A 57671-nucleotide genomic window follows, 5' to 3' on the forward strand; every position below is an offset into this window, starting at 1 on the left:
TGAGCCGAAGGCTCTAGTCTCGAGCGCTAACCGGCGGCCCCTTGGGGCCGCGGACACGCGCGCGCCAGCGCGCCAATAAACACAGCGTCAAACCTCCTGGGACTACCGAACCCCTGTAATCCCAACCCCCGAGGCGACCCGCAGCACCTGGGTCACCCGGTCATTGCACCCCTCAGTCCCCCAACTCCTCCAACAACTTCCGAGCCGCCTCCAGCTCAGCCTGCAACTGCGCGACCTTCGCCTGCTGAGCTCCCCGAGCAGCCTCCAGAATCCCGGCCACCACTTCCTCCACCTCGGGATGCAGAATCTTCGCCGCCTGGGCAACGGCCGCACTGCTGACAGCCATCCCCTTCACGCTGCGCTTCTTACCGTTGACCACATCGACGGTCCACTCCCCGTCGGCCGTACCGGTGAGCGTGACAGTGACCTCGGGAGCCTTCACCTTGCGCACCGCAGGAGCTTTCGCGGGCCGCGGCGTGGCCGGGGCGGGCTTGGGGGCCTCATCGGATACCGGGGCGAGCGACCTCGGCGCGGGCGTGGGAGTGCTCGGCAGGGTCGACGGCTGGGTCACAGTGTTGTCCTTTCGGTTGCTCGGCGCGGGGACACTTTCCGGGCGGGTCCGTGCGGATCCGCCCGGCGCTACCGTAGTCCCGCGGGCCGGCTTGGTCAGCGTCACCTCGCTCGGGCCGAACGAGAGCACATCTTTGGAACCGGTGGGCCGCACCTGCAGGAAGTCGCCCGCGGACGGGTCGTCGAGCGCGACTACCTTGCCCGACTTCCCCTCGGCGACACCGACAGCGGCGGCGGTGAACCACACCATCGGCGGTTTACCCTCGGCGAGCTCGCCTGCGATACGCGCGAGCTCGGCGTCGGACAGTACCGGCGGTGCTGATCGGCGGGATGCGGACTTGGTGCTCGGCGAGGACATCGTGGACTCCGGGGGTTGGTGCTACAGCGTGGTCTGTGCACCGATGATGCCGCACGGCACCGACAAGTTCTCCCCCGAGCCGCCCACACGGCCCGAAAAACCCTCCTGCACGGGAATTCCGGGCCGCGACACCATCAGCCGTGAGCGGTGTTACCGCGCGTGGTCGGCCGAATGTTCTCGCGCACCGCGGCCACGTCGCGATAGCCGTTGACCGCCATCAACAGGTCGGCCTCAGCGGCATAGCTGCGCAGCAGATGCACCAGACCGCGCACCCCGCCCAGTGCGAGCGCGTACACATACGGCCTGCCGAGCCCGACCATCGTCGCGCCGAGTCCGAGCGCCTTCACCACATCGGCACCCGAGCGCACTCCGGAATCGAACAACACCGGCACCCGGTCGTCACAGGCGGCCACGACCGCGGGCAATGTCTCCAGCGCGCTCAGCCCACCGTTGGCCTGGCGCCCACCGTGATTGGAGCAGTAGATGCCGTCGGCGCCGAAGTCGATCGCCTTGCGGGCGTCCTCGGGATGGGAGATGCCCTTGAGGATCAGCGGCAGATCGGTGATCGAACGCAACCAGCCGAGGTCATCCCAGGTCAGCGAGTTACCGAAGGTCGCGATCCAGTGCAGGACAATCAGTTTGGGGTCGTCGGAGCCGACCATCTTCTGGAAGACCGGGTCGCTGGTGTAGTTCTTCAGCACATGCCCACGCAGCTGCGGGAAGTTGCCGCTGGCCAGGTCGCGCGGCCGCCAGCCGGGCACCCAGGTGTCGAGGGTGACGGTGATGCCCGCGTAGCCGGCGGCTTCGGCGCGGTGCACCAGGCTCTCGGCGAGCTCGCGGTTCTTCGGCGTGTAGAGCTGGAAGAACGACGGCGTGTCGCCTGCGTGCGGGCGCACGTCCTCGAGCGGATCCTCCATCAGCGTCGAGTACATCGCGGGCACACCGGTGTGCGCCGACGCCTCCGCGACCGCGATGTCGCCGTGGCCCTTCTCCCCGACCAGACCGATCACTCCCACCGGCGCGAGGAACAGCGGGCTGGCGAAGGTATGGCCGAACGCAGTGACGGTGAGATCGCGCTCGGTGGCGCCCACCAGCATCCGGGGCACCAGACCCCAATCCGCGAAGGCTTCGGCATTGCGCCGCTGCGTGAGCTCGTCGCCCGCCCCACCGGCGATGTAGTTCAGCAACGAATCCGGCAGCGCCGCACTGGCTTTGCGTTCGAGCGTCGCGTAATCCATGGGAAATTCGGGCTGGATCCCACCGAGCGCGGCCAGGTAGATCTCGTTCTGATAGTCGGCGAACTGACTCATTGCTGCACTTTCGCACGCCGACCGGGGTTCACGGAGCCCAGGGGGGATGTAAGGTGCGTCATACTCGAAAATACGAGATTGTGAGTGCCCCTGTCGTGACCGTCGTCGAACACTCGGCTGCGCCCGCCGATCCGGACGCCCTACTCGCCGACCGCTTCCATTGCGATGCCATCCGCCATCTGACCCGCCTCGCGCTCGGGCTCTCCCAGGATTCGATGGATCTGCTGACCTCGGTCACCGATCGACTGCGGGCCGCCGAGGGCGCCCTGCGCGATCCGCTCACCAGCGACCTCGGCTTCGACTGACCCTCACCGCCGCCGCACGGTGAGCGCCGCCAGATCGGCGAGCCGATGCGCGCGGGCGATCTCCACGGGGTCGCGGGCCAAACCCGCACCCAGACCCTCCCGCGTGCTCCACGGCGGAGGTGATCGTGTGTGCGGTGACCTCCGCGGGCGCGGCGACGGCGAGTTCGTCGAGTACCGCGTCCGCAACGGACTCACCGACTGGCTCAACGGCCTGTCCGGCACCTCCGCCATCGCGCGGGTGTCATCCTGGGCGTGATGACCCGAAAACAGCCTGTCGCCCCTGTTCTCACTACCGCGTAATCCGTTCGCACACAAGGAGATATCCCATGGCAAGCACCACCGTCACCGTCGGCTCCTCGGTCGGCCTGCACGCTCGCCCCGCTGCCCTGATCGCCGAAGCCGTCGGCGCGGCAGGCGTTCCCGTCACCATCGCGGTCACCGGCGGTGACCCCGTAGACGCGGGCTCCGCGCTGATGATCATGACTCTCGGCGCTGGCCAGGGCGCCGAAGTGGTGATCACCAGCGACGACCAGCCGACCCTCGACAAGATCGCCGAACTGGTCGCCAGCGACCTCGACGCCTGATCCGACCCACACCGCGAAGCCTCCCGTGCCCCGGGAGGCTTCGTCGTGTTCGGTGACCGAGTGATCGGGCAGTGCTGATATCTTTCGACCGTTCCGCGCCGGTCGCGCACCTCTCGCAGCGACCCGCCGCGCCTGTTCGTGTTCCGCCGGGGCGCCACCGTCCCGATCGTTTTCGCGTTGCCCTGGTATTCCGGGCGTCCGGCCCGGCGAATGGAAGGTGTGATCGCTGATGCGTCGAGGCTGGTCGGGAGTGGTAGCGGCAACGCTGGCCGCGGCGGCGGTTGCCACGAGCAGCCCCGCGGTGGCGGACGAGTGGTGGCCGTTCGGTGTCCTGCCCGACGGACTCAGTTGCGCCGCGCTCACGCTGCCCGGCCGCGCGGGCGCCTGGCCGCTGCCGATGCACTTTCCCAATGTCGGGATCGGTTTGCTGACGATGCCGTTCGCACCTGCCGGTATCGTCGAGCGGCTGCCCGTCCGGATCGAATTGCGCACGCCGAACAGCGGTTTCAACGAGGCATGGTAGTTCGCGCTGGTCGACGGGAACCTGTATGTGAAGGCCTTCGCCGGGGAATCGGGCTGGCGGACGGCGCCGCTGCCGAACTGCCTGCGCGGCCGGATCTCGGCGATCTCGGTGGACCGGAGCAGGCTGGTCGCACTGGTGCCCGGCGGACGGGTGTACACCCTCGACCTCGCCGACCAGACACCGGAACTGTGGTGGTGGACAGCACGTTTCGGGTCACCGATCTGGCTCGATCCGACCGGTTCCCAGGTCCGGCCCGGGTCGAGGGCGTGGAGTTTCTCCTGGCTCGACCCGGAGTACGTGGAGCTGATCCCGTTCCGGCAGCAGGGTTTCTGGACCGATTCGGCAGGCAAGCAGCAGCCGGTCGGCGGGGCGGGGGTCACCACGGTATTCGTGCTCTCGCCGGACGGCAATCGCATCGTCATCCTCGATCCGTGGCTGCCCGGCAGTGATCCGTTGAAGATCAGCAATCCGGAATTCGCCGACGACTACAGCTACGAATTGCCCGGCCCGCTCGACGGCCGATTCCAGGCGGTCAACCTCAGTGCGTCCGGGTCGACGACCTTCCTGATCAACGAGTACGGCGACATGTACACCAGGCTCTGGGATTTCGACATCTCCGGCGCCGACACCCTGTTCTTCTCCTACACCTACGGCGACAAACCCGACATCGCGTCGGCGCCGACCAATTTCGACGCCTGGGTCGGCCAGTTCGAATTCCTGCGCCCGTTCTTCCCGCAGTACACCGGCATTCACCTGCCACCGCCGTCGTGGGTGCGACAGCCCAAGATTCCCGGCGAGATCACCTCCACCATCAGCGTGCACACCACCGGCGGGCACTCGGAGCAGCGCGAACTGCGCGTGGAGGGCAGCCAGGACGGCCGGACCGGTTTCTGGCACAAGCCCGTCGACACCGGCGACTGGTCCTTCACCCCCAACGACCGCCCCCTCACCGCCGAAGTACTGGACAATCGCGACGGCGATACCTCGACGCTGACCATGGTCGGCCCGACCGGCGTGCACTACGACTACCGCGACCCGGCGGGCTGGACGATGAGCATGCGGGATTACGACTACGCCGACGACATCATGTCGCTGCGCGTGTGCGCGGCCGACGGTTCCTGCACGGACCTGAGCATGTTCCTCGCGAGCACGCCCCGCTTCGGCTGGCAGCCGGAAGGGCTCTCCGACACGCCACGCACCTACCACGGCCTGCTGGAATCCCCCGAAGACGACTGGAACGCCCTGTCTCCCGCCCTGCGCCCGATCGTCGAACACATCACCGGTGCCGACCGCGCGGCCAACATCATGTCCACATCGAACACGGCCGAGTTCACGCTCAACACCACCGAGGGCTTCCAGGTGGTCCTGCGCCGTTCCTGAGCAGACAACGGAAAAGGCCCGGAACCTGTGGTTCCGGGCCTTTTCTTTGTAGCGGGGACAGGATTTGAACCTGCGACCTCTGGGTTATGAGCCCAGCGAGCTACCGAGCTGCTCCACCCCGCGTCGGTGTGAACACAACATTACACACAGGTGCGCGCAGGCGCCAAATCGCGAGGTCAGCACCAGTTTTCCGACCGATTCGACGAATCCTCGCCGCGCAACACCGCACCTCGCGGTCATTGAATGTGGCAGCCATCACACATTCCGGCAACCGCGTGCGTCGGCGGCGAGTTTCAGTGAGCGGCGTCACGATCACCCCGTGATCCCGAACACATAACGGACCAATAACAGACCGACCAGAATCTAGGGATTCCCACTGGCTATGCAGCGTAAACATTGATAAGACGTCTATTCCATTCATAGAATCTGTCCGTTATCAAGATGTGATCGGCATCGATTCATTGGTTAGCGTCTCCCCCATGACTGAGACCCGGAAATTCAGCACCCGCGCCCTTGGCGTCGCCGCCATCACCGGCGCCCTGGTTGCCGTTCCGTTCAGCCTCGCCACCGGCACCGCCTCCGCCGCCGCCTACAACTGGGACGGCGTCGCTCAGTGCGAGAGCGGTGGCAACTGGGGCATCAACACCGGCAACGGCTACTACGGCGGGCTGCAGTTCTCGCAGAGCACCTGGGCGGCCAACGGCGGCCAGGGTTCGGCGCACAACGCCAGCAAGGCAGAGCAGATCCGCGTCGCGGAGAACGTGCTCGCCAGCCAGGGCGTCGGCGCGTGGCCGCACTGCGGGCAGTTCCTGCAGTCGGGCGCGTCCGAGCCCGAGGTGGTCGAGGAGCCCGCCGTCGAACTGCCGGTCGAGCTGCCCGCCGAGGCGAAGACCGATGTCCAGGCTGCCGTCGAACAGGCCAAGGCCGCGGGCCAGGCCCTGGCCGACCAGTACGGTGTCTCGGGTCAGTACCAGGACCTGCTGAACGCCAACGCTCCGCTGATCGCCTCGATCGGCGGCTGATCCACCGTTCCCCCTGCACAAGAAAGGCCCCGTCATCCCGACGGGGCCTTTCTTGCGTGCCGGTGGTTACCGGCCTGCGGCGTCCTGGTACGCCTTCATCGCGACGTCCAGTTCGTCCAGCGCCTTACCGTAATCGGTGAAGTTGCCCGACCGCATCGCCGTGCGCACCGCCTCGATCTTGCGGCTGACCTCGGCGGCCGCGGCCTCCTGGGTCGGCGAACTCGCGGGCGGTGTGGTCCCCGGCTGCGGTGTCGTCCCGCCGGCAGGCGGCGTGACGGTACCCGGGTCCACCGGTGGGGTCGCTCCCGGCTTCGGCTTCACCGCCGGATCGCCACCGAACGGTGTCGCCAGCGAACCCGCACCCGGTATCACCTGATTCAGCGCACCGGCCAATGTCGAGTCGTACCCCACCTTCACGCTGCCCGCCGCGTCGCGATAGCTCACCAGCACGCGAAGCAGCTGCGGGAAGGTCGACGAACCGGTGTTGCGTTCGTTGTAGAACGGTTCGACGTAGAGGATGCCGCCGTCGGCCACCGGCAGCGTGAGCAGGTTGCCGTAGCGGATCTTGTTCGAGTTCGACAGCAGGGTTTTCTCTCGGGACACCGCGTCGGCGGTGGTCATCGAGTTCTGTGTCTGCTGCGGACCCTGGGTCTGGGAGTCGGTCGGCAGCTGCAGCACGGTGAACTTGCCGTAGTTCTCGGGATCGGAGCGCACCGAGATGTAGGCCGACAGGAACTGCCGGTTGTAGCCGACCATCGCCGAGGTCAGGTTGAAGACCGGCTTGGTGGTCTTCGGATCGCCCAGCAGCACGTAGTACGGCGGCTGGTTGAAGGTGCCGCCCTCGATCGTCGGGTCGCTGGGCACCGACCAGAACGCGTTGTTGGTGAAGAACTCGCGCGGGTTGTCCACGTGGTACTTCGTCAACATGTCGCGCTGGACCTTGAACAGGTCCTCCGGGTAGCGGAAGTGCGCGCGCAGCTCGGGGGAGATCTCGCTCTGCGGCTTCACCGCGTCCGGGAACACCCCGCGCCAGGCCTTGAGGACCGGGTCGACGGTGTCGGTCTCGTACAGGGTGACGGTGCCGTCGTAGGCGTCGACGGTGGCCTTCACCGAGTTACGGATGTAGCTGACCTCCTTGCGCGGGATCACGCGCCCGGTCTTCTTGTCGATGCTGTCCTCGACCGCGCCGTCGAGCGAGGTCGGCTGGGCGTAGGGGTACTTGTCCAGCGTGGTGTAGGCATCGACGATCCACTTGACGCGGCCATCGATCACCGCCGGGTAGGCGTTGCCGTCGGTGGTCAGCCACGGTGCGACCTTCTGCACCCGATCACGCGGACCGCGGTTGAACAGGATCTTGGAGTCCTCGCTGATGGCGGAGGAGAACAAGATATTGCGCTCGGCGTACTTGGCCGCGAAAGCGAGCCGGTTGAACCAGTTCCCGATCGGCACGCCGCCGCTGCCGTCGTAGGTGAACTGCGCCTCGTCGGAGTCGTATTCGCGCGGCGCCTCCCCCTCGGCGGAACCGACGATCGCGTAGTCGGGGTCGGTCTGGGAAATCAGCTCGCCGTAGTAGATGCGCGGCTGGTCGACCTTGATCTGCTGATCCTCGACCTTGGTGAACAGGTCACTGACCATGAACAGCGGATAACCCGAATCGCTGCCGCCCGCGGCGCTCTGCGCCTCGGACTGCGGCTTGTTCACGCGGTTGGCGGGCGCGGCGACGAACCCGTTGCCGTGGGTGTAGACGGTGTGCTGGTTGATCCAGTCTTTCTGGTTGCCCGACAGGGCCTGGGGATGCAGCTCGCGGGCGGCGACGATGTAGTCCTGAAGATCGCCGTTGATGTTGTAGCGGTCGATGTCCAGCGACTCGGGGAAGCCGTAGAAGTTCTTGCGCTGCTGCAGCTGAGTGAAGGTGGGCGAGAGGATATTCGGGTCGAGCAGGCGCGCGTTGCCGATGGTCGCCGCGTCGGCGGGGACCTCGAGCGGGCTCTTCGTGGAACTACCTCGGTAGTCCTGATACTCGACCTTGTCGTCGGTGATCCCGTACGCCTCGCGAGTCGCCAAGATGTTGCGCTCGATGTAGGGGCTCTCCTTCTCGGCCGCGTTGGGGCGCACCGAGAACTGCTCGACCACCATCGGCCACACCGCACCGACCAGGATCGACGACAGCACCAACAGCGCCGCCGCCATGGCGGGAACCCGCAGATCGCGCAAGACGATTCCGGCGAAGAACGCCATCGCGCAGATCACCGCGATCGAGAGCAGGATCAGTTTGGCGGGCAGCACCGCGTTGATATCGGTGAACGACGGACCGCCGAACGTCGGCTCCTTGCGGGTGCTCGACAACAGGTCGTACCGGTCGAACCAGTACGCCACCGCCTTGAGCAGGACGAAGATTCCCGCGATCACCGCGAGCTGCACGCGCGCGGCCCTGGTGAGGGTGCCTTCACGCCCGGCCAGCCGCAGGCCGCCGAACACGTAGTGGGTCACCAGGTTCGCGAAGAACGCGATCACCACGGCGACGAACAGCCAGTTCAGCACCATCCGGTAGAACGGCAGATCGAAGGTGTAGAAACCGATGTCGAGGTGGAACTGCGGGTCCTGCTGACCGAACTCGCCACCGTGCAGGAACAGCTGCACGGTCGCCCAATTCGACTGCGCGACCAGCCCCGACAGCACGCCGAGCAGCACCGGGATACCGACGCCGAACAGCCGCAGCTTGCTCATCACGGTCGTGCGGTAGCGCGCGATCGGATCGTTGGGCCCGGCGACCGGCACGAACACCGGACGCGACCGATAGGCCAGCAGCAGCGCCGCCCAGACCACGAGGCCCACGAGCAACGCGACGACAACGAACAGGATCAGGCGTGTGCGCAACACGCCCAGATACACACTGCGATAACCGACCTCACCGAACCACAACCAATTGGTATAGGCATCGGTGAAGCGGGGCCCGAGCAGCAGCAGCGCCGCGAGGACGACTGCTGTCACCAGCAGCACACGGCTGCGTCGGGACAGCGAAGGTAAGCCGGTGGGGGGCCGCATGCCCACGGTGCCACTCTCCATGCTCCGGCGGCTCCACACCGTGATCGGCGCAGTCACCGCAGTCCGAATGTTGCGGGCGATCCGTTGCCGGACCGTTGGCGCCCACTCTACGGAAATCGGACACCGTGCAAGCGTCTGGGCCGAAAATGATTGGATGTGCGGGTGACCGAAGACGAGCACGCCGAAGTTCTCCTCGCCCGCTGTGTGCGCGAGGTCGTCGAGTTCGCCGACGCCGAGGGCTGGGGAAACCCGCCGCAGATGTTCGCGTTGGTGCCGACCGCCGACCTGGCCGCGGCCGAACCGGACCTGCAGGACCAGCTCGACGACGGCAGCGAGCTGACCCCCGTTGCCCAGGACGCCTTCCCCGACGACATCACCGGCGGGTCGATGGCGTTGGACGAGTTCCTGGCCACCACCACCTGGCCGCCCGCGGTCGAGGGCTGTGTGCTGGTGCAGGAGATCGTGGTGCTGCCGCCCGACGCCGAGAGCGATCTCGACGAGGCGCTGGTTCCGCTACTCGCCGACGACGAAGCCGCGGACGCGGCCGGGCGCGCCGCCGCGCACGCGCATCCGGGCCGCCGCGACGCCCGCCTCATCGCGGGCGTATTGCGCCAGGGCGCCACCCTGTGCCTGCTGCAGATCCGCCCCGAGGACGACGACGGCTTCGGCGATCTCGACCTGCGCACCTACCCCAACCTGGCACCGGGCCTGGTCGAGGCCCTCCACCACACGTTGGAGTGAGCTACCCACAGCTGATCGGCTCGCGGCCCGCGTTGATGTCGGCCAGCGAGGTGATCGCGCTGTCGAGGGTGTCGACCTTCACCAATCGCAGGCCCTCGGGGGCCCGCTGACCGGCCTCGTTGCAGTTGTCGGCGGGGACGAGGAACGTTTCCGCGCCTGCCTCGCGCGCGGCGATCATCTTGTACTGGATGCCACCGATCGGGCCGACCTTGCCGTCCTGGTCGATGGTGCCGGTGCCCGCGACGAACTTACCGCCGTTGAGTTCGCCCGGCGAGAGCTTGTCGATCAGGGACAGGCTGAACATCAGCCCGGCCGACGGTCCGCCGATATCGGCGAGGTTGAACTCGACTTGCAGCGGCGGACGTCCACCTTCGCCGGGGGTGATGCCGAGGTAGCCCTTTGCCGCGTCGTCGGGACGGGGTGCCAGGGTGATCTGGCTGGTCCGCTCGGCGTCGCCGCGCCGGTAGACCACGCTGATGGTCGCGCCGGGGCCCTTGGTACCGACGATGTCGATCACATCCTTGGGCGTGGTGATCGCGGTGCCGTCGATGCTGATCAGCTCGTCGCCGACTTCGAGCACACCCTTGGCCGGGCCCTGTTCACCGAGTCCGCGCACCAGCACGACGGTCGGCATCTTCAGGTAGTGCAGCGCGGCGACCTCGGCATCGCTCTCGGAGTCCTTGAAGTCCTGCTGATTGGACTTGTCGACCTCCTCGCGTGACACACCGGGCGGGTATACCTCGGCGCGCGGCACCAGGCCGTGCTCACCGCTGACCCAGAACCCGAACGCCTCGAACAGGTTCAGCCCGTCGCGCACCGACACGGTCGTCATATTGAGGTGCCCGCTCGTGGGATCCAGTGGCGCCCCGGTGACATCGACCACCTCCTTGCCATCGACCTGGCCGAGGGTGTCGAAGGTGGGGCCGGGGCCGAGCGCGACGAACGGCACGGTGACCACGCTGCCGGCCACGCCGAGCACGAGTACAGGGATGAGGGCGACGATCAGGGTGAGGATCCGACGATTCACTCGGACCACAGTAGTGATCAGCGACCGTGACCGACGGTAGTGGCACGCTTTTGCGGCGCGGCCGATGTCGCCGCGATTTCGCGATGCGCGAACACCGTGGGCCCTGGGGTCCCGCGTAACGTAAGAGGTATGAGCGATCTCCCCTTCGGCTTCTCGACCGGCGACGACGACGATTCCGGCAAGCGTCGCGCCGAGGGCAACGGACCTGGCGGAAACGATCCGTTCGGGTTCGGAGCGGGTGGCGCGGGCGGGTTCGATCCGTCCCAGCTGGGCCAGATGTTGAGCCAGCTCGGGCAGATGATCAGTGGCATGGGCCAGGGCATGGGTCCCGGCGGCACGCAATCCGGCCCGGTCAACTACGACGTCGCCAAGCGCCTGGCCCGCCAGCAGCTCGGCTCCACCATCGCCCCCATCACCGCGGGCACCACCAAGGCGGTGACCGACGCGGCGCACCTGGCCGAGCTGTGGCTCGACGGCGCCACCGTGCTGCCCGCGGGCGCCACCAAGACCGTCGCGTGGACCCCGAACGACTGGATCGAAGAGACGCTGCCCACCTGGAAGCGCCTGTGCGATCCGGTGGCCGAGCAGATCTCGGGCATGTGGACGGCGCAGTTGCCCGAGGAGGCCAAGCAGTTCGCCGGGCCGATGGTGGGCATGCTCGGCCAGATGGGCGGGCTGGCGTTCGGTTCCCAGCTCGGTCAGGCGCTGGGCCAGCTGGCCAAGGAGGTGCTGACCTCCACCGATATCGGTCTGCCGCTCGGCCCGGCCGGTACCGCGGCGCTGCTGCCGACCGCGATCTCGGCGTTCAGCGAGGGGCTCGAACAGCCCGAGAGCGAGATCATGGTGTTCCTGGCGGCCCGTGAGGCCGCCCACCAGCGGCTTTTCGCGCATGTGCCGTGGCTGCGTCAGCAGGTACTGGGCGCCGTCGAGGACTACGCGCGCGGCATCAAGATGGACTTCTCCGCGATCGAGGAAGCCGCGCAGGGCATCGACCCGATGTCGCTGAGCGACCCGTCCAAGCTGGAGGAACTGCTCTCCCAGGGCACGTTCGAGCCGCAGACCACGCCCGAGCAGAAGCAGGCGCTCGAGCGCCTGGAGACCCTGCTGGCGCTGATCGAGGGCTGGGTCGATGTCGTGGTCACCGATGCGGTGGGCGAGCGCCTGCCGGGCGCGGGCGCGCTGTCGGAGACGCTGCGTCGCCGCCGGGCGACGGGTGGACCCGCCGAACAGACGTTCGCCACGCTCGTCGGACTGGAGCTGCGGCCGCGCAAGGTGCGTGAGGCCTCGGCGCTGTGGCGGCGGCTGACCACCGATGTGGAGATGGAGCGGCGCGACAAGGTGTGGGAACACCCCGATCTGCTGCCCGACTCCACCGATCTCGACTCGCCTGCCGGTTTCATCGACTCCATTATCGGTGGCAGCACAGGCGCTTTCGATGACCCGCTGGCCCAGCTGGCCGAGACCGAGGCGCGCGAACGCGACGCGGCCGATCTCGGCAAAGCCAAGGCCGATGAGACCGATTCCGGCGAAACCCCGCGTAACGAGGGTGATACCGACCCGGATTCCGGCATCGGCAAGCCCTGATCCGCACCGCCACCGAGGTCTGTCAGAAAATTTCGGATCTCGGTGGCGCAACACGGTTCCGCGGCTAACGTTCGTCGGGAAAATGCTGCGACGACCCGCCGTACAGCGGCTGTTCACAATTCGAGATCCGCAGGCCGACACGCCGAAAGCCTGTGGATAACCGCACTTTCGGCGCACGTTGCGCGCCCGCCGGGTACCGATACTTCTGGCATGACGACCACCTCCCCACTGCGCGGCCCGATGCTCCACCCGCGAGTGACCACTCTGGTTCGCCCGTCCGGCACGGTCCAACTCGGCTGGGACCCCGAACGCGCACTGCTCCTGGAAACCACCGACCACGACACCGGTACCGTGCTCGCCTTCCTGCGCCTGCTCGACGGACTGCAATCGCGGCCCCAGATCATCTGGCGGGCAGGCGAATTCGGGATCAGCCCCGACCGCACGATGGGCATGCTCGCCGCGATCGAGCGGGCGGGCCTGCTGCTCGAACCCGAACCCGCACTGGGCAAGATCCGCGGCATCACCGTGCACGGCCTCGGCCCGCTCTCGGATGCCGTGGCGATCGGATTGCGGCGCATGGGCTTTCGGCCGACCCGCTCGCGCGAGTACCGGCCCGACACTCCGGTCGGCGCCGCGGGCGATCTGGTGGTGCTCACCGACGCGTTGATGATCGACCCGGGATTGTCGGTGGATCTGGTGTTGCGCCGGGTGCCGCACCTGCAGGTGCGAGTCCGCGACGGGGTCGGCGTGGTCGGCCCGCTCGTGTTGCCCGGCGAGACCAGCTGCCTGCGCTGTGCCGACCTGACCCGGGCCGGATTCGATACCGACTGGCCGCATCTGGCCGCCCAGCTGCTCGGCCGCACCGGACACGCCTCCCCCGCGGGTATCGCGGCGACGACGGCGCTGGCACTGCGCGAACTCGAGGCGATCGTCGCCTGTTCACCGCGGCGGGAACCGCGCACACTCGACGCCACCGTGGAATTGGACCTCGACACCCACGAGATCCAGCGCCGACCGTGGCTACCGCATCAGGAATGCGGGTGCCGGACGATGACGGCACGTACACCGGGAGCTACCAGGTGACGGGCGTCGCATCGGCCGGTGTGAGCATTCTTATGGCACACACCCCGAAGGTTCAGCCATGATGGGTACCGTGTCCGAGATCGTGCGCCGCAGTTCCAGCCGCAATGCCAAGTTGGCCAAGATTCCCCTCGGCATCGCCGGACGAGCCGCTGTCGGGCTCGGCAAGAAGCTCGTCGGCGGTGACAAGAAGCAGATCAACGCGAACCTGAACCAGAAAGCCGCCGAGCAGCTGTTCACCGTGCTCGGTGAGCTCAAGGGCGGCGCGATGAAGTTCGGGCAGGCGCTGAGCGTGATGGAGGCCGCTGTCCCGGAGGAGTTCGGCGAGCACTATCGCGAAGCGCTGACCAAACTGCAGGCCGCGGCACCGCCGATGCCGGCGGAGACGGTGCACCGCGTGCTCGACCAGCAGCTGGGCACCAAGTGGCGGGAACGGTTCAAGTCCTTCGACGACGCCCCGGCCGCCTCGGCCAGCATCGGCCAGGTGCACCGTGCGGTGTGGTCCGACGGGCGCGCGGTGGCGGTGAAGGTGCAGTACCCGGGGGCCGACGACGCGCTGCGAGCCGACCTGAAAACGCTGTCCAGGATGACCGGACTGCTGTCGTCGGTGATCCCCGGTGCCGATGTGAAGCCGCTGCTCGCCGAGATCACCGAACGCACCGAGGAAGAACTCGACTACCGGATCGAGGCCGCCAATCAGCGCCGCTTCGCGGCCGCGTTCGAGGGGCATCCCACCATCGCGGTCCCGAAGGTGGTGGCCGGCGCCCCGAAGGTGATCGTCACCGAATGGCTCGACGGCACCCCGGTATCGGCTCTGATCAAGGCGGGCGCCGAGGATCCCGAGGGCACCCTGGCGCAACGCAACCGGATCGCCGAGTTGATGGGGACCTTCCACTTCAGCTCGCCCGAACTGGTCGGTCTGCTGCACGGCGACCCGCACCCCGGCAATTTCCTCGTGCGGGCCGACGGCACCCTGGCCGTGCTCGACTTCGGCGCCTGCGCGCCGATGCCGGGCGGCTTCCCGGAGATCCTTGGCCGAATGCTGGCCCTTGCTGTCGCCGACGAGCACGCAGCGCTCACCGAGTTGCTCTACGAGCACGGCTGGGTCATTCCGGGACGTGTGGTGACCCACGAGGAGATCGAGGCGTACCTGCGCCCGTTCAGCGACCCGATTCGCACCGACACGTTCCACTTCACCCGCACGTGGATGCAACAGGTAGCGGGCAAGGCCTCCGAGTTCTCCAGCCCCGAGATGAAAACCGCTCGTGCCCTGCAACTTCCGGCCGAGTACCTCACCGTCTTCCGGGTACTCGGTGGTTCGGTCGGCATCCTGGCCCAACTCGACGCCGAACTCGGCTTCATGAACCTGGTTCGCACCTGGGTGCCGGGCTTCCGCGCCGAACAAGCCTCCTGAGCGGCGTCCGCACCACTACACCGGTCATCGCCGACGGTCGCACCGTCGAACGCACTTCCGCACAATGCAAAACGAACCGCTCACCATGACGAGGTGAGCGGTTCGCTTGCGGTACAACCCTTTTCCCGGGTTCATGCCATGATCGCGACCTTGCGCGGGCGACCGCGAGGGCGCTTGCGGGCGATCACGACACCCTGGTCGAAGATCTCACCGCCCCACACGCCCCACGGCTCGGCACGATCGATGGCCGCGGTCAGGCAGCCCTTGCGGATCGGGCAGGCCGCGCACAGTTCCTTGGCCTGCTCGAGATCGGTGGGGCTCTCGGCGAACCACAGATCGGGGTTTCCGCCCCTACAGGGCAGAGTCTTGGTGACCTCACGGACGCGAGGGGTCTGCGCCACGGTTCGGCATGTCACGTCAGCAGTGGCCGTCGGCCAGTCCTGGGCGGTGAACACGTCGTTCTCCTTCAGCTCGTTTGCAGCGGTCGAATGTTCGGTGTGCGAACCCGGTGCCTACGGCTGAGGAGCCGAAATAAATATGGCCACGGATTTCGCTTCTCGCGATCCGTGGCCAGGAGGTCTGGGAGGTATTCCCTACCTAGTTCGACATTTCTGTCGAGACCTGATCACGGTCGCTGGGTGGACGCGGAGGCGGATTGCGCCGGTGAACTCCGGTGCGTAACCGGCTTCATCAGCGATTGCTGCCGGTGCCGGAACGGCGGTCGGCTGCCAACCCACGCTGGGCTTGTCCTGGAGGAGATGAATCGAAGCTTTGGCATCGCCGCCGGACAGGCCGGTCCCCTGCAGAGCGAGGACCCCCCGGGAGGCGGACATGACAAATGCGTTCACCAGGACGCGATTACTCATCGCATCGAACGTGGTGTTCGTGTTCGTGTTCATGTGTCTGCCTCCCTCCTGAACTCGTGTGTGAACAATTACCGCGCACCGAGATCACTCTCGGTGCGTGCTCTCAACCATAGGCAATGATCGAGAACCTAACAACCTATTTTCTACCTGGGGTTTTGTGCCGTTGCCCGCAAACGTGATGCGACGATGGCGAGCACGTCGGCGCCGTACTCTTCGATCTTCTTCGCACCGATCCCCGCGATGGCCGCCAGCGCGGCATCGTCGGCGGGCAGCTGTTCGGCGATGGCGGTGAGGGTGGTGTCGGTGAAGACCACGAAGTCGCGCCGCTGCATGGCCTCGGCTTTCTCGGCTCGCCATTCCTTCAGCGCCTCGAGCAGTAGGGGGTCGACCTCGCCCGGGCAGCGCCTGCAGCGGCCGAGCATCGTGGCATAAGTGCCGATCAACGGCTTGAGGCAGACCCGGCACAGCGGACGTGGGGCGTCCGCCTTGGCCGGGACCTCGACGGCGATCCGCGAGGCCGAAGAACCGTCCGGAATCAGCCCGTTGAGGAACCGCGATCGGGTCACCGGCCGATAGTCCCCGCCCGCTTGCAGTCGCCGCTGGGTCCACGACAGGCTCAGATGTTCGCGTGCCCGCGTGACACCGACGTAGAGCAGCCGTCGCTCCTCTTCCAGGCCCGCTTCGTCGACCGGCGCGTTCTTCTTGCCGAGCACGTGGAAGATCGGCAGCGTGCCGTCGGTGAGCCCGGCCAGGAACACCGCATCCCACTCCAAGCCCTTCGCCGCGTGCAGCGAGGCCAGGGTGACACCGTCGACAGTCGGCGGATGCTTGGCCTCGGCGCGGGTCGCGAGCTCGCGCAGCAGCGCTGTGAGGTCCATCTCGTCGTCATGGCTGACCAGTTCCTCGGTGAGCTGCACCAGCGCCAGCAGCGAGGACCACCGTTCCTTCGCCTGCGCACCGGCCGGTTCCTCCGCGGTGAGCCCGACCGGTGCCAACGCGGCGCGGACCAGCGTGATCAGCGACGATCCACTGCGCGCCGCATCGGGCAGGTCGTCGCGCGCGTCGACCTGACGCAACGCCGACACCGCCTGCCGCACCTCCTGACGGTGGAAGAACCCCTCGCCACCGCGCACCTGGAACGGAATCTCCCGCGCACCGAGCACCTGTTCGAACGGTTCCGACAGCGCGTTGGTCCGGTACAGCACCGCGATCTCGGCCGCAGGCGTCCCGGCGGCGATCAGTTTCTGGATCTGCACGGCGACGGCGACGGCCTCGGCCTGCGCATCGGCGTACTCGGCGAACTCCGGTTCGGGACCGTCGGGCCGCTGGCCGATCAGCGCCAGGCGGGTGCCCGCGATCCGCCCGCGCGCGGCGCCGATGACCTGGTTGGCCAGCGAGACCACCTGGGGTGTCGACCGGTAGTCGCGTTCGAGCCGGACCACGGTGGCGTCGGGGAAGCGCCGGGAGAAATCGAGCAGGTAGGACGGGGTGGCACCGGTGAACGAGTAGATGGTCTGGTTCGCGTCACCGACGACGGTGAGGTCGTCGCGTTCGCCCAGCCAGGCGTCGAGCACCCGCTGTTGCAGCGGCGTGACGTCCTGGTACTCGTCGACGACGAAACTGCGATAGCGACCGCGGAACTCGTCGGCGACGGCCGGGTAGTCCTCGAGTGCGGCCGCGGTGTGCAGGAGCAGGTCGTCGAAGTCGAGCAGCAGGCCGTCGGCGGAGGCTTTCGCGGATTCGTAGCCCTGATACACCTGCGCGACCTTGGCGACGTCGACCGGCGCGTCACGATGATGCCTGGCGGCCGCGGCCGGATAGTCCTCCGGCGCGATCAGTGAGGCCTTGGCCCATTCGATCTCGCTGAGCAGGTCACGCACCATTTCGGTGGAAGCGCGCAGCCCCGCCCGTTGCGCGGCCTGCGAGACCACAGGGAACTTGCTGTCGAGCAATCGCCACGGCACGTCCCCCACCACCTGCGGCCAGAAATACCGCAGCTGCCGCAACGCCGCGGCGTGGAAGGTACGCGCCTGCACCTGTCCGGCCTCGCCCCCGAGCCCCATCGTGCGCAACCGATTGCGCATCTCCCCCGCCGCCCGCGCCGTGAAGGTCACCGCGAGCACCTGGTCGGCCTTCACATGCCCACCGGCGATCAGGTGCGCGATCCGATGCGTGATCGTCCTGGTCTTACCGGTGCCCGCACCGGCGAGAACGCAGACCGGCCCCCGCGGTGCCCGCACCGCGGCGGCCTGTTCCGGGTCGAGGGCGGTGAGATCGAGTGCTGGCACGCGCACCATCATGACAGCGACCCCCGACAACAAACCGCGACGCCCGCCGATCCAAGGAACACCACGCCTCTTCGCGACGTTGCACATCGCGTGACTGAAGCAACCAAAGATCTGACGATGTACTCGACCACATGGTGCGGCTACTGCCGGCGCCTGCGGACCCAGCTCGACGAGGCGGGCATCACCTACTCGGTGATCGATATCGAGGACGATCCGGCTTCGGCTGAGTTCGTCGGCAGCGTCAACAACGGCAACCACGTTGTGCCGACGATCAAGTACCGCGATGGCTCCACCGCGACCAACCCGTCGTTGGCCGCGGTCAAGCAGGCGTTGGCCGCCCAGCAGGCCTGATTCGCCGAGTCAGTCCGCCCAGGACTCGATGATCGATCGCGCGATCGAGATGGATCCGGGGACGAGCAGTCGTGCGCCGGGTTCCCTCGCCGACCAGTCGCCGACCTGCAAGGCGGCGCGGACCTCGTCGCGGGTGAACCAGTGCGCTTCGGCGATCTCGCCGTCGGAGAACACGAGTTCCTGGGTGGGGTCGCCGACCGCGGCGAAGCCGACCATCAGCGAGCGCGGGAACGGCCACGGCTGGCTGCCGAGGTAGTGGATATCGCGCAGGTCGACGCCGACCTCCTCGCGGACCTCCCGTTCCACGCAGTGCTCCAGCGATTCGCCCACTTCGACGAAGCCGGCCAGCAGCGAGAACATCGTCTCCGGCCAGCTCTGCTGACGGGCGAGCAGCACGCGGTCGGCACCGTCGTGGACCAGGCAGATCACCGCGGGGTCGATCCGCGGGAATTCTTCCTCGCCCGTCGCGGTCAGCCGCGACCAACCGCCGCGCGCCGGCGTGGTCGCCGTGCCGTCGCCACCGTGAAACCCGGCCCGGTCGTGCCAGTTGAGCAGCGCGTACGCGGTGGACAGCAGCTCAGCGGTGAAGTCGTCGACGGCGCCGAGGGTCCGCAGATCCTTCAGTGTGCCGTCGAGGTCGTGCGCACGAACCGCCCATAGGTGACTGCCATCGACGACGCCGAGGAAAACCGCGCCGGCGCCGGGCTCCTCGGCAACCGAAACAGCCGCGTCGAGGATGATCTTGCCGCCCTCCACCCGCACTTTCCCGCGCGCGTCGATACGCAGGATCTTCGCTTTCCCCCACCCTTCGCGCAGGGCTCCGGGATCGAGCCGGGCGTTCTCCGCCCGGTCGATGGTGGAACGTGACAGCAGCGGAACGTCTTTCAGCCGGAACGACACGATGCCGAGCATAGTGTGCGCCGACGGGACAGCGTTCTTCAGCTGCGCACGGCCGGAGCGAAGGTGGAGGTACGCATAATGGGCGCAGACGCGACAGCGACCCTCAGCAGCGAAGGCGGGGGGTACGCCTCGGGCGTGGCGACTTACTTTCCGGCGCGACGGATGTAGAGCAGTTTGTCGCCCGCGTCGAGGGCGTCGACCTCGGGTTCGCCGACCCGGATCAGCGCGCCGTTGCGCACCACACCGAGCACGATGTCGCTGAGATGGCGCGGCGATCCGCCCACTTCGCTCGCCTCCACCTCGCGCTCGGCGACGGCGAAGCCCTGCTCGGGGGTGAGCAGGTCCTCCATCATCTCCACGACGGTCGGTGTGGTGGTGGCGATACCGAGCAGCCGACCCGCGGTCTCCGAGGACACCACCACCGAGTCGGCGCCGGACTGACGGACCAGGTGGGTGTTCTCCGCTTCGCGGATGGCCACGGAGATCTTGGCCGTCTTGTTCAACTCGCGCGCGGTGAGCGTCACCAGCACGGCGGTGTCATCGCGATTGGTGGCGACGACGACGGCGGAGGCCCGCTGCACGCCGGTCAGCCGCAGCACATCGGATTTGGTCGCCGAACCGTGCACGGTCACCAGCCCCGCGGCAGCGGCGGCCTCGAGTGCGACGGGGTCGGTATCGACCACCACGATGTCGGACACCTGGATCCCGTCACCGACCATCGCATCGATCGCGGTGCGGCCCTTGGTGCCGTAGCCGACGACGACGGTGTGATTACGCACGGTGTGCCTCCATCGCTGAATCTTGAATGCCTGCCGCGACCGTTCGGTCAGCACGCCGAGAGTGGTACCGACCAACACGATGAGGAACAGGACGCGCAGTGGGGTGATGACGATGATGTTCACCAACCGTGCCGACGGGGTCACCGGGGCGATGTCGCCGTAACCGGTGGTCGACAGCGACACCGTCGCGTAGTACATCGCGTCCAGGAACGACAGCTCGTCACCGGTGTTGTCGCGGTAGCCGTGGCGGCCGAGATAGACCACTGCCGCGGCGGTGAACAGCAGTGAGATCGCGAACAACACACGACGAGTGAGCGAAACCCACGGGCTCGACTGCGCCGCCGGGATCCGCAACAGACCGACCAGGGCGTAGTCGGGACTGCTGCTCAACCCCACCGGGTTGCGCGTGTCACCGAACATGCTGCTCCTGTAATTTTGGCGGCTGGCGCCGCTGGTTTTCGGCCTGGGAACCTTGATCTTCCCTCCCTACGGGCACTCCTTCGTCGCGCCCTTCGGTCAGTCCAGATCAAGGCGGCCGAAACCCGGCGGCTGGCGCCGCCGAGTGACCGGCCTAGTCGAACTCGAGCTTCCCTCGCCAGGGCACTCCCTCGTCGCGCTGACAAACATCAGGCGACCCAGGAACCCTAGGTCTGTTCGGATCGAGGCGGCAGAGAACCGACGCAAGCGCCACATCATTCTCGGGCCTGTGCCTCAGGAGGTCATCCTTCGGCGACCGCAAGACTATCGGCTCAGTTGGCCTCATGTGGATCGGTGTCGGTGTTTTCCGGCGCGGCGTCGCGGATGAGGCGCTCGAGTTCGGCTGGGCCTGCCAGTCGCTCGGGGGCGATGGTGCGGCCGGAGCGGATGTAATGGAATGCGGCGCCGACGCGTTGGAGCATCCGGTCCTCGGTCTCGCCGGTGCGGGCGGCCATCAGGCGGGCCCAGGCGAGGCGGTAGACGGCCAGCTGCATGGCGACGGCGGGCTCGTCGGCGGGGCCGGGTTCGGCGCCGGTCTTCCAGTCGACCACGATCCAGCGGCCACCGGGTTCGGCGAACACGGCGTCCATCCGGCCGCGAATCACCGTGCCCGCGATGCTGGTTTCGAACGGCACTTCCACGTCGACGGGGTTGCGGTGCGCCCACGGTGAGCGGCGGAACGCGGACTGCATGGCGGCGAGCTCCTGGTCGGCGCGGCCCATTTCGGTGGTGCTGTCGGCGGCGCCGGGCAATTCGTCGAGGCCGAGCAGCTGTTCGGTGCCGAACCAGGATTGCACCCAGGCGTGAAAGGCCGTGCCGCGCCGGGCCATCGGGTTCGGGGGGTACGGAAGCGGGCGGCGCAGCCGAGCGGCCAGCCGGGTCGGGTCGGCGCGCAGCTCCACCAGTGCGGTGGCGGGGAGTTGGCCCGGCAGCTCCACCTGTTGTTCGGCGAGTTCGGCCGCGGTGAATTCGGCAAGGAGCGCGTCGACGTCGTTGACCCAGCCTTCGGGGTCGTCGATCCCCACCTGATCGCCGGAGGTGCTGTCGGCAACTGAGGTGCCGCTGCGCAATTCGTCGAGCGCTTCGCGGACGAGCGTGGCGCCCTGCTCGATGGGGTCGCGGCGGTTGCCGAGCGGGTCGCGTGGCCATGGGGCCGTCGGCGGGTTGTCGGCGAAGGGGTTCACCGCGTCCGGCGGTGGCTTATCGTCCCAGCGGGCGATGGTGGCGACGCCGAAGGCCTCGCTGCCCGGGTTCTCGTTCGCCTCTTTGAGCTCTAGCAGGAAGTCCGACGGGCCCTTCTGCGAGGTGCCGGTCTCCGGCCAGTAATAGGCCGAAACCAGCAGCACCCGTTCAGTTCTGGTGAGAGCCACATAGAACAGGCGGCGTTCTTCGTCGAGCCGGCGGCTCTTGAGCGCGTCCTTGTGGTCGGCGATCGCGTGTTCGAGTTCGGAGCGGTCCCCCACGGCGCTCAGGTCGAGCACGGGCACACCCTCGGACGCGTCCGGCTGCGCACGGTCGCCACGCAGGGTGGTGGGGAGTTCGGTGAGTGCGCCGAGCCAGGTACTCAGGGCGGTGGTCGAGGGAAATACCGTCGCGCTCACGTGCGGCACCGCGACGACCTCCCATTCGAGGCCCTTGGCAGCGTGCACGGTGAGTACCTGCACCCGATCGCGCGCGACCTCGACTTCGCCCGGCTCCAAACCATTTTCGACCGACTCCGCCGCGGTGAAGAAGGCGAGCAGGCCGCTCAGTGATGCCCGGGAATCAGCCGCGTACCCCGCGACCACCTCGGCGAAGGCGTCGAGGTGCTCGCGCCCCGCGCCGCCACCCGCGATCGCCCGCCTGGCCTGGGTCTCGACCCCGACGCCGATGGTCCGCTCGACATCGGCGACGAGTTCGACCAGCGGCTGCCCACTGCGCTCCCGCAGTGCGGCCAGCTCCTCACTCAAGGCCGCGATCCGCGCGAACCCCGCTTCTGAATACTGGTCCGCCGCACCGGGATCGGCGATGGCATCGGCGAGACCCGCCCGCTCGGTCGGCTCGGGCGCGACCTCACGCAGCGCCGTAGCGAGTCCGGCGGCATCGGTGATGGCGTCGGCGGCACCCGACACGCTGCTGATGGACAGCATCTGCGCACGCCGCGCCAGCGCGGCCAGATCCGTCACCCCGATCCGCCACCGGGCCCCGGTGAGAATCCGGACCGCCGCACTCCCGGTCCCCGGTTCGGCGATCAACCGCAGCGTGGCAACGATATCGGCGACCTCCGGCGTCGCCAGCAACCCACCGAGCCCGACGATCTCGACCGGTAACCCCTGTTCACGCAGCGCCTCGGCGAGCGGTGCCGCATCGGCATTGCGCCGGATGAGCACCGCCGAAGTAGGTGGCGGGTCTTCGTGCTCCCGCGCCGTCGCCCACTCGCGCGCGATCCGCTCGGCGATCCAGTCCCGCTCCTGCGCGATGGTTTCGGTCAGCGCGAACTCGACGACTCCCGCATGCGATTGCGGCTTGGCCCGCAACGCGTCGACCGTCGCCCCACCGGCCGCCCGCGCCACCCTCCGTAGCGGATCGGCCACCAGATTCGCCAACGCCAGCGCTTCGGGCGGATTGCGCCAACTGGTCAGCAGCGGCAGCACCGGCGCGGGAATCCCTGGCGCAGCGGGGAAGTCGGTGGCGAACCTCGGCAGGTTGGCCGCCGAAGCACCACGCCACCCGTAGATGGATTGCATGGGGTCACCTACCGCCGTCACCGCGAGGGCACTGTCAGACGCGCGCCCACCGTTCGGTCTGCCATCACCGAGACGACCACCGGCAGGACCGTCGGTCGCCGGCTCACCCCGACCACGCTTACCGGCCCCCGGCTCGCCGACAGAGTCACCACCGGGCGACAGGTGGCCAACCCCCACGTCAGCGCTTCCCTGTTCGGCGACGCCAACCTGCGGGGATGGCGGATCATGACCGTCCACCGCGAACAGGGTGTCGGCCTCGTGCGCTCGGGTCGGCCGCGCATCACCCCGAATCCGAACCGGCTTCCTCGGCCGATCCTGTTGCACCGCTTCGGCATCGCCGAACAGCGCCGAGAGCAGCACACGCTGGGCGTGCCCGGTGTCCTGGTATTCGTCGAGCAGGACCAGCTTGAATCGAGCGCGTTCGGCGGCGGCGACTTCCGGATGGTCGACGGCGAGCTGCGCGGCCAGCGACATCTGGGAGCCGAAATCCAGTGCGCCGCGCCGGTTCAGGGCGTCGGCGAGCTGGTGGACCAGCGGCAGCAGGGCGACGCGCTCACGCTGCGCGGTCACCACGCCGACCAGCGCCTGACTCGGTCCGCCGCGTTGACGTGGACCGGCGGGCAGCGTGTAGACGAGCTTCTCCAGCTCCGCGTGCGCCTCGGCCAATTGCTGCGGTTCCACCAGGTGTTCGGCGAGCTGCCCGGACAGGGCCAGCACCGCCTCGGTCACCGAGACCGGGGTGCGGTCGGTGTCGAGATCACCGTCCCAGGACCGCACCACCTCGTGCGCGAGCTGCCACAGCTGGGTCTGGGTGAGCAGCGCCGCCGAGGGCTCCACCGGCAGCAACAGCCCGTGTGCGGTGAGCAGCCTGCCCGCGTACGAGTGGTAGGTGCTGATCTCCGGCTCGGCCCCGGCGACGATCGTGCGCAACGCGCCGCTGGGGTCGATCTCGCGCAGCAGTGGCGCGCCGGCCAGCCGTGCCAGCCGCGTACGAATACGAGAGGTCAACTGCTGGGCGGCTTTTCGAGTGAAGGTCAGCCCGAGGACCTCATCCGGGGCGACCAGCTGGTTGGCCACCATCCACACCACCCGCGCGGCCATCGTCTCGGTCTTTCCCGCGCCCGCGCCCGCGACGACCAAGGTCGGCCCTGGTGGCGCGGCGATGACCGCCGACTGCTCATCGGTCGGGGGTGGCAGGCCGAGCGCGTCGGCCAACCGCTGCGGGGTGACGCGCACGCCGCTCACTCGTCGGTCACCTGCCGTCCGGTGTCCTGCACCGGGCAACTGCCCGCGACCGGGCAATGCCTGCAGCCGTCATTGCGCACCGCCAGATAGCCGGGCCCGCGTGTCGCGTCGGCCGCATCGTGAATGGTGGTGCGCCACTGGTCGAGTCCGTCGCTGTCGAGCGCGCTCTGCGTCCGCTCGGCCGCGCCGGTCTTGCGGTTCGATTTGGCGACATAGACCAGCCGCGCGCCACCGGGGTCGACCACCGCAGTCGGCTCGTCCGGCTCTTCCTCGTCCAGGGCGCCATGGGCGGCCGCCACCTGGTAGGTCGCCAGCTGAGCGTGGTCGGCCACCGCCTTCTCACTGACCGGCGTCTTGCCCGTTTTCACGTCGACGATGACGAAGCGCCCCTGCGCATCCCGTTCGAGCCGGTCGATGCGTCCCCGAATCCGCACGGCCCGTGCGCCTTCCGTACGTGCGGGCAACACGCAGTCCACCGGCACCTCCACCCCGGCCTGGGTGAGCTCACCGCGCGTGCTGCGCACCCAGGCGAGGAAGGTCTCCAGCATCGTCTCGGTGCGGCGCAGTTCCTGTCGCGAATGCCAGCCGTCGGCCGGGTCGACCGTTTTCCACGCCTGGTCCAGTGCCGCTCGCACCTGCGCCTCGGGGACATCGCCTGCCAGCGCCTGCACGAGGGTGTGCACGAGGTTGCCCTTCACGGCGTGCGGGTTGTCGCCGTCGGTGCCGCCGTGCCGTTCCAGCGCCCACCGCAGCGGACAGGTGCGCAGCAGTTCGACCGTCGACGGTGACAACCCGATCGGCGAATCGTCGTCGTCCCAGAGTTCGCGCTGCGAGCTGAGTTCGGCGGTGCCGTACCAGTCGCCGGGGTCGGTGCCCGGCACGCCCGCGTCGGCGAGCCGCGCCAGCTGACGTGCGGCCCGGTCGCGACGGTCGGGATCGGCCGCGGGATCACACACCACCCCGCGCAATTCGGCGACCAGCGCGTGCATCACCAGCGCACGCCCTGGATCGGCGACGGGCAGCGCGCCGGGTTCGCCGCTGTCGTCGTCGCCGACGAGTTCGGTGAGAAACCGCGACGGCACCAGATCCTGGTCTCCCGCAGCGGATTCGACCGCGGTGACCAGCAATGACCGCCGCGCCCGGCTGCACGCCACGAGCAGCAGCCTGCGTTCCTCGGCCAGGATCGGCGCGGCCCGGCTCACGGTCGCGCCCGGATCGACCCCGGCGACCAGGTCGACGAGATCCTCGGTGTGCAACAGCGTGCCCCGCGAGCGGGGGTTGGGCCAGATGCCCTCCTGCACGGCCGCCACCGCCACCACGTCCCATTCCCGGCCTGCCGCGGCGTGCGCGCTGAGCAGTGTCACCGCGTCCCCCTCGGCGGTGAGCGGTCTGCCCTGCTGCGGAAGTTGCTGGTGCAGTAGGTATTCGACGAAGCCGTCGATGCTCGCTTTCGGCAGCCGGTCGACGTAAGCGGCTGCGGCATCGAACAATTCGACGGCCGCGTCGAGGTCGCGATCGGCCTGCATGCCCGACGCTCCGCCGCGCCGCGACTGCCGGAACCAGCGCCGCTCCAGCCGCGAATTCGTCCACAACGTCCACAGCACGTCTTCGAGACCCTGTCCCCTGGCCTGGGCCTGTTTCGCCTTCGCCACCGCACGCAATACGCGACGCAGCGGCGCGGCTTCGACTTCGGTGAGCCCGTCGAGCAATCGCTGTTCGCCGACGCCGACGATCAGGTCGCGCAGTACCTCGGCGGAGGATTGGTCGATCAGCGGCACCGCGGGCGCTTGCGGGCGTACGACTTCCACGACGGTGTTCGCGGCAGGCGGGTTCTCGACATCGAGAAGGTCGATATCGTCGGGCAGCCGCTCGGCGATATCCCAGTCCGGTTCGGGTTCCGGGCGCAGCGGATCATCCGGGTCGGGCGGCGGCAGCCATTCGTCGTCGACCGGATCCGGTTCGGGCTCAGGCATTTCCGGCGCGGGCGCGACCTCTTCCCAGAGCAGGAACTGGTCGGCGCCGTCGGCGAAGGGCTCGGCGAGCGCGCCCGTGCGTTCCAGGTCGAGCACGCTGCGCCGCACACCGCGGCGCAATCGGCGCAGCGCGATCTGGTCGGCCCCGCCGAGTGGTCCGGACAGCAGATCCATCGCATCGTCGGGCGAGAACATCGCATCGATCGCCCGCCGCGAACCGGGCCGCGACGAATCCCCTGCCAACAGCACCCGCAACGCGAGCACCATCCACGCCGCCCCACGCCGCCGCGCCAGTGGCTCGGCCACCGCGGGCCTGCGTACCGGCACCCCCGCCGCCAGCAACGCCCGCCGTAACGGCGCCAGCGACAACGGCACCGACCGCACGATCACCGCCATCGCCGACCACGGCACCCCATCGGTGAGGTGCGCGCGGCGCAGATGATCCGCGATGAGCGCCGCTTCCTTGGCGGGCGTCGACAGCACACGCACCCGCACGCTCGACTCGTCGACGGGCGGCAGGTCCTCCGGCGGCACCCATGACTCGTCATCCGGCGGCGGTTCATCGAGCGAATACTCCGGCCCTGACCACACGTCTGATTCGTTTCCAGGCGGCAGATCGTCGGATGTGGTTGCCCGGTGCGATAACTCGCCATGATGCGGACCCGCCGAATCGTGTCCGGCACGATCGGTTCGGTCGCCGGGTGCGAACAGATCGATGTCACCCGGAGCCGAAGTCTCGCTCGCTACCGGCTGTCCCCAGGTTTCGGCGGGCTCGGGTGCGTTGTTCTCCTGTCCCGGTAGTACCCGGTGCCGTGCGCTGCCTGGCAACCTCGCCGCGATGCGAGCGTTCGCCAAACGAATCGGCGCACCACTGCGATGGTTGTGCCGCAGGATGATTCGACGCTGCGCGACGGTGTCGAGGTCGGTGAGGAAGTGTGAATCCGCGCCGCGGAAGGTGAAGACCGCCTGGTCCGGGTCGCCGGTGATCACGGTGCTCGCGCTGCCGCTGCCGATGGCGCGCACGAGCGTCGCGGCCTGCGGGTCGAGGTGCTGTGCGTCGTCGACGAGCAGGAAGCGAATCCGATCCCGTTCACCGGCAAGCAGATTCCGGTCGCCGGCCAGGGCGTCGAGAGCGGCACCGACCAGTTCCGCGGCATCGAGGGCGGGCGCGGTGGCCTCCGGCGCGGCGACACCGACCGACCAGCGCAGCATCGAGGCCTGTTCGTAGCGCTGGAAGAACCGCCCGGCCGCGACCCACGCGTCGTTGTCGTGTTCCCGACCGAGCGCCATCAGGTCTTCTGGCCCGAGTCCGCGCTCGGTAGCGCGCAACATCAGATCGCGCAGTTGCTCGGCGAACCCACCCAATGCCAGCGCGGGCTGCAATCGCGGCGGCCACAGTCCGCCTGCCCCGTCTTCGATGTCGGCGAGATCTCCCCGCAGCATCTCCCGGAGCACCGCGTCCTGTTCCGCGCCGGTGAGCAGCCGCGGCGGCGGATTGCCGTGCAGGTCGGCGTGCCGGCGCAGCACCGAGAACGCGTAGGAGTGCAGTGTTCGCACCATCGGCTCCCGGCTCGCGCCCGGAATACCACCCGCGGCGGGCCCCAGCTGGTGGGTGATCGCATCGCGCAGAGCGGCGGCGGCGTGCTTGGTGTGGGTGAGGACCAGCACCGATGCCGGGTCGGCGCCGTCGGCGATCCGCGCGGTCACCAGATCGATCAGCAGCGCGGTCTTGCCCGTGCCCGGCCCGCCCAGCACCTGCCACGGCCGCCACCCTGGACGGAGCGGCGCGGGCTGGGCCTGCTCGGCGAACAGCGCGCGGACGGACGCACCCCAGGCCCGCGGCCGGGGCGCCCGCGTTGTCCGGCGCACGAGTCGCACCGAGCTATCCGATCGCACCACATCGGCTATTGCAACAGACCAGTCCGACACACCGGCGCACCACTACCGGGGGGACACGCTGCGCGACCGGGCGCGACCGGCCAGAATGGCAGTTGTGTCGTCGCTTCATGTGCACCGATTCGGCCCCGCCGACGGTCCCGTCGTCCTCGCCCTGCACGGTCTCACCGGCCACGGCAACCGGTGGGAAACCCTCGCCACTGAGCACCTGCCCCAGGCCAGGATCATCGCCCCCGACCTGCGCGGACACGGCCGCTCCACCTCACTGCCGCCGTGGGATTTCGACACGATCGTCGCCGATCTCGCGCAGCTGCTGCGCGCCGAGACCGACGGCCCGGTCGTCGTGGTCGGCCATTCCTTCGGCGGCGCGACCGGCATCCATCTGGCCCGGCAGCATCCCGACCTCGTGCGCGCGCTCGTCCTGCTCGATCCCGCGATCGGCATCGACGCGAAACTGATCGAGCAGATCGCCCTGGCGAATCTCGCCTCCCCCGATTACACCGACCTCGCCGAGGCCCGCTCCGATAAGCAGGTCAGTGCGTGGGGACCCGGCGAGGTAGATCCCGAGATCCTGGAGCGCGAGTTGGCTGAGCACCTCGTGCCGACCGAGGGCGGCCGGGTCGGTTGGCGCATCTTCCAGCCGGCGATCACCTCGTACTGGGGTCAGCTGGCGCGACCGTTCGTGCTGCCGCCAGCCGATCTGCCGACGGTGCTGGTCCGCGCCGCCAAGGTGCAGCCGCCGTATGTCACCGCGGAGTTCCTGGCTGCCCTCACTTCTCACCTCGACACCTTCACCGCCGAGGTCTGGGACTGCGACCACATGGTCGCCCAAGCCCGCCCCGCCGACACGGCCGCGCTGATCGCCACGGTCCTCTAGCCCGATGGCCGTCACGACGGAGGAACAGGTGGAGAAGGTCCGCGAACTCGTCGCCGCGATTCCACCGGGCCGCGTCTGCACCTACGGCGATATCGCCGCGGCGGCCGGGCTGTCCTCGGCTCGCACCGTCGGCTGGATCATGCGCACCGACTCCGCGGACCTCCCCTGGCACCGCGTCATCGGCGCCAGCGGCCGCCCCGCCGCGCACCTCGCCACCCGTCAGCTGCGGCTGCTCACCGAAGAAGGCGTTCCGATCGTCGACGGCCGCGTCGTCCTGCGCACGGCGCGACTCTGAGCGGCTATTGGCTGCGCGAGCACCGGCGTCACGCCTACTAGCATGACTTTCGTGCCGATTACCCGATCCAGGATCATCCGATGACCACCGCCGATGCCATCGTGCTCGCCGGTGGGCGAGCCAGCCGGATGGGTGGGGTCGACAAACCGGCGATCGTGATCGGTGGTCGCTCGATGCTCGACGCGGCCTTGGCTTCGGTGCGCGACTGCGCCGAGGTCGTCGTGGTCGGACCGCATCGTCAGCTCGATCCCCGGTTCGGGCAGGTTCGTGAGGTGCCGCCGGGCTCCGGCCCGGTCGCGGCGATCGGCACCGGCCTCACCGCACTCGATTCCGCCGCGCCCTGGGTCGTCGTGCTCGCGGCCGACATGCCCTTCCTCACCGACGAGACCGTCCACGAATTGCTGCGCAGCGCAACCGAATCCACCGCTGATGCCGTTTTCGCGATCGATGCCGCCGGTCGCCCGCAGTATCTCGTCGGCGCATGGCGGCGCAGCGCGCTGGTGACAGCGCTGGCCGGACTGGATTCGCTGGTGAACCAGCCGATGAAGGCCATCGTGCCCGCCGAGACGATCCTGGTCGAGCTGCCCGATATCGCTGATTGCGATACCGAGGACGAAGTCCGCCGCGCCCGCGAGTCCTTGGCCACCGACCGCGCGTCGACCCGCCTCGACCTCACCGAAGCGCGCGAACGTATCGGCACCGGCCTGACTCCCCTGGTCGCCTACGAGGCCGCGCTGAGCGAAGTCCCCGCCGCCGCACTGGCCGCACCGATCACCGCCGCGGGCCCACTGCCCCGCTTCGACGTCTCGGCCATGGACGGTTACGCCGTCTGCGGCGACGGCCCGTGGCAGTTACGCCGCGACGTCGGATTCGCGGGCGGCGCGAGGCCGGAGGGTCTCCGTTCGGGCGAAGCGGTGCGCATCGCCACCGGCGCCCACGTCCCCGACGGCACCACGTCGGTCCTGCGCGACGAATTCGCCACCATCACCGGCGACGAACTGACCCGCCTGCCCGACACCCCGATCCGCGGTGATGTCCGAAAGAGCGGCGAGGACAGGAAGATCGGCGACCTCGTGGCACCGACAGGCACGCGAGTCACTGCGGCCCTGCGCTCGGCCGCCGCCTCGGTCGAGGTCACCACGGGCATCGTGCGCGGACCGGTCCGCGCACGAATTGTCATGACCGGCGACGAAATTCGCAGCACCGGCCCCCTCCAGACCGGCCAGACCCGTGACTCGATCGGCCCCGTCCTGCCGGATCTGCTCACAGGCTGCGGTGTTCGCGTCATCGACCGTGTCCACCTGCGCGACACCGCGCACGGCTTCGACGACATGCTCACCGACACCTCCGATTTCGACCTACTCGTCGTCGTCGGCGCCACCGGCGGCGGCGCGGCCGACCAGCTCCGCACCGCCATCGCCCGAGCCGAAGCCCGCATCCTGGTCCCCCGACTCGCTTTGCGCCCCGGCGGTTCCACCGTCGTCGCCGAGCTCCCCACCGGACCGACCATCCTCGGTCTCCCCGGCAACCCCTTCGCCGCGATCGCCGTCCTCCTCGCCCTGACCCCCGCGATCGTCGCCGCCCGCACCGGCTCCCCCCTCCCCCGAAGAATCCTCGGCCCCCTCCACAACGCCGCCGAGATCACCGCCCCGGTCCCACGCATCACCCCCGCCCGCTACGCCCCCGACGGCGGCTGGCTCGGCGACCCCCTAGTCCGCACCGCCCACCTGGCCGGCCTCATAGACCGCGACGGCCTGGTCATCGTCCCCCCGGATGCCACCGACGGATCAACCGTCGAGTTCCTCCCACTCCCCTCCTGACCGAACTCTTGCCAAGCCTCGTGAATATGACCGAGATCGAATACCCCACATTCGACACAATTCTCGAGTAGGCACAGAATGGCGGAGTCCGGATTATCCGGACCGATGGATCCCAGGCACTGACACGCCGCATTCACGCAGGTAGGAAACCTATTTTTGCCTCAGGTCTACCCTCGCGCCGTATTGGTGCTTATTGTTGGACGAGTCAGGCGTGGGACGCCCCGCACGCGAGGTGGATTGCGTCGGACAGTGCGTTGAAGGCTTTTGAAACCTTTATCCCTCGGAAAGGACCGTGTGGAGATGGCTGACAAGTCTAAAAAAGCACCGAAGAAGATGCCCAAGCAGATGCCGCGCCAGCAGCAGGAGCAGCGGCAGGAGCAGGGGCAGCGGCAGGAGCAGGACTCGCAAGGGATGACGCGAGCAGGCCAGGACGATCGGCGTGATCAGCAGCGCCGCCCCGGCCATCACTGAAATACGTGTGTCGACGAGCCGCCGGTATCGCTACCGGCGGCTCGTCCACGTCATGCCCCGATGCTCAGTCGCGCGCCTGCCCCGGATCCGTCCCGCCCCCGCCGCGCCGTCGACGGATCGGGAACGGGCACCGCGTCGACCAGGCGGCGGGTGTACTCCCGAGCCGGTGCGGCGAATACCGCGCGCGCCACGCCGGTTTCGACGATCCGGCCCTGCCGCAGCACCACAACCCGGTCGGCGACCTGGTGCACCACGGCCAGATCGTGACTGATGAACAGGCTGGCGAAGCCGTATCCGGCCCAGGATTGCTGTCTTGCCTGTCGCACGGAACTCCCGACGATCACAGCCCGCAGTCGCGACAGAGCGCCGCGTTGTCTCAGCCGCTCGGACATGTGGTGACAGATTCGGGGTCTGTTCACACGTAGGCCCATGAGTCCGGGCACGCCCAGGTCGGATACCGTTTACGGGCCGCAATCGCAAGCGACCTGTAAGGACAACCCCGATGGACGACAGTTCCCTGATCTGGGACGACGGTGCGCTCGTCACCATCGACCAGCGCGGACTGCCGCACGAGGTGCGGGAACTGCGCCTGCGCACCGTCGACGAGATCATCGACGCGATCACGACCCTCGCCATTCGCGGCGCTCCGGCGATCGGCATCGCGGGCGCGTTCGGTGTGGTCATCGCCACCAGGGCACACACTCGCGACGGTATGCCCGGCGCGGCGGATCGCCCGACCAACGGTGTGCCCGGCAAGACGGGTGGCTCGACCGACGGCGTCCTCGATGACGGGGGCAGCCCGGTCCACAGCGTGCCCGGCGAAACCGGAATCCGCGCTCGCGGTGTGGTCGATGTGGCCGCGGTGCAGGCCGAAGCCGACCGCATCGCCGCGGCGCGCCCGACGGCCGTCAATCTGGCGTGGGCAGTCGACCGGGTACGTGCCCGGATCGCCGACGGCGCCGATGCGGTGCTGGCCGAGACCCTCGACTTGCTCGCCGAGGACGGTCGGGTCAACCTTGCCGCCGCCACCCATGCCGCCGACCTGGTGCAACGACTGTGCGGTGAGCGTCCGCTCCGGCTGCTGACCCACTGCAATACCGGCCGGCTGGCGACCAGCGCGTTCGGTACCGCGATCGGCGCGCTGCGGGTGCTGCACGAGCGCGGCGCCGTCGAGGACGTGATCGTCGACGAGACCCGCCCGCTGCTGCAGGGCGCCCGGCTCACCGCGTGGGAACTGGCCGAGGCGGGCATCCCGCACCGGCTGACCATCGACTCCGCCGCCGCGTGGGCGATGGCGACCGGTCAGGTCGACGCCGTGCTCGTCGGTGCGGATCGGATCACCGCCAATGGCGATGTCGCCAACAAGATCGGCACCTTCACCCTGGCGCTGGCCGCGCGCCACCACGGCATCCCGTTCATCGTGGTCGCCCCGGAGTCCACCCGCGATCCCGCGATGGCGACCGGCGCGCAGATCGTGGTGGAACAGCGGACTGCCGCCGAGGTCACCGGATTCGGCGGGATCGCGACAGCACCGGCGGATACCGCGGTGTTCAACCCGGCTTTCGACGTAACCCCTACCGACCTCGTTACCGCTGTGGTCACGGAAAACGGTGTGGTCTACCGGAATTCAGATGAGTTCGACGAGGAAGGCAGTGCTACCACGGCTGCCACCACTGCGAACACCGGCGGCACGCGGCCCTTCGCCGTACCGGGCCGGGCAATCCCCGCCGCCGCAGCGGCCGAAGTCGGCACCGTCGACCGGACGCAGCGCTTCCCCGAGCAGAGCCAGACGATCGCCGCACACGCCGCCGAAGTGGCCGCAGACCACACCCTCCAACGCTTCGCCGAGCGGGGACGGGCGATCGCCGACACCGCACACCAGCTCTATGGGCGAGGCTGGATGCCCGGCACCGCGGGCAATATCTCGGTCCGAATCGACGATGACGCGTTGATCACCGCCAGCGGTCTGTCCAAAGGTGAACTCGGCGCGGACGATACGGTGCTCGTCGCGATCTCCGACACCACACCGCGCCCCGGCCAGAGCCGGAAACCGTCCGCGGAGACCAGCATTCACACCGCCGTCTACCGCACCCGCCCTGCCGGTGCGGTCGTACACGTGCACTCCCCGTTCGCCACCGCGCTGGCAACCACCGCCGCGCGGCCCGGCGCCGCGGTAACTCCTGTGCGGATCACCGGTTTCGAACTGCTCAAGGGATTCGGCCTCGCCGACCCGTCGTCGGTGGCGATCCCGGTGTTCCCGAACTGGCCGGACGTCCCACGCATCGGCACAGACATCGAAACCTATCTTCGCGAAAACCCTGATGCCCCACCGATTCTGCTCATTACCGGGCACGGGATCAGCACCTGGGGTGACACACTTGCCCAGGCGCGTGATCGCGCCGAATGCCTGGAAGCCCTGTGCGAGTTGATCGCCCGCACCGGACGTACCGACGCCACGCCTCTCGAGATCGGACCGACATGACCCTGCTGCAAGTGATGGCCGCCGACAACGCCGCCGACGTCCGGGTGCGCACCACCGACCCCACCGAGATCGGCGCCGAGCTGGCACAGCACGGTATCGCCTACTCGCACTGGGACGTGCTCGCCGACGCCGCCGCCACGGACTCCGACACCCTGCTCGCCCACTACGGCCCGCAGATCGCCGAACTCAACGCCTCGGGCCGCTACGAACACATCGACGTCGCCCGCATCCACCCCGACACCGGCAACCCGGAGTGGCCCGCCACGGCCGCCGGCGCGCGTGCGAAGTTCCTCGACGAGCACCGCCACGCCGAGGACGAGGTGCGCTTCTTCGCCGCCGGCCGCGGCTGCTTCTACCTGCACGTGGGCGATGCCGTGCTCGCGACGGTCTGCGAAGCGGGCGACCTGCTCTCGGTCCCCGCGGGCACCCTGCACTGGTTCGACATGGGCACCACCCCCGACTTCATCGCCATCCGCTTCTTCGAGGAGGCCGACGGCTGGGTCGGCGACTTCACCGGCGACAAGATCAGCGCGGGCTTCCCGACACTCGACGAACTGCTCGCGTGACCCGCGCGATCGTCCTCGACATCGAGGGCACCACCAGCCCCACCGACGCGGTCCGCACCGACCTCTACGGCTACACCTCAGCCCACCTTCGGGCCTGGCTGTCCGAGAACACCGACGGCACAGCAGATTCGGTGATCGTCGCAACCCGCGAACTCGCCGGTGAAGCCAACGCGGGAACCGACCGCATCGCCGAAATCCTGCGCGGTTGGCTGGAATCCGACGTCAAAGCCGAACCACTCAAGACGGCCCAGGGCGCGATCTGCGCCCAAGGATTCCGCGCGGGCGCACTGCACGGCCGCTTCTTCGACGACGTGGCACCCGCGCTGAAAGCGTGGCACGACGCAGGCACCAAGCTCTACGTCTACTCCTCGGGATCCGAACGCAACCAACGTGATTGGTTCGCCTTCGCCGACGCGGGCGATCTGTCCGGCCTCATAGTCGACCACTTCGACCTGGTGACCGCAGGCCCTAAACGCGAGCCGACGTCCTACGAATCCATCGCCGAACGCATCGGCGTCCCCCCGCCGGACATCCTGTTTCTGTCCGACCACCCGGATGAACTCGACGCCGCGGTCACCGCAGGCTGGCAGGTCGTCGGCGTGCACCGCCCCGGCGAGCCCAACCCCCCACGCCCACCCCATCTTTGGGTGAGCTCCTTCGCCGACATAGACGCCGACCGACACCACCTATGACGAACCCGGAGCGCGACGCTGCTCAGCCGACCTGAGCCCGGACCGCGCCCAGCGCCCCACGCTGCACCGTCCCGAACACCCGTCGCGCGTGTACCGCGACCGGGCTCGTCGACCATGGTGCCAGTGTGGTGGTGAACATCAGTTCGCACCAGGACAGGGCGGGGATCTCGCCGGCGGCGAGGGTGGCGATGAGGGAGAGTTCGGTGTCGTGGCCGAGCCAGGCCGCGACCAGCCAGGAGGCGTCGAGGCGGCCGAGGAATTCCTCAGCGTCCTCGGGCGGGCCGTGCGGGGTGTCGACAGCGAGGTGGACGACGGCGGCGACGGCGTGACGCATCTTGGCGTCCATGCCGACGGCGTCGTGCAGCAGCAGACTTTCCAGTGCCGAGCGCAGTTCCATCGAGGGATCGATTGCCAGTTCGTGCATGTCGAGCCTTTCCTGTGGTTCGGACTGCTGGTCGAGGCCGCCGGTGATCGCCCGCAGCGTCGGAATCGTCTGTGGTACCTCTGGATCGACGAGATCGGTCAACGGGCCCGATGTCCAGTCGAGCCTGCCGAACGCCTGGCACCAGTCCAGTGCCGGATTGTCTTCGGTGACAACCAGATCCAGGGCCAGCCCGGCCATCGACGCGGTGCAGGCCAGGGTGATGGCGTCGAGCCCCTCCTCGCTGACCGCCAGGTGCAAGGTCACCTTCTCGACCCCGGTGTCCTCGCGTGCTCGGCCCGCGAGCCAGATCGCGCGGCCCGCGGCACCCATGGCGGCAGCGAGCTGGTCGCCGCGCGGATGGTCGGCGTCGGCGTCGATGAACGGGCCGTACCAGATCGCCCTGCCCTCCGCGTCGCACACCGCGAATGTCGCCGACACGCTGTCACCCGCGGCGGCCAGACTTATGTGGGCATCCTGCCCCTGCTCCGTCACCCTCATCAATATCCCCGTTTTTCCGATTCGAGCCGATTTTCGCCGACGCCTCCTATCCAATCGGTCATGAACAGACATGTCCACTGGGCGCGCACAAATATTTGTCCCCAGTTAGGTACATACACTCGCCAGTGAATTCACAGAACCGGCCGTACACCGATCAGGCGATGCCGCATTCGGTCCGCAACCGGGCGAAATCGACTGATTCGCTTGTATGTTTCGACCATGCCCTTCGTGCACTCCGATTCTGTCAATATCCATTTCCACACCGATGCCGTCCATGGTCCGACGCTGCTGCTCGCCCATGGATTCCTCATGGACGAATCCATGTTCGACCCGATCCGGAAGGTACTGGCGCACACCGATATCAATGTCGTCACCTGGGATGGGCGTGGTCACGGCCGGACCGGATACGGCGACAACCCCGGTTTCGATTATTGGGATCTGGCCACCGACGGCCTGCGGGTGCTCGACGCACTCGGCATCGAGAACGCGATTGTCGGCGGCGTGAGTCAGGGCGGTTACGCGGCACTGCGGATGGCGTTGCTCGCGCCCGAACGCGTCACCGGGCTGGCACTGCTCGATACCGAGGCCGATGCGTGCACCAGAGACGACGAAACCTTTTACGAGAACTTCTTCGACGAATGGTGCGACGGCGGCGCATTGCGGCCATTGGCGCAAGACCTCGCACCGCGATTGATCGGCGGCACCGATCCGGAGATCTGGCAGACCTGGATCACCCGCTGGCTCGCCGCCGATCGCACCGCGATCCGCCCGGCGGCCGACTGCCTGATCGGGCGCGATTCGGTCCGTGGGCGGCTCGGCGAGATCAGCGTGCCCGCTCTCGTGCTGCGCGGCGAACACGACCACAGCAGCACCGCCGACAAATGCACGCAATTGGCGGACGGGCTGCCGGGCGCGAACGGTGTGCGCACGGTGGCCGGCGCGGGCCACGGCTGCGCGCTGACCCATCCCGAGCAGGTCGCCGCGGCACTGGCCGCACTGGTCACGGCCAGCGCCCCGGACGCCGTCCAGTCGGCGGCGGTCGTCGGAATCTAGTGGTCGAGACCGCGAACACCCAGGTAGTACTGGATGCGGCCGGGATAGGCGACGGAGTCGAGCCGGAACAGCTGGACGTCGACGGTGTAGTTCTCGCCGGTGTGCAGATCACACAGCCGCATGGCGGTGTGCTCGCGCCCGTACGCGGTGTCGCCGTCGTCCCATGTGCGGCGGAAGTCGCGATATTGCGCCAATTCGTCGAGCAGTTCGGCAGCCCAGTCACCGCCGACCTGCTGGCCGATCAGGCCGCGCAGCCAGTGCACGGTGAGCGTGGACTCCTTCTCCCATTCCACCATTACTTTGCGCGAGAGCGGGTTGCCGAAGAACCAGCGCAGAATATTGACATCCTCGACCAGTCCAGGGAACGCGCGGTCGTAGGATTCGTTGCCCGCGAGCACGTTCCAGCGCGTGTCGACATAGGCCGCCAGATCGGGTTCCTGCAACGCCAATGTCCGGCGCATCTCGACGCTGATCTCGGCGCGCAGATCCTCGACTGTGGGATTATCGACAGGGGCGAGCCCGGCAAGATCGAATAGGTGTCTGCGCTCGATATCTGTCACCGGCGCGATCCGGTCGAGGTAGCGCACGAGCGCCTCGATCACCGCGCGCGTCGGCCGGTCTCTATCCCCACTCTCCAAATGCGTGATGTAACTGGAGCTGACCCCCGCCGCGAAGGCGAGTTTTTCCCTCGAAATCCGCCGATCGTCGCGAAGTCGCCGCAGCAATCCGCCGAGCGTCGGCGGTTTCGGCGGCCCATCGGGTCCGTCGAACGATGGCTTCGGTAGCACCCCAACCCTTCCTGTCTGCACAGGCCCATCCTGGACGACTGCTCGAGCTCGAACCAACCGCCGACCGGAAAAGATGCCGTTTCTTTATATTGGCGCCGCGCCATTTGGGTAGTTAACCTTCGGCAACTGTGTGCGTGGTCACGAAATACGGTGTGCCGAACCGAATTAAAAGGATTCTAATTCTTTCCGTTCAGCATTGCTATAAGATTCCGCACCGCTCGACCGCGGTCGTCGCCCCTGCTGGACACCCACCGCCGATCAGCGCCTCGCCAGTTCGCCGCGGATCGGCGCTGAAACCCGTCCCGCCGGGCGCGGCGATCGTCCGGTACCACCGGATACGTCCCGCCACCGTCGGCCGGCTCGGCACCGCGCCGGATGCTCATCCGATGCGGCCATAGTTGTGTGTGGCGTCACATCAGTGCTGTTCAGCGGGCACACCGGGCGTGTAAACAAATGTAAACCGCGGGAGAACCAGTCGTTTCCGAAGCATCACCGCCGACCCGCCGACGCACCCCTCGATCTCCGCGTTCGGCCAGCTCGCGCCTCGTTCACCCTGGTGAGCCCCCGATCGCGGGCGCCGCCACGTACCTTCCCCGTGACCACAGCATTTCGCCGACCTCACAGCTCACCGCGACCCGAATCCGGATGTGAAAAGTTCGTTTTGCCGAAGGAGTCCGCCTCCTTAGAGTTTCCCCAACAGCCCGATTTCACGTACTCGAAGGGGGCGTCGTGGTTAATTCGCGCACGCAAGGTCCGTCGCCCACCGATTTCGGCGACACATTGCTGAACCTCGGTAAGTATTTTCAGCGGGGCGAGGTCTCGCCCGACAACCGGTCCGTCTACAAGGTCGGCGGCCGCGATGCCGACGAGTTCTACCGGGACCGCTGGTCGCACGACAAGGTGGTGCGCTCCACCCACGGCGTGAACTGCACCGGCTCGTGTTCCTGGAAGATCTACGTCAAGGACGGCGTGATCACCTGGGAGTCCCAGCAGACCGACTACCCGTCGGTGGGCTCGGACAAGCCCGAGTACGAGCCGCGCGGCTGCCCGCGTGGCGCCTCCTTCTCCTGGTACACCTACTCCCCTGCCCGCGTGCGCTACCCGTACGTGCGTGGCACCTTGCTCGACCTGTACCGCAAGGCCAAGGCCGAACTCAAGGACCCGGTGCTGGCCTGGGAGTCCATCGTCGAGGACCCGGCCAAGGCCAAGGCGTACAAGACCGCGCGCGGTAAGGGCGGTTTCGTCCGCGCCGAATGGTGGGAAGCCGCCGAGATCGCGGCCGCCGCGCATGTCTACACGATCAAGCAGTACGGCCCCGACCGCGTGGCCGGCTTCTCGCCGATCCCCGCGATGTCGATGGTCAGCCACGCCACCGGCGCGCGCTTCGTGTCGCTGATCGGTGGCTACATGCTGTCGTTCTACGACTGGTACGCCGACCTGCCGGTGGCCTCGCCGCAGGTGTTCGGCGACCAGACCGACGTGCCGGAGTCCGCCGACTGGTTCGACGCGGGCTACCTCATCATGTGGGGCTCCAACGTCCCGGTGACCCGCACCCCCGACGCGCACTACATGACCGAGGCGCGCTACCGCGGCCAGAAGGTCGTGGTGGTCTCCCCCGACTACGCCGACAACACCAAGTTCGCCGACGAATGGGTGGCCGCGCGCCCTGGTACCGACGCCGCGCTGGCGATGTCGATGGGCCACGTGGTGCTCAAGGAGTTCTTCATCGAGAAGCAGACTCCGATGTTCACCGACTACATCAAGTCCTACACCGATCTGCCGTACCTGATCTGCCTCGACGAGGCGGCAGATCAGGACGGCGCCCTTCCCGGCAAGTTCCTCACCGCCGCCGATCTGGGCCACACCGGCGAGGGCGTCGAGCACCAGCCGGTGCTGCTGGACCAGGCGGGCAACCCGGTCGTGCCCAACGGCTCGCTCGGCCACCGCTTCGGCGAGCGCGAGGCGGGCAAGTGGAACCTCGACCTCGAGGGTGTCGACCCGCTGCTCACCCTGCTCGGCCATTCCGCCGACGAGCCCGCCACCATCGCGCTGCCGCGATTCGACACCGATGTCGCCGGGTCGATCATCCGCGGTGTGCCGACGAAAATCGTTGCGGGCAAACGGGTTACCACCGTCTTCGACCTGTTGCTCGCACAGTACGGCGTCGGCCGCGACGGCCTGCCGGGTGAATGGGCCAAGGGCTACGACGACGCCGAGTCGCCGTACACCCCGGCCTGGCAGGAGAACATCACCGGCGTTCCCGCCGCGCAGGCCGCGCGCATCGGACGCGAATTCGCCGACAACGCCGAACGTTCCGGCGGTCGCTCGATGATCCTGATGGGCGCGGGCACCAACCACTGGTTCCACTCCGATCAGATCTACCGTGCCTTCTTCACCCTGACGCTGCTCACCGGCTGCCAGGGCAAGAACGGTGGCGGCTGGGCCCATTACGTCGGCCAGGAGAAGTGCCGTCCCGTCACCGGTTGGGCCACGTTGGCTTCCGCGTCCGACTGGCAGCGTCCGCCGCGTCAGATGCAGGGCACCGTGTTCTGGTACCTCACCAATGACCAGTGGCGTTACGACCCCTTCACCTCGGACTCGTTCGCGTCGCCGCTGGGCAAGGGCAAGTTCGCCGGCCGCACCGCCGCCGACAACATCGCCCTGGCGAGTCGTCTGGGCTGGATGCCCAGCTACCCCACGTTCAACCGCAACCCACTCGACCTCGCCGACGAGGCAGCCGAAGCGGGCAAGACCCCCGCCGAGCACGTCGTCGACGGTTTGAAATCGGGCGACCTGCGCTTCGCCTGCGAAGACCCCGACGCTCCGGAGAACTTCCCGCGCGTGCTCACCGTGTGGCGCGCGAACCTGCTCGGCTCCTCGGGCAAGGGCAACGAGTACTTCCAGAAGCACCTGCTCGGCTGCGGGTCCAACCTGCAGACCACCGATGCGACCGGCGTGCGCCCGAAAGAACTGGAATGGCGTGAGGAAGGTGCCGAGGGCAAGCTGGATCTGCTTCTCGCACTGGACTTCCGGATGACCAGCACCACGCTGTTCGCCGACATCGTGCTGCCCGCCGCCACCTGGTACGAGAAGCACGACCTGTCCTCCACCGACATGCACCCCTTCGTGCACGCGTTCTCCCCCGCCATCTCGCCGCCGTGGGAGGCCAAGACCGACTTCGAGGCGTTCCACCGGATCGCGCGTGGGTTCTCCTGGCTGGCCGAGAAGCACCTCGGCACCCGCAAAGACATTGTCGCGGTGCCGTTGCAGCACGATTCTCCCGACGCGCTGGCGCAGGCCGGTGGCAAGGTGCTGGACTGGAAAGCCGGTGAGTGCGAGCCGATTCCGGGCAAGACCATGCCCAAGATCGTGGAGATCGAACGCGACTACACCAAGATCGCGGAGAAGCTGGCCGCGCTCGGGCCACTGGTGGAGAAGCTCGGTCTGACGACCAAGGGCATCACCACCTTCCCCGAGGAAGAGGTGGAGTACCTGGCCGGGCAGAACGGCACCATCGTCTCCGGCATCGCGGCGGGCCGGCCGTCACTGGCCAAGGACACCCACGCCGCCGAGGCCATTCTGTCGCTGTCGGGCACCACCAACGGCCGGCTGGCGGTCGAAGGGTTCGAGGCGCTGGAGCGGCGTACCGGCACCGAACTGGTCGACCTCGCGAAAGAGGCCGAGGGCAAACGGATTACCTTCGCCGACACCCAAGCTCGCCCGGTACCCGTGATCACCTCGGCGGAATGGTCGGGCTCGGAATCCGGTGGTCGCCGGTACTCGCCGTTCACCATCAATGTCGAGCGGCTCAAGCCGTGGCACACCCTCACCGGTCGCCAGCACTTCTACCTCGACCACGACTGGATGATCGAACTCGGCGAGCAACTGCCGATCTTCCGTCCGCCCCTGGATATGTCGGCGCTGTTCGCGGAGCCGAGCATCGGCAATGTGAGCGGCAACGGCCTGACGGTGCGGTACCTGACGCCGCACTCCAAGTGGTCGATCCACTCTGCCTACCAGGACAACCTGCACATGCTGACGCTCTCGCGCGGCGGTCAGACGATCTGGATGTCGGACGTCGACGCCAAGAAGATCGGGGTGGCGGACAACGATTGGATCGAGGCGATCAACCGCAACGGTGTCGTCGTCGCCCGCGCGATCGTCTCGCACCGCATGCCGGAAGGCACGGTCTTCATGTACCACGCCCAGGACCGCGCGGTCGACGTACCGCGCATCGAAGGCGCCGAGGACACCACGAAGGAAGCCAAGGGCAAGCGCGGTGGTATCCACAACGCGCTCACCCGGGTGCTGATCAAGCCCTCGCACCTGATCGGCGGCTACGCCCAGCAGTCCTTCGCCCTGAACTACCACGGCCCCACCGGAAACCAGCGTGACGAAGTCACCACGATCCGCCGCCGCAACCAGAACGTGGAGTACTGACATGCGTGTAATGGCTCAGCTCGCCATGGTCATGAACCTGGACAAGTGCATCGGCTGCCACACCTGCTCGGTCACCTGCAAGCAGGCGTGGACCAACCGCGGCGGCACCGAGTACGTGTGGTTCAACAACGTGGAAACCCGTCCCGGACAGGGTTATCCGCGCCAGTACGAGGACCAGGAGAAGTGGAAGGGTGGCTGGACGCTCAACAAGCGCGGCAAGCTGACCCTCAAGTCGGGCTCGCGTTTCAAGCGCCTGATGAACATCTTCGCCAACCCCGATCTGCCCACGGTCGACGACTACTACGAGCCGTGGAGCTACGACTACGACAACCTGTTGTCGTCGCCGCCCACGGACACCACCCCGGTCGCGCGGCCCAAGTCGCTGATCACCGGTGAGGACACCAAGGTCACCTGGGGTGCGAACTGGGACGACGACCTGGGTTCGGGTCCCGAGCAGGTCGGCAAGGACCCCATCCTCGGCAAGCTGGAAACCAAGGTGAAACTGGAGTTCGAAGAGACCTTCATGTTCTACCTGCCGCGCATCTGCGAGCACTGCCTCAACCCCTCCTGCGCCGCGTCGTGCCCCTCGGGTGCGATCTACAAGCGCGAGGAAGACGGCATCGTGCTCGTCGATCAGGACAAATGCCGTGGTTGGCGGCAGTGCATCACCGGCTGCCCGTACAAGAAGATCTACTTCAACCACAAGACGGGCAAGGCGGAGAAATGTACTTTCTGCTACCCGCGTGTGGAAGTCGGGATTCCGACCGTGTGCTCGGAGACCTGTGTCGGGCGGCTGCGCTACATCGGCGTGATGCTCTACGACGCCGACGCGGTGCTCGAAGCGGCCCAGGTCACCGATCCGCAGGATCTCTACACCTCCCAGCTCGGGGTGTTCCTCAACCCGCATGACCCGCGCGTGATCGCCGAAGCCGAGAAGGCAGGCATCTCGTCGGATTGGATTACCGCCGCACAGGATTCGCCGGTGTACAAGCTGATCGTCGACTACCAGTTGGCGCTCCCGCTGCACCCGGAATACCGGACGATGCCGATGGTCTGGTACGTACCGCCGCTGTCGCCGGTCGTCGACGTGCTCTCCGAGACCGGTCACGATGGCGAGGACGTGCGCAACCTGTTCGGCGCCATCGACGCGCTGCGCATCCCGCTCGAATACCTCGCCGAGCTGTTCACCGCCGGGGAGATCGGGCCGGTGCGGTCCTCGTTGCAGCGGCTGGCCGGGATGCGGGCATTCATGCGTTCGGTCAACTTGGGCGAGGAACCCGAAGCCCACATCGCGCCGTCGATCGGTCTCGAGCCCGAAGAGATCGAGGCAATGTACCGGCTGCTCGCCATCGCCAAGTACGAGCACCGGTACGTGATCCCGATGGGCGCGACTTCCAAAGCGCACGAACTGGATTCGCTGGCCACCGGGTGCAGTCTCGACACCGACGGCGGGCCCGGCATGACCGCGTTCGACCAGGTCGTCGAGAAGTTCTCGCTGTCGGACACCAATCAGGCCGCGCCCGAGGAGAAGTCGGGCCGGATCAACCTGCTCAACTGGGATGGGCGCAGCACCAGTGGACTCCTGCCGAACGCGAACGGCAAGACAGCCGGCAACGGGGAGACCGGTAACGGCAACGGCAGCAACGGCGCTGCCGTCGCCGACACCCCGGTGAGCGGTGTCGCACCATGAGTCTGCTGTCGATTCGTAAACGGCCCCAACCGGTTACCGAGATGGCCGAGCACGACCGCCTGGTCGTGTGGCGGCTCGCCGCGCTCCTGCTCGACTACCCCGGCGAGCAGACCCTGGCCATGCTCGACCAGTTGACCGAAGCCGCGGCGCGATTGCCCGACGAGGTGCAGGCGCACTTCGCCGAGATACTCGCCTACCTGCGCGACACCCCGGCGATCGAGGTGGCACAGAGCTACGTCGAAACCTTCGACATGCGCCGCCGCGCCAGCCTGCACCTGACGTTCTACGCCTTCGGTGACACCCGCAAACGCGGGATGGCGCTGCTGCGGTTCAAGCATGCCTACCGCCAGGCGGGGGTGGAACTCGGCGACGAGGAACTGCCCGACCACCTGCCGGTGCTGCTGGAATTCGCCGCCACCATCGACCCGATCGGTGGCGAACGCCTGCTCGGCGAGCACGTGCCGGTAATGGAACTGCTGCGGTTGTCGCTGGGCGACAACAACTCTCCCTACAGCGGCGTCCTCGGCGCGGTCCTCACCACCTTGCCGCCGGTCACCACCGCCGACCGCAGGCGCATCGCCGAACTCGCCGCCCAGGGTCCGCCCGAGGAAGAGGTCGGCCTCGAGCCGTACGCCATGGACCCCGCACTCTTCGAAGCCACGGAAGGCCGCAGATGAACGCCACCATCCCCCTGCCCGAAGGCCTGTGGCTGATCCTGCCCTACATCGCGGCGACTTCCTTTGTGCTGGGCCATGTCTGGCGCTATCGCTTCGACCAGTTCGGCTGGACCACCCGTTCCTCGCAGATCTATGAGTCCAAGCTGCTGCAACTGGGCAGCCCGCTGTTCCACTTCGGCATGCTCGGCGTGTTCTTCGGTCACGTGATGGGCCTGCTGATCCCCGAATCCTGGACCGCGGCGGTCGGCATCTCCGAGCACGCCTATCACATCCTCGCTGTCGGTGCGGGTTCCATCGCCGGACTCATGGTCGTGCTCGGCGTTGCCATCCTGTGCTACCGCCGCATCGTCATTCCGGCCGTGCGCAAGAACACCAGCCGCAACGACGTGATGATGTACACGCTGCTGACCTTGGCCCTGGTCACCGGCCTGAGCAACACCTGGGGTTCCAACCTGCTGTGGGGTACCTACAACTACCGCACAACCGTCTCCCCCTGGTTCCGCAGCCTGTTCTCGATCAACCCCGAACCGGGCCTGATGGTCGGTGTCCCCTGGACCTTCCAGCTCCACGGCCTCGTGGTCCTCGCCCTGATCGCGGCCTGGCCCTACACCCGCCTGGTCCACATGTTCAGCGCCCCCATCGGCTACGTCACCCGCCCTTACATCGTCTACCGCCGCAAGGAAGTGGAGACCAAGGACAAGACCCGTTTCGCCAAGGCGTGGGACGCGCCGGTCACCCCGGATCGCTGGTAGTAGCCCGCCGCGGCCAGGCCGGGCGCAACGCTGCCTCAACTGCGTCTTCCAAGGCGGTCAACGCGGCAGCGGTTCGAGCGAAAGGTCCGTCCGGGTTCGCGGCCGTCGCGGCGAGATGGTCGATCTCGGCGCGCTGAATGTCCTCAGCCGTACATAACCTGACCTCGGTGATCTCCAGCCTGCGGTTCAGCTCGAAGGCAAGGCCCTCGAGATCCAACGCCCGGTCGATCACCGCCCGGTCGCGTGGAACGCTCAGCGCATTCATCAAGACGGCGGTATCGAGCGTCGCGAGTCTCAGACGTGGGTAGATCTGACCCTCCCTCGGGCGCGCGGCGAGTGTCCGCGCTTCCGTCAGCAGGGCACGACTGCGGGTGAGGTCGTGTGCCATGGCCAGCAGCGTTTGACGACGGTTCTGCGCTGCGGCGGCGACCCGGTCGGCGGGTATGCCGCAGATCGCGGCCGCGATCAGTAGTACCGCATTGATCGGTTGCATGACTTCCTGCTTCGGATCGAAGCACCACACCACACTCTGCACGAATACCGCGAGCAACAATCCGCCGGTAATCGTGCGCAGAACGATCAGGTTCATCAGCACTCACCGTCGCAGCGATGGCGGGTTAGACACGGAGCTCTCCCAGATTCGCTCCAGCGGGGTTCGCGGCCGGTACCCGGTGTCGTTGTGCCGCAACAACATCAGGAGATTAGCGAAGCCGCCGCGGTCCGCCCCACCCGCTGATTGACGGCACGAAGACCGCGACCGCCGAGCGCGCGCTCCATCCGCCCATACAACCGTTGTCCCTGCCGCGCCCGGTCGCGAGACTTCATGATGCCCTGCGTTGTGGCTTCTGTCACGAAATGCCCGCGGCAGACGGCTTGGTGGCGCGGCTGGCCTGTGGAGCGCCCGAGGTCCTCATGAATCCTGGATCGGTAGCCGAAAAGCCGCGTACGACGAGTTCAGTGGCTTGAGGGCGCGGAAGTCGCGCTCGTCGAGCGTAAGGATCTCGTTCGTCAGATAGCGCTCTGCGAGAGCAACATTGACTGCATCGGCGAGGTCGAGCCGCAAACCTGCGAACTGGCCGATAATACGATGCGCGAGGCGGATGTCAGGATGATCGACCGGTGGAATGAGCACGCTTCCCTCCTCTGCCGACGTCAGTAGATCATCGAGGACAAGGTTGGCGTGGCGGCGGTCCTTACCGAACCGTGCGACCAGCAGGTGGTCGACCTCGTCCAAGACCAGCGCCGACACGACTGCTACGCCAGTGCCGAGCAACTCCCGGACGCGAGGACCTTGTGGAGCGGCGCTGTCATATGCGGCGATGATCGCGGAGGTGTCCGCGATGAAGAAGCTCACTGTTCGTAGGCGTCATTGAGCAGAGTGTCCGCCCGTGTCGCAAAATGCGGATCACCGGAATCAAAAGTAGGCCAAGGTCGTGTGCGCGGAGGCCGAGGGGCACGCAGCAGGATGAGATCAATGCCCTCTCGAATGAGCTCCGCCTCAGATCGACCGGTCGCCTCAGCGGCATGCTTCAAACGCGAGGTTTGCTCCTGATCGAGGTAGACGCTCGTCTTCACCTTCATGCACGTAGGGTATCACGTAGGGCATCGCGTATCGAGGTGATCCAGCCGACGGGAACTCCGACCAGCTACAGGTCACGACGCTGGGTGGCGAGGGATTTGCGGACGGTGCTGAACCAGGCTTGGGTGTCGACGAGACCTTTTTCGTTGTCTTTGCGCCCCCCGGTGAAGCCGAACAGGTCAGCGGCGAAACGACTCAAGACGGTGCTCTCGCTTTCTTCGAGTTCGGTCAGGACTTCGGTGTCGTCGAGTAGATAGGCGACAACAGCAACCTGACCCGCGGGCCACTCGGTGCGGTAGTTCGCCCAGCCGTCGCCGCGCACGGCGCGAGCCTTGGCGAGCAGGTCCTCGCGTAGAGCGTCGCGGTCGGCGTCGGTGGGGTGGCGGGGTTTGCCCCAGGTGATCCGTTTCGCGTCCGACATGTCGAGTCCTCTCGCTGATGTGGCAGTGTTCGGGCCGCGACCGGATTCGGGTCGAACACCGCTCGCCTCGTCAGGTGAGGGTCGCAGATCGAGGTGGGCCCGTCGCGCACCGGGCTCCGCGTGCGCGACGGGTCGGTGCCGTGGACCCGACCGCGAGCAGGTTCGGCTGCCTCGCGGCCCGGTCGACGGGCTGCACTCGTCCTACTCGGCGCGCAGGAAATCCCCCACTCGTTCGGTGCCGAGTGCCGGATCGGCCTGACCCTCGCCGAAGACATATCGCCCGTTGACGAAGACCGCGGTGACGGTCTCGTCGTTGCGGTTGACCATGCGCGAGAGATTGCCGAAGATCGCGATCGGATCCTCGGCGTAGGCGTCCAGGGTTTCGTCGAGGTGGGCTGGGTCGATGACGACGGCGTCGGCACGGTCGCCCACACGCAGGTGACCGGTGTCGAGGCCGTACCAGTCGGCGAGTTCGCCGGTGAGCCGGTGCACCGCGTGTTCGACTGTCATGAACGGCTTTTCGCGGTTCACCGCGTCGTTGACCCGGCGCAGCAGGCGCAGGCCGAAGTTGTAGAAGGCCATATTGCGCAGGTGCGCGCCCGCGTCGGAGAAGCCCAGCTGGACCGACGGGTCGGCGGCCAGGACATCGGCTACCTCCGGGCGGTGGTTGGAAATAGTTGTGCGCCAGCGCAATTTGTCACCGTGCTCGACGAAGAGATCGAGGAACGCGTCGACCGGGTGCACGCCGCCACGGTCGACGCCCACCTCACCGAAGGTCTTGCCGATGACGGTCTCGTCGGGGCAGTCGACGATATCGGCGTCGAAGAAGTCACGGTGCCACGCGCGGGGGCCGTACTTGTTGTCGTAGTCCTTGCGGAACGAGCGGCGGTATTCTTCGTCCTGCATGAGGTGACGCTGCTCGTCGATCTGATCGGACAGGTGCAAAGCGGCAGCGCCGGAACCGAATTCCTCGAACACCGGCAGCGAGATGCCGTCGGAGTACACCTCGAACGGCACCGGCAGATGCTGCCAGCGGAAGTTGCCGTCGAGTCCGTTGATGATCTTGCCGACGGCGGGGAACATCTTGGACGCGCCGGGCACCGCCTTCACATCGGCCGCCGACAGCAGGCTCACCTTGAGCGGATTACGCCAGAGGCCGATGCTCGACACCGCCATCGACACCAAGCTCTTGGGGTTGGTGATGTCGGGCCCGCCCTGCAACGCGCGACCACGCTTGCGCAGGATCGTGTTGAGCCGGTGGCGTTCCTTGCTCTTGGCATACGTGGACGGCAGCGTGCGCGATCGGCAGGTTTCCCCATCGAGCTTGTCGAAAAGCAGCTGCTGCGAGGACATTCCGACGAACCCGGCGTCGAGCGCGTCGACGAGCATGCGCTCGATCTCGGCCAGCTCATCGGCGGACGGCTTCACTTCCTTGCGGGTGGAGCGGTCCAGACCCATCACCGCCGCGCGGATATCGGAGTGGCCGATGAAGCCGGCCAGGTTGGGGCCCAGCGGCAACTGCTCGAGCGCGTCGATGTATTCGCCTGCGGTACTCCAGGTCTGGACGTCGTTCATCGCGCCGACCACGTATTGGCGCGGGATGGCCTCGACCCGGCCGAACAGGTCGCCCGCGGTCTCACCGTCGACGTGCACGGTCGAGAGCGAACACGAACCGAGCAGCACGGTGGTGACGCCGTGGCGCACCGACTCCGACAGCGACGGGTCGAGCAGGACCTCCACGTCGTAGTGGGTGTGGATGTCGATCATGCCTGGCATGACCCATTTGCCGGTCGCGTCGACGACCCGGTCGCAGCCGGTTTCGTCGAGCGGGGTCGCCGAGATCTCGGCGACCTTGCCGTCGGTGATGCCGAGGTGGCGAACCGCGGACGGGGCGCCGGTGCCGTCGAAGAACCGGCCACCTTTGATGATGCTGTCGAACATTTCTGACCCCTTTTAGATCGCGAGCTCGCGCCTGATGACTTTACCGGTCGCGTTGCGCGGCAGCATGTCCGAAGTGATCCGCCAGCGGACGGGCACCTTGAAATAGGCGAGGCGTTCGGCGACGAAGGCGCGCAGTTCCTCCGGGTCCACCGTGCCCGGTTCGGCGACGACGATGGCCGCTACTTCCTGGCCGAGATCGGGATGGCTCATGCCGAAGACCGCGCAATCGAGAACGGCCGGGTGTTCGACGAGTACGTTCTCGATCTCGGTGGGGTAGACGTTCTCGCCGCCGCGCAGGATCAGGTCGGTCCGTCGGCCCGACACGGTCAGTCTGCCCTGGTTCAGGGTGCCGAAATCGCCGGAGCGCAGCCACCTTTGGTCGTCGATCGAGGCCTTGGTCGCCGCGTCGTCGTTCCAGTAACCGAGCATCACATAGGGGCTGCGGATGCAGATCTCACCCTCTTCACCGTCGCCGACGGCGTTGCCCGCGGCATCGCGGATCTCCATCGCGACCCCGATGATCGCCCTCCCGACCGAGGCATCGTCGGCGGCCAGGTCGAGCGGGGTGGCGACAGTCGCCGCGGTGCCGCTCTCGGTGAGCCCGTAGCTGGTGGTCAGCGCGAATTGCAGGGTCGGCATCTTCGCACGCAAGGCGGCGAGCAACGCGGGCGAGGACGGCGCGGAGTTCAGCGAAAGCGCGGAGAGCGAAGACAGATCATGCTGGTCCACATCATGGTCCAGCAGCCGCGAGGCCATGGTCGGCACCGCGGCCCAGTTGGTGACCTTCTCGCTCTCGACCAGGCTCAGTACCCGGCCGACTTCGAAGCCACCGTGTGGGAACACCACTGCCGCACCGGTCCGCAGCCGGGGAATGACGAGGTTGTGCAGACTGGCGATGTGGAACAGCGGCGCGGTGACCAGGTATCGGCGGTCGCTCGGCGCGTCGCCGGGCTCCTGACCCATGAACGCGGCGAGCATAGCGTCGGTGAAACGGTGGTAGTCGCTGATCGCCACCATGTTTCGCTGCGAATGGACAACGCCTTTCGGCCTGCCACTGGTACCGCTGGTGTAGAGGATGACGGCCGGATCGTCTTCGGCGACCGGCGTGCTGGGGATCTCGCCGCCACCGAACTCGGTGATCAGGGCGGGCAGATCCTCGTCCATGGTCAAGATGGGCAGCTCGGTCGCTGTTTCGGCTAGCAGCGCAGCCCTTTTCGCGTCCGCGATGACCACGGTCGGCGTGGCGTGCTCGAGCCCGTAGGCGATCTCCCGAGGTGCCCACCAGGCGTTGTAGCCGACCGGGATCGCGCCGAGGCACTGCGCCGCCCAGAACGCGATCACCCAGTCCGGCCCGTTGGCGGCCAGGATGCCGACGCGATCGCCCTTACCGATGCCGTACCTGGCGGCGAGCGCGGTGGCCAGCGCGCCCGCGGCCGCGGCGTGCTCGGCGAAGGAGATCCGGCGGTCCTCGGTGACGAGGTAGTCGCGCTCGCCCCATCGCAGTGAGTGCTCCAGCAGTTCACGCAAGCTGGCGTAGCGCTTGGCGAAAACCGGAATCGGCACGCCGACAACGGGTTCGACGGTCATCTCGAACGGTGCGCCGGGAGCGGTGAGGCCCGCGGCGACCTTGGCGACGAATTCCTGCGGGTCTACAGCGTTGGTCATGTTCTTCTTCTCCATCAGGGAATGAGGACGGCGCGTCCGCGGATCGCGCCGGAGTCGAGTCGGTCGAAGGCGGCGCGCGCGTCGGCGAGGTCGAACCGCTCGACCTCCGCGCGCACCTTGCCCGCGGCGGCGAGCGCCACCACGTCGATAAGGTCGGTTCTGGTGCCGCCGTAGGACTTTCGAACGGTGGCACCCCACGGCAGACCGGGTCCGCCCGCCGGTCCCGAGTCGATGCCGGGGATACCGCCGCCGAGGCCGACCATTCGGTAGGCGCCGTTCGGGGCGACAGTTTCGACGGCCAGTTTCGCGGTGGGATCGGAGCCGACGAAGTCGAACACCGCCTCCGCGCCACGTCCACCGGTGAGCTCCAGGATCGTGGCCGCGGTGTTCTCGTCGGCCTTCAACGCGATGTCGGCGCCGCATTCGGTGGCGAGGGCGAGCTTGTCGGCGTCGACGTCGACCGCGATCACCGTGGTCTCGGTGAGGGTCTTCAACAGTTGGATCGCCACGTGGCCGAGTCCGCCGATGCCGATGGCGACCGCGGTAGCGCCGGGCCACAGCTGGTCCATGGCGCCGCGGATGGCGTGCATCGGCGTGAGTGCCGCGTCCGCCAGTGGTGCGGCATGGGCGAAGTCCAGTTCGTCGGCGATCGGCACGAACGAGCGAACCGGGATGCGGACGTACTCGGCCATGCCACCGTCGGGCCCGAGACCGGGGCACGGTGGCATCGCGGTGCGACCGGCGGCCAGGCAGACATTCTCGTTGCCGCGCAGGCACTCCCGGCATTCACCGCACGACCAGCACAGGTACACGATGCCCCGCTCCCCGGCCCGTCGGCCTGTCACCGCCGAGCCGACCGCCTCGATCGTGCCCGCGATCTCGTGGCCCAACGTGAGTGGGGACTCGCTCATCGGAAACGGCAAGCCGAGGACGAACGAATCCGAATGGCAGATCCCGGCCGCGCCGACCCGCAGCAGCAGATCATCGGGGCCGAGCTCGGGCACGGGCACCGTGCGCAATTCGAGGGTGCCCGGGGCTGTCAACTGCATCGCGCGCATGGTCATCGGGCGCCGCCGACCGCGTCGAACGTGGCCTTCAGATAGCTGTCACACCTATTGGAACCGATCAAACCGGTGGCCATCCGATTCATGGTGTAGGCGAAGGTGATTCGGCGATCCAGGTCGTTGACCACCATCGAGCCGCCGTACCCGGCCCACCAGCACACCCGCCCGTCCGGAATGTGCGGGAAGGTCTGCGGCCGGGGCAGCCCGTAGCCGATGCCGAAGCGCAGCGGGGCGAGCAAGGCGAGATCGATCCCGTCGGCCTGCTCGCGGAAGATCAGCTCGATCGTCGCGGGCGAGAGGAACTGCCTGCCGCTCAGCTCGCCACCGTTGGCGATCAGCGACTGGACGCGCGCCACCGAGCGCGCGTTGCCGTGCCCGTTGGTGCCGCCGATCTCGGCCGCGCGCCAGGCGGGCGTCGCGGTTTCGGAGACCTCCAGCCAGGGACTGGTGAGCGTCTTGATCAGCACGCTGTCCTGATCGAGGGTCGACAGGTCGAAATCCGGCATCTCCGGCGGGATCAGGGTGGCGATCCGGTCGGCGTGCTCGGGGCCGGTGCCGATGTGGAAATCGGCGCCCAAGGGCCCGGCCAGCTCGTCGGCGAAGAACCGGCCGAGCGAACGACCGGTGATGCGGCGCACCAGTTCACCGATGAGATGGCCGTAGTTGATGGCGTGATAGCCCGAGGCGGTGCCCGGCTCCCACCACGGCGCCTGCGTTGCCAGCCGGGCGGCGGCGGCATCGGTGTCGTAGATGTCGGACAGCTCGATCGGCTTGTCCCAGCCCGAGACACCCGAGGTGTGCGAGAGCAGGTGGCGGACTTCGATGTCGGCCTTGCCGTTCGCCGCGAATTCGGGCCAGTAGTGGGCGACGCGCTGGTCGACGTCGAGTTCGCCCCGGTCCACCAGCAGCAAAGCGCACAGCGCGGTCATCGTCTTGGTGACCGAGAAGACGTTGACCAGGGTGTCGGCGCCCCACGGGGTCTTGTGCTCAGGATCGGCGTAGCCACCCCAGAGGTCGAGAACCGGATCGCCGTCGACGGTGACGCACAGGGCGGCACCGAGTTCGGCGCCGGAGGCGAGGTGTTCGTCGAATGCCGCACGCACCCCGGCGAATTCGTCGCGGCAAAAGCCCGAAGAGGTGCTCATCGCGCCACCTCGACCGTCACCCGAGCGGGCACCGGCAGGGAATTCCCCGCGGCAGCGGCACGTTTCGCTCCGCGCTCCATCTCCTTGGTCATCGCGCGCACGTACGGCTCGAATTCGGTCTGGATGGTGTGGCGGGGCGAATCGTAGTAGCGCCCACTACGTTTGGCTTCCTGTGCCCCGAGCACGTCGTCGATCTGCGTGCGCGGCGGCAGGTGATAGCGGCCGGTCAGATAGGCGGCGACCAGCTTGCTCTGCTGCTCGGCGAAGTTCACCAGGGTCGGCATCGGCTGGGCGAGACCGAGATAGAACAGGTTGTCCACGCCGGGCTTCATCATCATCTGGAACAGCGGGAACCGATTGGCCGCGTCGGGCACCAGTTCGGTGTCGGTGAAGAACGGGAAGCTGATGTGGTAGCCGGTCGCGCAGACGATCACGTCGATCTGCTCGCTGCTGGCATCGGCGAAATGCACAGTGTCGCCATCCAATCGGGTGATCGCGGGCTTGCACTCCACGTCACCGCAGCCGGCCCGGTGCAGGAACTCCTCACTCGCCGACGGATGCGCCTCGAAGGGCTCATGATCGGGTGTCGGCAGACCGTAGGTCGACATCTCGCCGCGGTTCTTGCGGACGAAGCGTTGCTTGAGCTTGAGCGCGATCTTGCCGGGAATCCACGCCGGCATCGAAGCCCGGTCGCCCACTTGCCCGTTCACGTACTTGGGCAGCACCCACACGCCCCGGCGGGCGGAGACGAACAGCTTCGAGGCGAGGAAGCGCTGGGACAGTTCCGAGGCGATGTCGAGGCCCGAGTTGCCCATGCCGACCACCACGATCCGCTTGCCGCGCATATCGATCGGGTCGAACGGGTCGTTGTAGGCGTGGCTGTGCATGAGCACGCCGTCGAATTCGCCTGGATAGTCCGGGAATCGGGGATTCCAGTGATGGCCGTTGCAGACGATCAGCGCGTCGTAGACCTCGGTCTCGCCGGTCGCCGTCGTCACCCGCCACAGACCCGCGTCGTCGCGCTCGGCGGCGGTGACCAGGCTGTTGAACCGGATCCGCTCCCGCAGCCCGAAGTGGTCGACGTAGTCCTTGAAGTACTGCAGCAATTGGGAATGGTGCGGGAAGTGCGGCCAATCCGCCGGTGCCGGAAAGTCCTCGAATTGCAGGCGGTACTTCGAGGTGTCGATGTGCAGGCTCTGATAGCACGCCGACATGCCATTGGGGTTCTTGAAGTACCAGTTGCCACCGACCTCGTCAGATGCCTCGTAGCAGTCGAACGGAATCCCGTTCTCGGCCAGCCTTTTCGCGGCGGTGATACCCGAAGGTCCGGCGCCGATGACGCAGACCTTGGGTAAATGACGTGAATCCATGCACAACTCCTGAGCGGCCTCGGTCACCTTTGACCATGCCGAGTGACGTGGACCACAGGATAGCGTCTCGCTGGACATCATGTCCAGTGAATGGGCGGATCGTCTAAGCTGACCCGATGACGACCGAACCCGCCCGTCGTGGATCGTTACGCGAGGAACAGAAGCGCCTGACGAAGGCGAGGATCGTCAAGACCGCGCGCACCCTGTTCGAGACGCAGGGCTACTCCGATGTCCGTGTCGACGACATCGTCGCCGCCGTCGGCTGTAGCCGGGCGACCTTCTACCTGCATTTCACGAGCAAGGGCGAGGTGCTGCGCGCCATCGCCCAGGAAGGCACGCTGACCAGCGTTCGGGAGTTCTACGCCGACCTGGACCGGGTGCTCACCGACGGCTCCCGTGCCGCGTTGCGGGAGTGGATGACCCGCGCGATCTACTGGTTCCTCACCAACAGGGACATGCTCCCGGCCTGGGACGAGGCCACCGCGCTCGAGCCGGAGTTCCGCGCGTTGGCGCGCGAGGGGATCATGACGCTGGCCGACAGCATGCCCGCCTACCTCTCGCGCTGGCCCGAACATCGCCGCGACGAGGCCAGGCTGCGGATCGAACTGTTGGTCGCCCAGCTCGAACGGTTCTTCACCCGATGGGCCATGCAGGGCACCATCGAGGTCACTGCCGAGAAGGCCGCCACCGTCCTCACCGATGTCTGGTTCCCCGCATTGCAGGCGCCGGACTGAGCTCAGAGCAGGCCGAGCACGCGCGCCTGGGCGATCGCCTCGGCGCGGGCGTTGACGGCGAGTTTTTGGTAGATGCCGCGCAGGTGCGTCTTGACCGTGTTCACCGAGACGCCCAGGTCGGCGGCGATATTGGCGGCCGTCATGCCGGAGGGAAGTTGGCGAAGCACAACCAGTTCGGTGTGGGTGAGTTGCGGGGCGCCCGCGGTGGCGCCTCGGTCGGCGCGGATACGGTCGACGAGAGCCGCGTACTGGCCGAAGCGCGCGCCGATCCGGGCGAGCAGATCGGCAGCCGCCGGCACGTCGAGAAACGGGCGCGTCAGCTGTTCGGTGGCCGCGTGCGCGAGGGCCTGTTCACCGGCGTCGTCGACCTTGCGGGGGCGTTCGAGGCGGTCGGCGGCGACCGCGACCAGCAGCCACGCCGCGACCACCGATCGCGGCGACAGCCGCCCGGTCGCGAGCAGCGGTTCCAGCAATGTCAGCACGACGGCGGGGCGATGGGCATAGAGAGCCAGTCCCGCTTCGGCGACAGCCAGGTCCGGAGTCTCGCCGAGCACCCGCGCCGCGTGGTCGATCAACTGCCGCGCGTCCGCCCTGGCCTGGACGCGCAGCAGTAGCCACAGCACATCGGTGACCAGTTCGCCGGTGCCGTGCAGCGTCGGCGATTCGTCGAGCAGGCGGTGGAGTTGCTTGCTCAGCGCGACCGCGGCGGCCGAGCGATCAGCGGCGTCGTCGAACAGCAGCACGCCGGTCATGATCGCCGCCTGGCGCACCGGTGCGGGCACCACGGTCTCGTCGGCCGCGGCCGAGAGCAAGCTCGGCAACGGCCGCTCGAAATCCACACCCTGCTGGTAGGCGCCGTAGGCCGCGAGCACCCTGGCCGCAGCGGCATCGGGGAAACCGGCCAGTTCATAGCGTTCGGCGCAGTCGATCGCCTGGGCCGCCAGCGCTCGTAGCTCGCCGACCCGGCCCGCCATCCCGGCCGCCACGGCCGTCGCGGTTCTGGCGCGCACTGCGACGCGACCGAGACCGGTTTGCTCGGAGTGCACGATCGCGTGGCGCACAGACGCCGCGCCACTGTCGATTTCGCCGCCGTAGATCTCGGCGATTCCGCAGTGCAGCGCGGCGTAGCAGTCGAGGTCGGACTGCCCGGTCACCGGCGGCAGCGGCCAGCGCATCGAAGACGAATCACCCACCAGCACAGCGACTCCCGCGCTCACGGCATGATCGAGGGCGGCCACCCACTCGGCGGGCACCATCGGCGCCGCCGATTCCGGGCCGACGTGGGCGGCCTCGAGATAGACCTCGGCGGCGGCGATATCGCCCGACTCCACCGCGACGGCCGCGCGCAGCAGGCGGACGAAAGTATCGTGCTGGGCGAAGTTTTCGACGGCGGCGAGCAGAGTATGGCCCGTTCCTTCCAGAACCATGCGCAGTCCCCAGTCGCGCAGGAAGGCCACCAGGCCGGGCGCGCCGGGCTCGGCCACGACGTGCTCGAGTGCGGGCTCCAGCATCGCGGCCGCGGTGAACCAAGCCGCCACCCGGCGATGACAGTCGGGCAGGCGATCGGGCCTGGTATAGGCGGCCTCGGCGAGCAGGTAGGCCCGCAGGAGCGGATGGTAGGTGTACCAGAGTTCGCCCGCCTGGGCGACGGTGTGCAAGGGGAAGTTGGCGCGCAGCAGTTCGTCGAGGATGCGGGCAGCGTCGTCACCGACCAGATCTTCGGCCATCGGCAGGCAGAATCGCGTGGGAACCGCTGTGGCGACCAAGAATTCGAGGGTGGGGG

The 57671-nt window shown here is 67.7% G+C and carries 48 protein-coding genes and 1 tRNA gene (1 of these 49 running past the window's edge); 24 read left to right on the top strand and 25 right to left on the bottom strand.

What is annotated here, in order from left to right:
* Window positions 1-172: 172 nt before the first annotated feature.
* Window positions 173-928 (bottom strand): DUF6319 family protein, encoded by a 756-nt coding sequence (locus tag ACFWO8_RS00005; protein WP_378940179.1) that lies wholly within the window; start codon window positions 926-928, stop codon window positions 173-175.
* Between the two features lie 134 nt (window positions 929-1062).
* Entirely contained in the window at window positions 1063-2238 is a 1176-nt protein-coding gene (locus ACFWO8_RS00010; protein WP_378940181.1) for an alpha-hydroxy-acid oxidizing protein, read from the bottom strand.
* A gap of 80 nt (window positions 2239-2318) precedes the next feature.
* On the opposite strand from ACFWO8_RS00010, the gene ACFWO8_RS00015 reads away from it, so the two are divergent.
* From ACFWO8_RS00015 to ACFWO8_RS00035, 5 genes are all read left to right on the top strand, one after another.
* Entirely contained in the window at window positions 2319-2543 is a 225-nt protein-coding gene (locus tag ACFWO8_RS00015; RefSeq protein ID WP_378920896.1) for a hypothetical protein, read from the top strand.
* Window positions 2544-2670: 127 nt separating this feature from the next.
* Entirely contained in the window at window positions 2671-2799 is a 129-nt protein-coding gene (locus ACFWO8_RS00020) for a hypothetical protein (RefSeq protein ID WP_378940182.1), read from the top strand.
* A gap of 70 nt (window positions 2800-2869) precedes the next feature.
* Window positions 2870-3127 (top strand): HPr family phosphocarrier protein, encoded by a 258-nt coding sequence (locus tag ACFWO8_RS00025; RefSeq protein WP_101466146.1) that lies wholly within the window; start codon window positions 2870-2872, stop codon window positions 3125-3127.
* A gap of 229 nt (window positions 3128-3356) precedes the next feature.
* A complete protein-coding gene (locus tag ACFWO8_RS00030; RefSeq protein ID WP_378940184.1) occupies window positions 3357-3650 on the top strand; it encodes a hypothetical protein in 294 nt (97 codons plus the stop codon).
* A gap of 27 nt (window positions 3651-3677) precedes the next feature.
* Window positions 3678-5030 (top strand): hypothetical protein, encoded by a 1353-nt coding sequence (locus ACFWO8_RS00035; protein ID WP_378940186.1) that lies wholly within the window; start codon window positions 3678-3680, stop codon window positions 5028-5030.
* A gap of 49 nt (window positions 5031-5079) precedes the next feature.
* Here ACFWO8_RS00035 and ACFWO8_RS00040 read toward each other — a convergent pair.
* Window positions 5080-5153: transfer RNA gene (locus ACFWO8_RS00040), tRNA-Met, on the bottom strand.
* A 356-nt stretch (window positions 5154-5509) separates the two neighbouring features.
* On the opposite strand from ACFWO8_RS00040, the gene ACFWO8_RS00045 reads away from it, so the two are divergent.
* Complete coding sequence (locus tag ACFWO8_RS00045) at window positions 5510-6052, top strand: transglycosylase family protein (RefSeq protein WP_378940188.1); 543 nt, start codon at window positions 5510-5512, stop codon at window positions 6050-6052.
* 66 nt (window positions 6053-6118) lie between these two features.
* On the opposite strand, the gene ACFWO8_RS00050 is transcribed toward ACFWO8_RS00045, so the two are convergent.
* On the bottom strand, window positions 6119-9103 hold the full coding sequence (locus tag ACFWO8_RS00050) for a UPF0182 family protein (protein WP_378942888.1): 2985 nt from the start codon (window positions 9101-9103) through the stop codon (window positions 6119-6121).
* Window positions 9104-9259: 156 nt separating this feature from the next.
* Here ACFWO8_RS00050 and ACFWO8_RS00055 point away from each other — a divergent pair, with 156 nt between their 5' ends.
* On the top strand, window positions 9260-9838 hold the full coding sequence (locus ACFWO8_RS00055) for a PPA1309 family protein (RefSeq protein ID WP_378940190.1): 579 nt from the start codon (window positions 9260-9262) through the stop codon (window positions 9836-9838).
* 1 nt (window position 9839) lies between these two features.
* On the opposite strand, the gene ACFWO8_RS00060 is transcribed toward ACFWO8_RS00055, so the two are convergent.
* Entirely contained in the window at window positions 9840-10865 is a 1026-nt protein-coding gene (locus ACFWO8_RS00060) for a PDZ domain-containing protein (RefSeq protein WP_378940192.1), read from the bottom strand.
* A gap of 129 nt (window positions 10866-10994) precedes the next feature.
* Between ACFWO8_RS00060 and ACFWO8_RS00065 the strand changes: the two genes are divergently transcribed.
* The 3 genes from ACFWO8_RS00065 (at window position 10995) to ACFWO8_RS00075 (ending at window position 14943) form a co-directional block, all read left to right on the top strand.
* The gene (locus tag ACFWO8_RS00065) at window positions 10995-12449 is read left to right on the top strand and encodes a zinc-dependent metalloprotease (RefSeq protein WP_378940194.1); all 1455 of its coding nucleotides are present in this window, start codon (window positions 10995-10997) and stop codon (window positions 12447-12449) included.
* A 210-nt stretch (window positions 12450-12659) separates the two neighbouring features.
* Entirely contained in the window at window positions 12660-13532 is an 873-nt protein-coding gene (locus ACFWO8_RS00070; RefSeq protein WP_378940196.1) for a TOMM precursor leader peptide-binding protein, read from the top strand.
* 58 nt (window positions 13533-13590) lie between these two features.
* Complete coding sequence (locus ACFWO8_RS00075) at window positions 13591-14943, top strand: ABC1 kinase family protein (protein WP_378940198.1); 1353 nt, start codon at window positions 13591-13593, stop codon at window positions 14941-14943.
* Window positions 14944-15074: 131 nt separating this feature from the next.
* Here the strand turns inward: ACFWO8_RS00075 and ACFWO8_RS00080 are convergent, their stop codons facing one another.
* The 3 genes from ACFWO8_RS00080 to ACFWO8_RS00090 form a co-directional block, all read right to left on the bottom strand.
* A complete protein-coding gene (locus ACFWO8_RS00080; RefSeq protein ID WP_370585298.1) occupies window positions 15075-15398 on the bottom strand; it encodes a WhiB family transcriptional regulator in 324 nt (107 codons plus the stop codon).
* A 138-nt stretch (window positions 15399-15536) separates the two neighbouring features.
* Window positions 15537-15842 carry a hypothetical protein gene (locus ACFWO8_RS00085; protein WP_378940200.1) on the bottom strand — a complete coding sequence of 102 codons (306 nt, stop codon included), beginning with the start codon at window positions 15840-15842 and terminating at the stop codon, window positions 15537-15539.
* A 110-nt stretch (window positions 15843-15952) separates the two neighbouring features.
* On the bottom strand, window positions 15953-18109 hold the full coding sequence (locus tag ACFWO8_RS00090) for an ATP-dependent DNA helicase UvrD2 (RefSeq protein ID WP_378940202.1): 2157 nt from the start codon (window positions 18107-18109) through the stop codon (window positions 15953-15955).
* A 105-nt stretch (window positions 18110-18214) separates the two neighbouring features.
* On the opposite strand from ACFWO8_RS00090, the gene ACFWO8_RS00095 reads away from it, so the two are divergent.
* Window positions 18215-18448 carry a mycoredoxin gene (locus tag ACFWO8_RS00095; RefSeq protein ID WP_143876199.1) on the top strand — a complete coding sequence of 78 codons (234 nt, stop codon included), beginning with the start codon at window positions 18215-18217 and terminating at the stop codon, window positions 18446-18448.
* A 9-nt stretch (window positions 18449-18457) separates the two neighbouring features.
* Here ACFWO8_RS00095 and nudC read toward each other — a convergent pair whose 3' ends face one another.
* From nudC to ACFWO8_RS00115, 4 genes are all read right to left on the bottom strand, one after another.
* Complete coding sequence (gene nudC, locus ACFWO8_RS00100) at window positions 18458-19351, bottom strand: NAD(+) diphosphatase (protein WP_378942898.1); 894 nt, start codon at window positions 19349-19351, stop codon at window positions 18458-18460.
* Between the two features lie 140 nt (window positions 19352-19491).
* On the bottom strand, window positions 19492-20547 hold the full coding sequence (locus tag ACFWO8_RS00105; RefSeq protein ID WP_378940204.1) for a potassium channel family protein: 1056 nt from the start codon (window positions 20545-20547) through the stop codon (window positions 19492-19494).
* Window positions 20548-20876: 329 nt separating this feature from the next.
* Window positions 20877-24575, bottom strand: coding sequence for an ATP-dependent helicase (locus ACFWO8_RS00110; protein ID WP_378940206.1), 3699 nt, complete (start codon window positions 24573-24575; stop codon window positions 20877-20879).
* The gene (locus tag ACFWO8_RS00115) at window positions 24572-28417 is read right to left on the bottom strand and encodes an ATP-dependent helicase (protein ID WP_378940208.1); all 3846 of its coding nucleotides are present in this window, start codon (window positions 28415-28417) and stop codon (window positions 24572-24574) included. The genes ACFWO8_RS00110 and ACFWO8_RS00115 overlap by 4 nt, the downstream gene beginning before the upstream one ends.
* 115 nt (window positions 28418-28532) lie before the next feature.
* Here ACFWO8_RS00115 and ACFWO8_RS00120 point away from each other — a divergent pair, with 115 nt between their 5' ends.
* The 4 genes from ACFWO8_RS00120 to ACFWO8_RS00135 all read left to right on the top strand — a co-directional run bounded on the left by ACFWO8_RS00120 (window position 28533) and on the right by ACFWO8_RS00135 (window position 31907).
* Window positions 28533-29321, top strand: coding sequence for an alpha/beta fold hydrolase (locus ACFWO8_RS00120; protein WP_378940210.1), 789 nt, complete (start codon window positions 28533-28535; stop codon window positions 29319-29321).
* 4 nt (window positions 29322-29325) lie between these two features.
* Complete coding sequence (locus tag ACFWO8_RS00125) at window positions 29326-29616, top strand: MGMT family protein (RefSeq protein ID WP_378940212.1); 291 nt, start codon at window positions 29326-29328, stop codon at window positions 29614-29616.
* An 80-nt stretch (window positions 29617-29696) separates the two neighbouring features.
* Window positions 29697-31436, top strand: coding sequence for an NTP transferase domain-containing protein (locus ACFWO8_RS00130; protein ID WP_378940214.1), 1740 nt, complete (start codon window positions 29697-29699; stop codon window positions 31434-31436).
* Between the two features lie 300 nt (window positions 31437-31736).
* Window positions 31737-31907: a hypothetical protein gene (locus ACFWO8_RS00135; protein ID WP_378940216.1), complete on the top strand. Its 171-nt coding sequence runs from the start codon at window positions 31737-31739 to the stop codon at window positions 31905-31907.
* A 50-nt stretch (window positions 31908-31957) separates the two neighbouring features.
* Here the strand turns inward: ACFWO8_RS00135 and ACFWO8_RS00140 are convergent, their stop codons facing one another.
* Complete coding sequence (locus ACFWO8_RS00140) at window positions 31958-32233, bottom strand: hypothetical protein (RefSeq protein WP_378940218.1); 276 nt, start codon at window positions 32231-32233, stop codon at window positions 31958-31960.
* Between the two features lie 176 nt (window positions 32234-32409).
* Between ACFWO8_RS00140 and mtnA the strand changes: the two genes are divergently transcribed.
* The 3 genes from mtnA to mtnC are packed head-to-tail and all read left to right on the top strand — an operon-like array spanning window position 32410 to window position 35647.
* Entirely contained in the window at window positions 32410-34389 is a 1980-nt protein-coding gene (mtnA, locus tag ACFWO8_RS00145; protein WP_378940220.1) for an S-methyl-5-thioribose-1-phosphate isomerase, read from the top strand.
* Window positions 34386-34955, top strand: coding sequence for an acireductone dioxygenase (locus ACFWO8_RS00150; RefSeq protein WP_378940222.1), 570 nt, complete (start codon window positions 34386-34388; stop codon window positions 34953-34955). Before mtnA ends, ACFWO8_RS00150 begins: the two co-directional genes overlap by 4 nt.
* Window positions 34952-35647: an acireductone synthase gene (gene mtnC / locus ACFWO8_RS00155; RefSeq protein WP_378940224.1), complete on the top strand. Its 696-nt coding sequence runs from the start codon at window positions 34952-34954 to the stop codon at window positions 35645-35647. The genes ACFWO8_RS00150 and mtnC overlap by 4 nt, the downstream gene beginning before the upstream one ends.
* 22 nt (window positions 35648-35669) lie before the next feature.
* On the opposite strand, the gene ACFWO8_RS00160 is transcribed toward mtnC, so the two are convergent.
* Window positions 35670-36569, bottom strand: coding sequence for a hypothetical protein (locus ACFWO8_RS00160; RefSeq protein WP_378940226.1), 900 nt, complete (start codon window positions 36567-36569; stop codon window positions 35670-35672).
* Between the two features lie 219 nt (window positions 36570-36788).
* Between ACFWO8_RS00160 and ACFWO8_RS00165 the strand changes: the two genes are divergently transcribed.
* Window positions 36789-37622: an alpha/beta fold hydrolase gene (locus ACFWO8_RS00165; protein WP_378940228.1), complete on the top strand. Its 834-nt coding sequence runs from the start codon at window positions 36789-36791 to the stop codon at window positions 37620-37622.
* Here the strand turns inward: ACFWO8_RS00165 and ACFWO8_RS00170 are convergent.
* Window positions 37619-38431, bottom strand: a complete 813-nt coding sequence (locus ACFWO8_RS00170) for a helix-turn-helix transcriptional regulator (RefSeq protein WP_378940230.1) — start codon at window positions 38429-38431, stop codon at window positions 37619-37621. The genes ACFWO8_RS00165 and ACFWO8_RS00170 overlap by 4 nt on opposite strands.
* Before the next feature lie 708 nt (window positions 38432-39139).
* On the opposite strand from ACFWO8_RS00170, the gene ACFWO8_RS00175 reads away from it, so the two are divergent.
* From ACFWO8_RS00175 to narI, 4 genes are read left to right on the top strand one after another with little or no spacing between them, the layout of a single operon-like run.
* Window positions 39140-42850 carry a nitrate reductase subunit alpha gene (locus ACFWO8_RS00175; protein ID WP_378940232.1) on the top strand — a complete coding sequence of 1237 codons (3711 nt, stop codon included), beginning with the start codon at window positions 39140-39142 and terminating at the stop codon, window positions 42848-42850.
* 10 nt (window positions 42851-42860) lie between these two features.
* On the top strand, window positions 42861-44540 hold the full coding sequence (gene narH, locus ACFWO8_RS00180; RefSeq protein ID WP_378942908.1) for a nitrate reductase subunit beta: 1680 nt from the start codon (window positions 42861-42863) through the stop codon (window positions 44538-44540).
* Window positions 44537-45217, top strand: a complete 681-nt coding sequence (gene narJ / locus ACFWO8_RS00185) for a nitrate reductase molybdenum cofactor assembly chaperone (protein WP_378940234.1) — start codon at window positions 44537-44539, stop codon at window positions 45215-45217. The genes narH and narJ overlap by 4 nt, the downstream gene beginning before the upstream one ends.
* Entirely contained in the window at window positions 45214-45969 is a 756-nt protein-coding gene (narI, locus tag ACFWO8_RS00190; RefSeq protein WP_378940236.1) for a respiratory nitrate reductase subunit gamma, read from the top strand. The genes narJ and narI overlap by 4 nt, the downstream gene beginning before the upstream one ends.
* On the opposite strand, the gene ACFWO8_RS00195 is transcribed toward narI, so the two are convergent.
* The 9 genes from ACFWO8_RS00195 to ACFWO8_RS00235 all read right to left on the bottom strand — a co-directional run bounded on the left by ACFWO8_RS00195 (window position 45950) and on the right by ACFWO8_RS00235 (window position 55154).
* On the bottom strand, window positions 45950-46558 hold the full coding sequence (locus tag ACFWO8_RS00195; RefSeq protein ID WP_378940238.1) for a hypothetical protein: 609 nt from the start codon (window positions 46556-46558) through the stop codon (window positions 45950-45952). The genes narI and ACFWO8_RS00195 overlap by 20 nt on opposite strands.
* Before the next feature lie 321 nt (window positions 46559-46879).
* Complete coding sequence (locus ACFWO8_RS00200; RefSeq protein ID WP_378940240.1) at window positions 46880-47323, bottom strand: PIN domain-containing protein; 444 nt, start codon at window positions 47321-47323, stop codon at window positions 46880-46882.
* Window positions 47320-47550, bottom strand: coding sequence for a CopG family transcriptional regulator (locus ACFWO8_RS00205; protein WP_378940242.1), 231 nt, complete (start codon window positions 47548-47550; stop codon window positions 47320-47322). Before ACFWO8_RS00205 ends, ACFWO8_RS00200 begins: the two co-directional genes overlap by 4 nt.
* 65 nt (window positions 47551-47615) lie before the next feature.
* Window positions 47616-47969, bottom strand: a complete 354-nt coding sequence (locus tag ACFWO8_RS00210; RefSeq protein ID WP_378940244.1) for a hypothetical protein — start codon at window positions 47967-47969, stop codon at window positions 47616-47618.
* Between the two features lie 201 nt (window positions 47970-48170).
* Entirely contained in the window at window positions 48171-49910 is a 1740-nt protein-coding gene (locus ACFWO8_RS00215) for an amidohydrolase family protein (RefSeq protein WP_378940246.1), read from the bottom strand.
* A gap of 12 nt (window positions 49911-49922) precedes the next feature.
* Window positions 49923-51575: a class I adenylate-forming enzyme family protein gene (locus tag ACFWO8_RS00220; protein WP_378940248.1), complete on the bottom strand. Its 1653-nt coding sequence runs from the start codon at window positions 51573-51575 to the stop codon at window positions 49923-49925.
* A 14-nt stretch (window positions 51576-51589) separates the two neighbouring features.
* On the bottom strand, window positions 51590-52633 hold the full coding sequence (locus ACFWO8_RS00225; RefSeq protein WP_378942913.1) for an NAD(P)-dependent alcohol dehydrogenase: 1044 nt from the start codon (window positions 52631-52633) through the stop codon (window positions 51590-51592).
* A 2-nt stretch (window positions 52634-52635) separates the two neighbouring features.
* Entirely contained in the window at window positions 52636-53784 is a 1149-nt protein-coding gene (locus tag ACFWO8_RS00230; protein WP_378940250.1) for a serine hydrolase domain-containing protein, read from the bottom strand.
* Window positions 53781-55154 carry a flavin-containing monooxygenase gene (locus ACFWO8_RS00235; protein WP_378940252.1) on the bottom strand — a complete coding sequence of 458 codons (1374 nt, stop codon included), beginning with the start codon at window positions 55152-55154 and terminating at the stop codon, window positions 53781-53783. Before ACFWO8_RS00235 ends, ACFWO8_RS00230 begins: the two co-directional genes overlap by 4 nt.
* A 116-nt stretch (window positions 55155-55270) precedes the next feature.
* Here ACFWO8_RS00235 and ACFWO8_RS00240 point away from each other — a divergent pair, with 116 nt between their 5' ends.
* On the top strand, window positions 55271-55888 hold the full coding sequence (locus ACFWO8_RS00240) for a TetR/AcrR family transcriptional regulator (protein WP_378940254.1): 618 nt from the start codon (window positions 55271-55273) through the stop codon (window positions 55886-55888).
* A 2-nt stretch (window positions 55889-55890) separates the two neighbouring features.
* Here ACFWO8_RS00240 and ACFWO8_RS00245 read toward each other — a convergent pair whose 3' ends face one another.
* On the bottom strand, window positions 55891-57671 hold the 3' portion of the coding sequence (locus ACFWO8_RS00245; protein ID WP_378940256.1) for a LuxR C-terminal-related transcriptional regulator. It continues 817 nt past the right edge of the window; the window shows 1781 of its 2598 coding nt (coding positions 818-2598); its start codon lies beyond the right edge, outside the window — the gene reads right to left on this strand; the stop codon is at window positions 55891-55893.

It is taken from the genome of Nocardia sp. NPDC058480 (assembly GCF_042720495.1).
In the GTDB taxonomy this organism is placed as follows: Bacteria; Actinomycetota; Actinomycetes; order Mycobacteriales; family Mycobacteriaceae; genus Nocardia.

Coding starts and splice junctions, on each gene's coding strand:
- narJ (WP_378940234.1), top strand. CDS start 44,537: ATGAGTCTGCTGTCGATTCGTAAACGGCCCCAACCGGTTACCGAGATG.
- ACFWO8_RS00125 (WP_378940212.1), top strand. CDS start 29,326: ATGGCCGTCACGACGGAGGAACAGGTGGAGAAGGTCCGCGAACTCGTC.
- ACFWO8_RS00220 (WP_378940248.1), bottom strand. CDS start 51,575: ATGACCAACGCTGTAGACCCGCAGGAATTCGTCGCCAAGGTCGCCGCG.
- ACFWO8_RS00160 (WP_378940226.1), bottom strand. CDS start 36,569: ATGAGGGTGACGGAGCAGGGGCAGGATGCCCACATAAGTCTGGCCGCC.
- ACFWO8_RS00240 (WP_378940254.1), top strand. CDS start 55,271: ATGACGACCGAACCCGCCCGTCGTGGATCGTTACGCGAGGAACAGAAG.
- mtnA (WP_378940220.1), top strand. CDS start 32,410: ATGGACGACAGTTCCCTGATCTGGGACGACGGTGCGCTCGTCACCATC.
- narH (WP_378942908.1), top strand. CDS start 42,861: ATGGCTCAGCTCGCCATGGTCATGAACCTGGACAAGTGCATCGGCTGC.
- ACFWO8_RS00105 (WP_378940204.1), bottom strand. CDS start 20,547: ATGTTCGGTGACACGCGCAACCCGGTGGGGTTGAGCAGCAGTCCCGAC.
- ACFWO8_RS00025 (WP_101466146.1), top strand. CDS start 2,870: ATGGCAAGCACCACCGTCACCGTCGGCTCCTCGGTCGGCCTGCACGCT.
- ACFWO8_RS00065 (WP_378940194.1), top strand. CDS start 10,995: ATGAGCGATCTCCCCTTCGGCTTCTCGACCGGCGACGACGACGATTCC.
- ACFWO8_RS00085 (WP_378940200.1), bottom strand. CDS start 15,842: ATGAACACGAACACGAACACCACGTTCGATGCGATGAGTAATCGCGTC.
- ACFWO8_RS00010 (WP_378940181.1), bottom strand. CDS start 2,238: ATGAGTCAGTTCGCCGACTATCAGAACGAGATCTACCTGGCCGCGCTC.
- ACFWO8_RS00120 (WP_378940210.1), top strand. CDS start 28,533: ATGGCAGTTGTGTCGTCGCTTCATGTGCACCGATTCGGCCCCGCCGAC.
- ACFWO8_RS00235 (WP_378940252.1), bottom strand. CDS start 55,154: ATGGATTCACGTCATTTACCCAAGGTCTGCGTCATCGGCGCCGGACCT.
- ACFWO8_RS00135 (WP_378940216.1), top strand. CDS start 31,737: ATGGCTGACAAGTCTAAAAAAGCACCGAAGAAGATGCCCAAGCAGATG.
- ACFWO8_RS00225 (WP_378942913.1), bottom strand. CDS start 52,633: ATGCGCGCGATGCAGTTGACAGCCCCGGGCACCCTCGAATTGCGCACG.
- ACFWO8_RS00045 (WP_378940188.1), top strand. CDS start 5,510: ATGACTGAGACCCGGAAATTCAGCACCCGCGCCCTTGGCGTCGCCGCC.
- narI (WP_378940236.1), top strand. CDS start 45,214: ATGAACGCCACCATCCCCCTGCCCGAAGGCCTGTGGCTGATCCTGCCC.
- ACFWO8_RS00075 (WP_378940198.1), top strand. CDS start 13,591: ATGATGGGTACCGTGTCCGAGATCGTGCGCCGCAGTTCCAGCCGCAAT.
- ACFWO8_RS00090 (WP_378940202.1), bottom strand. CDS start 18,109: ATGATGGTGCGCGTGCCAGCACTCGATCTCACCGCCCTCGACCCGGAA.
- ACFWO8_RS00095 (WP_143876199.1), top strand. CDS start 18,215: ATGTACTCGACCACATGGTGCGGCTACTGCCGGCGCCTGCGGACCCAG.
- ACFWO8_RS00215 (WP_378940246.1), bottom strand. CDS start 49,910: ATGTTCGACAGCATCATCAAAGGTGGCCGGTTCTTCGACGGCACCGGC.
- ACFWO8_RS00165 (WP_378940228.1), top strand. CDS start 36,789: ATGCCCTTCGTGCACTCCGATTCTGTCAATATCCATTTCCACACCGAT.
- ACFWO8_RS00230 (WP_378940250.1), bottom strand. CDS start 53,784: ATGAGCACCTCTTCGGGCTTTTGCCGCGACGAATTCGCCGGGGTGCGT.
- ACFWO8_RS00070 (WP_378940196.1), top strand. CDS start 12,660: ATGACGACCACCTCCCCACTGCGCGGCCCGATGCTCCACCCGCGAGTG.
- ACFWO8_RS00205 (WP_378940242.1), bottom strand. CDS start 47,550: ATGAAGGTGAAGACGAGCGTCTACCTCGATCAGGAGCAAACCTCGCGT.
- ACFWO8_RS00195 (WP_378940238.1), bottom strand. CDS start 46,558: ATGAACCTGATCGTTCTGCGCACGATTACCGGCGGATTGTTGCTCGCG.
- ACFWO8_RS00130 (WP_378940214.1), top strand. CDS start 29,697: ATGACCACCGCCGATGCCATCGTGCTCGCCGGTGGGCGAGCCAGCCGG.
- ACFWO8_RS00005 (WP_378940179.1), bottom strand. CDS start 928: ATGTCCTCGCCGAGCACCAAGTCCGCATCCCGCCGATCAGCACCGCCG.
- ACFWO8_RS00210 (WP_378940244.1), bottom strand. CDS start 47,969: ATGTCGGACGCGAAACGGATCACCTGGGGCAAACCCCGCCACCCCACC.
- ACFWO8_RS00030 (WP_378940184.1), top strand. CDS start 3,357: ATGCGTCGAGGCTGGTCGGGAGTGGTAGCGGCAACGCTGGCCGCGGCG.
- ACFWO8_RS00150 (WP_378940222.1), top strand. CDS start 34,386: ATGACCCTGCTGCAAGTGATGGCCGCCGACAACGCCGCCGACGTCCGG.